This is a genomic window from Alkaliphilus hydrothermalis (assembly GCF_016908555.1).
In the GTDB taxonomy this organism is placed as follows: domain Bacteria; phylum Bacillota; class Clostridia; order Peptostreptococcales; family Natronincolaceae; genus Alkaliphilus; species Alkaliphilus hydrothermalis.
On record NZ_JAFBEE010000023.1, the window covers coordinates 1 to 43,801 of the forward strand.

Genomic DNA, 43,801 nt, shown 5'->3' on the forward strand with positions numbered 1-43,801 from the left:
TATTATATTTACGGGGTGCTTGCAATGGATTTTTTCCATTTTTTGCGTGGTTTTTTAACTTCCGTTCTGCTTGATTTTTATTTTACCAAATACATTTGGGTTGGAGTTAAAACTGTTGTCAATAAAATTCTGTTCCGATGGACTAAATCTCTATGTAACCCCATATACCTTTTTATCAAATACTGTAATAAAAAACTAACCAACACCGATAACCAAGCTAATAAGGGGATAAGTCGCTCCAATAAGAAAGAAATTAATTTGGTAACAGTCCCGTCTGACCTATTTGTATAATACATCTCCCCTCCTCCTTTCTGTGAAACATAATAGAAAAAAGCAACCTATCCTTTCCAGTTGCTTCTTCTCAAAAGAATTTAGTTATTCCCCTATTACAATAGGATTAGCCTCATCCATACTCCACTCATACCAACCACCATCATATACACCGATATTCTCCCAACCCATTAAATAGGCTGCAAAAAATGCTTCGCTCGCCCTCCATCCCGTTCCACAATAGAAGTAAGCTCCTTTATCAGGCGTAATACCATAATCTCTCCAAAAGCCATTAATCTCATGATAGTTTCTCATGGTGTTGTTAACATTTCGGAAATCTCCCATATTATAAGCATCACTACCCCCATGGCCCCACACATCACCTTTTATACGACCCTTAGGTGTAATATAACTATATCCACTGGTTTCTCCTATATGCTCCCCCCAGCTTCTTATACTTACGAGCTCAGCCTTTGGATCTAATAATACGTCTTTTGCTTCTTCTAAATCAATTATATATTTCTGATTTGAAGGTATTTCTAATCCAAAGCTTTTTACTGCCTCTGGTACATTGATTCCCGTTTCTTCTTCAAAACCTGCATTTACCCATGCTGCATATCCTCCATTTAAAATACGAACATCTTTAACTCCTGCATATAACATAACAGAAGCTGCCCGTGCAGCAGGAGTCGTGTCTTGTCCATATAATATTACAGTTGTATCATGGGTAATCCCATTGGCTAAAAGCATTGCTTCAATCGCTTCATCCGAGACTCTATTCCAAATTGGTTCCTCTTCTAATAAGTTTGTATCTAAATAGTATGCCCCTGGAATATGCCCCTTGGTATAGTCTGTTGGCTCACCCCAAGCTACCTCAAAAATTTTATATTCATTACCTTCGTAAGTCGATGGTTTTTTGCCTTGAATTAATTGATCAATCCATTCTGGATGAACCAGTTTTTCGAATCTTGCCAATTTGTCCATTGGTAAGCTTTTGTCTGCTGCCCAAGCCGCTAGACCATCTTGATAATTTAGTACATTTTCATATCCCATGTCAACTAAAAGTCTAGCCATTTTTTCACTTTCTTCGCCTTTAGTATCGTATACTACAACAGTCTTTTCGGGAGTGATGCCTTTTTTCTCCAGCAAACCCTTAAGCTCTTCTTCCTTAACAAGTGATGCCCAAGCCATTGGAAAATCAACAGCTCCCTTTATATGACCACCCCTTGCTTCATTCTCCAATTGCCACCCAATATAAGCCGATTCAGGGCGGATATCTACCACAACCACTTTCGTATCATTTATCTTTTCAGCCAGTTCCTCAGTTGTTATAACTCCAATCTTTACGTCCCCTAGTTCATCAGGTACTTCACTGGTTTGGCTAATATTCCCTTTACATCCTACGAAGATTCCTAAGGTCATTAATAAGATAATCCCTAAGATTAATATTTTTCTTTTTGTCATAATCTTCTCCTCCTATATACAATAATTGTTAATTAGGTATAAACACGTTTACATTTTAGCAACTATTAATATATAGTACTAAGCTCCTTAGGTCAATTAGAAATCTTAAATGATAGCATCATGTTCTATAGATATATTTTATAGTAACTTCCTTTGCTAAAATTCCAGTAAGGAATCTAAAGAGCTACTGATTTTCAGAAGGCTAATGGATCACCTAGAAACTATTAACCTAGATACAAATCTTGTGGTGAAATTGAGTAAAAAAGATGCAATCCAATCTATCTTTACTCTTAATTATACTTAAAAAGATGACTCCCGTTAAGTACAGAAATCATCTTCTTAAAACAACATTGACTTTTTAGAATTACATTTACATAATGATTGATTCTTTTAACTACTTAAACTTTAAACCTTAACTCTTATTTTACTACCTCTGCTTCAAAGAATAAGTTTTTTGCACCCCAACTTTGTAAATTTGCATCACTTGGCACTTTTATTCTTACGTTCGGCCAAATAGTTTCACCTGGCTGAATTACCCATCCATTCTCTGTCCAACCTGCATAGTTATAATATATAGAATTATATACTAATAATTTGTCGAATTTTCTTGTCGATTTTAACTTTTATATGTCATATTTCTGCAAATTTCTACAATTTTCTATTTTGGCCTTAGAGTGAGTTCATTTTACTATTGGATATGATTATAAATATTTTAAGCAACACTAATATAGGAATATGCGTCCATTAACTTCTGAGTGTAATCAATCTTTAATATTTGTTTGGTATATGAATGTATACAGTTGCGTATACATGTTAAAGATTAATTAATATCAAATTTTTTTTAGGAGGTTTTTTATAATGGAAGATCAGAAAATTACTTACATGGCTTATTGTCCTAATTGCAATAAAATATTAGATGAGGACGCAAATAGACATTGGCTTGAGGAATACGCTCTCCTTCACTATGAAAATACAGGTCATAGAGTTATTATTGGATATACTCCTACTCCTTCAGAAATCCTATTGAATAATTATAAGTTTAATAAATTTCCCTCGAAACAGTAGTCCGAGGGAATAATTTTATAGCTCCATTATTGGATATCGTATATATCTGAAAACTCGATGCTAATCCTTTCGATATTTTCATTGATGGTCCTATAACTTAGATATACTAACTCATCTGCTTCTTCATCTAAAATAGCAGGAAGTATTACTGTAAACTTACAACCTTTCCCATATTCGCTTTCTACTTGAATACTTCCCCCATGCAATTTAATCAGAGATTGAACTAGAGAAAGTCCTATTCCACTACCTTCATGTTTTCTCGTAAATGACTTGTCTACTTGTCTAAATCTTTCAAATATAATATCTAACTTATTTTGTGGTATCCCTACTCCGGTATCATGCACTGATATTGAGATATGACTTTGCTTGTCCTCAATACTCACCGTAATTGTATCCAATGGCTTAGTAAACTTAATGGCATTCGACAGTAGATTCAGAATAATTCTTTCAATTTGATCAGGGTCACAAGAGATTATCTTTTCTTCTACATCAGTATCAAATATTAAGTCTACAGATTTATTAGCTACATACTCAGCAACCGATCCTGTAATTTGTTCGACTATACTAACTATATTACAGCTTTGAGGATTAACTTGATAAAATCCTGCATCAATTCTTGTTATGTCAATTAAATTATTAGTTAATCGTAAAAGTCTGTAACAATTCTGTTTTAATATATTTAGTTGTTTAGTCGATTTTGTTGTTTCTATATTAAGATATAAATCTTTAAAATTTAATTCAAAAAGCTGTAAAGTCCCTAAAATTACATTCAATGGAGTCCTGAGTTCATGGGAAAGATTTGAGAAGAACTCCGTTTTAAGTTGATCATACTCTAATGCTTCCTTAAGCAACTTCTCTTCTTGTTCAACCTTTGCTTCCAGCTCTAAGTTCCTATAGCCTTCACTTAGATCTCTTACAATAGATAGAATAACCATTTCTTCTTTTAACATAAACAAGTGGGAGTTGACTTCTACGGGTAAAGGTTTATTATCTTTCGTTAGGTAACATATTTCGAAGGTGGCACTATTACTAGAAACAACCTTCTTTTTAATATTACTAAAATCCTCCATCCAGGAAGGCTCAATTAAATCATTAAAAGGCATTTTTAGTAATTCCTTCCTTGTGTAACCCAATAACCTAATGCTGTATTATTGACTTCTATTAGTTTGTTAGGCTGTCCTGTTTCATCAAAGGCATTGACAAAGATCATATCGTTGGCATTGTTGAAAAGCTGTCGATATTTTTCTTCTCTATCTTTGATTATCTCAATCATTTCCTTTTGCTTCGTGATATCTACTAATGTGATAACAACTCCCTTAACAAAATCTTGCTCAGTACGATATGGAGTGACCTTTAATATAAACCAGCTTCCTCTAGTGCTTTGCACTTCCAACTCTTTAGGTATAAAAGAGCCTAATACCTCTTCTGCCTCTTTTGAGAGATCAATATTTTTCAAATTATGGGAGATGTGTTTAATTGGACGGCCAATATCAAAGTCCATAAGGTTTATTTCTTCTTTAATAGTAGGCGTAAATCTTCTTATTAGAAAATCTCGATCTAAAATGATCATGCCAATATTTGTACTTCTAATATAATTATCCATATCATTATTTAGTTCGGTTAATTCTTCAATCTTTATGGCATACTGAGCATTAACAGTGGCCAATTCCTCATTTATTGACTGTATCTCTTCATTAGTACTTTGGAGTTCCTCATTTGATGCCAACAATTCCTCGTTTGCCGATTGTAGTTCTTCATTTGATGTTTCTATTTCTTCAAATGTGTTTTGTAAAGCATCCTTAGTCTCTTTAAGTTCATACTCTAAGTCATTGATTCTATTTTGCATTGACTTCTCTACATGAATTGTATTAATTGTATTAATTGTATTAATTGTATGATTGTTTTGTACTAACTCATGATCTCCTTCCTCTTGTTCTTTTTCTTCTATTATAATCATCATTGTTTCATTGCTTTCACTAAAGGGTCTAACAGTAACATTAATAATTTCCTCCCAATCATTGAAAGAAAACCTTAAATTTTTGTATACAGTTTTTACCTTTTCTTTTTTCGCTCTGTTTATTGCCGTGCCCAATATAAATGATAAGCTTTGGGGTACCATCTTGAAAATATTTAAATCAATAGCTCCATTTGGTAACTGTATGTATTTGTTAATATTCCCACTTGTATGTATTACTTTATGATTTTTATCGATAATAACGCATGGTGGTACATATTCACTAATTAATTTTTGTTGTATCTCTTCCACACTTTTTTTATTTTGCTTTTTCTCTGTTGCAGAGTAATTTGTAATTCTTGTATTAAAAGATTTATCTAGGCTAAGGGCTGTTTGGGAATAATCTAGCAATGTCTGTCTGTTCTTCGAACTGGCTTTAAATACTTTGCATTTTGTATTTATGTTTACAAACAACTCACTTACTTCATCATTAATTGTTTCACTACTACCTAATAGCAAATACCCTCCTTGATTAAGAGCAAAATGGAAATATTTCAAGAGTTTTTTTTGAATAAACGATTGGAAGTAAATAAAGAGATTTCTACAACTAACTAAATCCATTTTATGAAATGGTGGGTCACTTACTATATTATGATTAGAGAAAATTACCATATCCCGAATTTCCTCAATAACTTGGTAGCCATCATTTTTTTTATTAAAGTACTTCTCAAGCCTTCTAATTGGAATGTCTACAGCACAGCTTTGTGGATATATCCCTCGACTTGCAAATTCAATAGAATCGCGATTAACATCTGTAGCAAAAATCTTAACATTGAAGCGTAGATTATGTTCTTCCATATACTCTAAAATTAACATTGCAATGGAGTATACTTCTTCACCTGTAGAACAGCCTGCTATCCATATTCTTAGTGTATTTAGCCTGTTTTTAGTTGAACTAATCTGTGGTATAATTTGTTCCTTCAAGAGATCAAATACTTCTATATCTCTAAAAAACTTAGTTACTCCAATCAGTAGACTCTGATTTAGTTTATGTATTTCGCTTGAGTCTCGATATATATATGCTACATAATCATTTAGATCAGCCATTTGACAAACTTTCATTCTTCGCTCTATGCAACGCAATATAGTATTTTGCTTATAATAAGAAAAATCTATACCTAGTTGTAATTTCAAAAGTCCATAAATGATGTTTAATGCCTCTTCTTCCGTTTGAATTTCATCCTTCTCTGTTCTATTTACGTTTCCTTGAACAATAGAGGGTTGATGTATATATGATAAAAGCTGCTGTCCCATTTCAGAAGGGGGCAACTTATGATCATATATGCCTGTTATAATAATACTCTGGGGCATACTTGGGAACTCCGCTGAATCCTCATCCTGCACCATCACCATCCCCCCAGCTTCTTTAATATCTTTGCTTCCTCTTGTACCATCATTACCAGCACCAGATAATACAACTCCTATTGCCTTGTTTTGAAAATTTTCAGCAAGAGAATTAAAAAAAACATCTATTGCTAGGTTAAGTTTATATTGAGGATTTAATTGGGTAAGGTGCAATTTATTTTCTTTTATGGTCAGTAGCTTATTTGGAGGAATTAAGTAGATTTTACCCGTTTCAACACTCATATCTTCTTGTGCCTCTAAGACTTGCATTGTTGTATATTTTGAAAGTATATCCACCATCATACTTTTATAATCAGGGGATAAATGTTGTACGACAACAAAAGCTATATTATCTGTTACTGGAACATTTTCAAAGAAACTCTTCAATGCTTTTAGTCCCCCAGCTGAAGCACCTATTCCAACTACGTAGTAGTCTTTATTTTCTTTCCTATCCTTTTCTTCAGTTGCCCTATGCCCTTTACCCATTACCATCAGCTTCCTCCTTGTTTAGCAAAAATAAAAAAATAATCCTCAGATATTATCTGTAGATTAATAACGTATACTTCCTAATAACAATTGTTTAACGTTTTATGAGTTCTCTATCAGACACTAAACCTAATTATACCTTAATTATTTGGAATAATCTATACAAAGTCCATTAAATATATATCAGCATCACATTTCCATTTATGCATCGTCCTCTATAGTACCCTCTACCTTTTCCTTAAATATAAATTTTTTACTAATCCTTCCCTCCCTTTCGTTAACGACTTCTCCATCAATAATTTTATATTAACTACAAGTGCGATTACATAAAGACAGCCCCCAGCGCGGGGGCTATCTTTATCATCTTAATTATTTAATTATGCCAGCATAGACTTAATGAACCATAGATTTTTACTGTAGGCAGCAACATGATCTTCAAAAGCTGATACTACCTCAAAATCACCAGCTTAGTCATCTTCATTTTATAACAACTATTATGCAGCAAATAAAATTAAACTAATGCCCATCACAATCATACCGAGGATCATACCATAAATGGATAAGTGGTGATCTCCATATTCCCTTGCTGTTGGTAAAAGTTGATCTAAGGATATAAATACCATGATGCCACCTACTGCTGAAAATACAATGCCGAAAATCGTATCTGTCATGAAGGGAGCTAAAATCAGATAGCCTACTAAAGCTCCAATCGGCTCTGCTATACCTGAATAAAAAGAGTATTTAAAGGCTTTCCATTTATTCCCTGTTGCAAAGAAAATAGGTACAGATACGGCTATCCCCTCAGGGATATTGTGTATTGCAATTGCCACCGCTATACTTAAACCTAGAGCTGGATCTTCTAGGGCTGATATCAATGTTGCAAATCCCTCAGGGAAATTATGGATTGCCACTGCTAAGGCAGTGAACATACCCATCCTGAGTAATTTTTTAAGGTCTTTGTTTTCATTTAATTCTTCATCCCCTTCGTTCGTGCTATTATGGGCCTCTTCAAAAGAAGGAATTAATTTATCAATCAAAGCTATTAAGAACATTCCACCGAAAAAAGCTATCATATTAACCCATAGACCTAAAGGAAATCCCAAATCTGCCACTAATTTATCCTGTGCTTTAACGAAAATTTCTATCATCGAAACATATATCATCACCCCTGCTGAAAACCCAAGGGCAGCTGAAAGAAATCTCTTGTTTGTCTTTTTTGTAAACAAGGCAATGATACTCCCAATTCCAGTAGCCAGGCCAGCAAATAATGTTAAGCTAAATGCAAAAAATAATCCTTCACCCATTTATACAACCTCCTAATATTATTTTTACTTAATAGTAAATTAGTTGCCTTAAGGTAATTTATAAGCCTAATATTAAGATATGAGAAAAATAAAATCTTGCTACCTTTTTCATAAAAAAGCATTTTTTGCATAGGCTTTATTAAGGCATATAAATAGTAAGAGGTGAAATCAATGAATTACAAATCTAATGCTAAATTAACAACCTCCATGGAGGATTACCTTGAGATGATCTATCGTTTGTCTATTAATGATGGTTTTACTAGAATAAATGAGTTAGCTCAACAACTTAGTGTTCAGCCTCCCTCCGTTACTAGAATGATTCAAAAATTAGCCTCTATAGGCCTTGTGGATTATGAAAAATATGGTGTAGTCAGATTGACAGAGGCAGGAAAAAAAAGAGGAAGTTCTTTATTAAAACGTCATAATATTATTATGGAGTTTTTAAAGACAATAGGAGTGACTCTAGGTATTGAAACAGAAACAGAAAAAATTGAACATGCTATAAGCAAAGACACCTTATTGAACATCGTTGATTTTTTAGACTTTCTCGAAAAAAATCCTGATATAATGAAAAAACTCAGAATGTATCAGGAATCTACTATCGACAATAAATGAAAGGTTGTCGATTAAAAATGAATATTGATAGTATATTTAATACTGAATTTATGCTAAAATAAAATGGTATATCTTAAAAAGGAGGACTTATTAATGGATATTACTGGCGTATTAACTGTAGTCGCAATTTCAGGTATCACTATAGCTGGTATCGGTACAGCATTCTATTATTATAAAAAACGTAATCTAGAAAATTTCTTTAATCAAGTACAAGAACACTCAAAGCAAGTTCCAAAACAAAAGAAGCATAGTTTCCAGTTGCTCATGTTTAAAGAGACGCTTTTGGCTGCTAAAAAGAAGAAATCGGACAAATCCTCTTTTGCTGCTAAACTCCAAAATCCAAAATATTTAGAAATTCAATTAATGCAAATGACAAAGATTCTAAAGGACCCTTCCAATGTACAGGATAAAACAATGAAGCAATCTTTGAAATTGCACCAGGATTATCTAGCATGGGAAAAGGCTAAAATTGCAGATGCGAAAAAGGAAGTTGAAGACAAAGCAAAAGCATCCTAGTGGATGTTTTAACCTAATTCTACTTCTATATATAAAACCTCCTATCACTAGGAGGTTTTATCATTTCTCTATAATTGTCAACTACTCTATCGAATACTTACAAGCCTATTTTTAATTACATCATGTTGCACTTTTCATCTACCATGGCTCCACAGCTGACGATACCAGATATTTCTTGATTTGATATGTTAAAACTAGTATTTTCTGTAACGATTTCAGCTATCTGTAATATATACGTGAAGGACTTCCCACAGTTATCGTCTAAGCAATCACAGTAGTTTATTACCAAGGGCTCAGTGGTATCCACATTTTGTACTGTAGTGGGAATCACTTCGGATACCCGATAATTCCATTCATTTAATACAATTAGATTTCCTGTAGGGTTAGACCTTCTAACCAATCGATATACAATACTTAGGACAGGATTAAGATCTTCAAAAGTAAACTCTAAATTTTGAGAATAATTAATGACAACACAGGGGCTTTGTATATCTCCTGTATTCATTTTAACCTCTGCTAAGTCTATTGGTGGCTCGTAAGGGGTTAGTTCGTAGGGTATATCTACTACCCTTACTTTACCACAATTTAAAATAGGCTGACCAGCGTAACCAAACATAATCATCTCCCCCTTCTAACATGATCCCTGTTGATTTTTCCCACAGTAGACTAAAGCTGTCATACTCTTTTGACTAATAGCATAATAGGATTGTTGTGACAGATTTGCCTCTACTATTTCAAATGTATAGGTACAGCTCATGTTAATCTTTGATTTAAAACAATCACAATAATCATACACGATTGGTTCTTTAATATTTGAATTATTAACAAATGCTCTTCTAAAAGGCCACTCTCGTAGAACTTGCCTAGTATAATCTGAACATGTTTTTACTAATCTAAAAGTTAGACTATTGAAGTTTTCTCCCTTTAATATCGAAGTAAGGAAAGCTGAGAAGTCCACCAATACACATTTGTTTACGTTCCTATCAATATCAACCTTTACTTCAGCTAATACAACAGGTGGTGCTTCTCTGCTTAGTTGAAGGGGTAGAACTGGATTAAATACTTTTCCACATTGAACAAAAGGATTACAATCCTTATCACTATCGTAAAGTCCTGTTTTTTTATTATAATATAGTTTATTATAATAGACCTTCTGTCTAGAGAATGTCTTCTTACGCTCCTCTTGGTCATACAAAACATTTGCGATAATACTTTTATTAGTGATATCGTAGTTTCTAACATTGTTTGTTTTAATTTCAACGATTTCGATTCTATAGGTTAGTTTATTGGTGTCATCTTTATCTAAACAATCACAATAGCTAAGCACAGTTGGCTGACTACTAGCTACATTAGAAATCTCCAACGGCAAGGCAGAATCAAATTCAAATTGCCATTCTTGAAGAATTTGAGGATATACTTTTGCTTCTTCTTCTCTGACTAACCTATAAATGATACTCAACTTTGAGTCCAATCCTACAACAGTAAAATTAATAAATTCCGAGAACTTTATTACCACGCATGGTCGTTCAACTTTTACTGTATCAACAAAAACTTCTGCTAAAATGATAGGGGGTTGACTTTGATCTAGCTGGTTAGGCAAGTCTGGCTGAAATACCCTCCCACACTTAACATAAGGTCCATAACAGTCTTTATTCATGTATTTTCCTCCTCACACTATTATGTTATCTCCGATTACAAACAATCATTTTTGATTCCATAGTATGTAGTAGGGATAGTGACTGTTACATATGATATACTACAAATATAAAACCTCCTATCTCTAGGAGGTTCTTTTATAATTAAACAAAGCCATTAATATCTGTCTTTATATTTTGTGTCATGTAAGCTCTTTTACTATTATGATAACGCTCCCTTTTTGACTCTTTGAATCAGATCCTCAACCTTACCTTTGATGATATCCCTCGTTTCTCTAAATCCATCTATTGGTCCACCAGATGGATCTGTCAATCCCCAATCTTCCTCATGTTTACAAGGAACGAATGGGCACACTACTCCACATCCCATAGTAACCAAAATATCAATTTCCTCTGGTATATCTGATAGAAGCTTAGGATAATGCTCTGACATATTTACCCCTGCCTCTTCCATCACTTGAGCTGCCAATGGTTTTACTTCATGGTAGTCTTCTGTTCCTGCTGAATACACCTCCAATACATCTGAACCCAAGTGTTTTGCCCATCCTTCTGCCATTTGAGAACGACAGGAGTTGTGAATACATACAAATGCAACCTTTTTTTTCATTTTGCTAACCTCCAATGATTATATATATTAGTATAATTTTGATATGATTAATTTTTATTTTTCTATCCAGACATCGCTATTACAAAGGCAGCGATCGCCCCGCCTACGATAGAAGACAGAATTGTAGGCACTGACTTTTTTAGACTTGCTCCAGAATAAATCGCACCTGCCAACAATCCGACCCCTGCTGCCCAAGCCTGATCCACCAAAGCACCACTTTGATAAATGAACCCAACACCATGATTTAGAGCCCAAGTTGTTCCTACTATAAAGCCAGCAGCCATCCAACCACCTATTGCTCCCCATGCTTCCACCATTTTACCCCAACACATACTAATTAGAAATGGAAATATAAATGCCCCAACGAATGTAGAAATAGCAAATCCTAACGTCATCCTTCCTTCTCCCTCCAGACATGTATTTATAATGTAATTTGTTATGATTTTTTACTGTCGCTTGCTTCCTTTACTAGATCTTTTTGAATTGCAGCTGCCGAAATCCCTCCTGCAATAGCCCCTAAAGTTACAATCGTTAGGGTAGGAATCGCTTTAACTAAGGGTTCAACACTTCCCCAACGAAATACTGGAATCAGCATACCACACACCCCTATTGCTAGTCCCATATCCACCCATGCACCTTCAGGAGGATTATGAAGAATCCCAATGTGATGATTTAAGAACCACATAGTCCCAATGATAACTAAAGCTGCAAACCATCCTCCTGCGATTCCATAGTCTACAACAAACTTACCCCAGACCCCCATTACAAAAATTCCAGCGATGGCTCCACCTATAATCGTGCTAAAATTTCTCATGTTTTCATCCCCTCTATTGATAACATTAATGAATACATAGATAATTATCTATGATATATTTATACTTGTCAATGTGTTTTTCATACATTTAACATTGTAAATCATATTGTATCAATATTCCCATAATGTATAAGAAAACCCCTAGATAGAAGATAGCTTTAGTTATCTGCTATTTCTACCTAGGAGGTGCTTCTATTTCTCTATTTCTTATTTCATTGTTCTATTGCATTTTATTAATCCAAATTACAACTTACCCAAAATAAGTTTATCGTAGTAATTACCCTCTATAAAATAGTAGTCTTTTAACCGTCCCTCTACGATAAATCCGTTCTTTTCTAAAGCCCTACTTGACCCAGTATTGGCCTCCACCACCTGAGCATGGAGCTTATGCAGATCCATAGTTTCAAATGCAAAATCACTCATCAACTTAATGGCTTCAGTAGCATAGCCTTTTCCCCAGTGATTCTTGTTGAACAGATAGCCAATTTCAGCATGTTTAGCACCATGGTCAAAACCAAAGATCATTGCTGTACCAATCACCTCGTGGGTAGACTTAAGGACTATAGAGGCATATAAATGGTTTCCTGCCGCCTCCCTTCGAACCAGTTCTTCAATATATGCTCGGGTTTCTTCAATATTTTTCATTAGATTCCACCCTATAAACCTCTTAACTTCCATATCCGATGCATAACTATGTACAGCTTCAGTATCATCAGTTGAAATAGGTTTAAAATAAATTAGATCCCCTTCCAATCGGTGAAACAGCTCAAGATTTACCTTTGTGATCATTATCGTATCCCCCTCTGATTAATATATATTATTTTAATCCATTAAGTCTAATAACGTCCAATTCTTCTTTATTGAAAACACCAGTCTCATAAAGCCATAGAAATTCCTCCGAAACACTTCTATGAAAAAACAGTTTATTTAATTCTCTTTCCCCAATTTGCCAGTTGCTTTAGCGCCGGTATCAGATTTTCTCCATTTTCAGTTAGGGCATATTCAACCCTTGGTGGTACTTCCATATATTGTTGACGTTTGATAATATTATTAGCTTCTAGGTCTTTTAACGTCTGAGTCAACATCATATTGGTAATTCCATCTATATTTCTTTTCAATTCATTGTATCTCATAGTTTCAGACTTACTTAAAGCCCAAATAATAGGCAACCTCCACTTTCCACCAATAATTTTTAATGCAAAAGTCAACGGACAATGATCCAAGGAGCTCTTATATACCTTTTTATCCTTCACCATATCACTCCAATACTCAGTTTTTACTTCCTTACTCAGAAAATACTACGTACTTGTTATTATTCTTCTAATTGGTATAATCATATCAAAGTCGCTGGATTAATCAAGTAACTTTGCAAATTCTATCAAATTTTTTAAAGGAGGATTAGTATGAAAATCCATTATGAAGTAATATCTCAAAATGATATAAGTACAATCAAAAATCTATGTAATGAATTAATGGCTTACCAGCAATCCAAAGCCCACATTCATCCCGAGTGGTTTGACAATATGAGTTTTGAAACTAGATTAGCTCCCTCCGTGAAGGGTGCGAAAGAAAACTTTATCATCATTGCTAAGGATGGCGATGTAGTGGTTGGATATGCCTATAGCAATATTACATCCAAGTACATTTACTCTGGTGGTTTTGCAACCCTAGATCCTGTAGATTTCTTTGATTTTGATTCTGTTGAGGGGGAAGATGTAGGTTGTCTTTCTCAGTTCTATATAAAAGACGAGTATCGTGGAGCAGGGATTGGCTCCGTTTTATTCGAAAGGAGTATGGACTGGTTGAAGTCCTTTAATTCCATAAAAGATTTTTTTATTTTTGTATCTAATGGTAATGATGGGGCATTGAAGTTTTATCAAAATAAAGGTTTCAGTGTCAGTCATCAAATTTTGGATGGGTTTATTACGGTGTTGAAGAAAATAAAATAACCACTGTAATATATAACATGCAATTACAGAAAAACACATACCACAGATATATCAATATAACTAAAACCCCCTTTAAGTAGAAGTTCTGTCTAAATCTCCAGTACTTCCACCCTAAGGGGGCTTTCTTATATCAATCTTTTATTTTAGAATTACTTTTGTGGCTTCCAAGAACTTTTTAATGAAACAATTCTGTTGAATATTGGCTTTTCTGATGTTGAATATTTAGTATCCACAGTGAAGTAGCCATGTCTCATAAATTGGAACTTATCCTCTGGTTTAACATCCTTTAAGAATGGCTCTAAATAACATTCCTTTAGAATGATTAGGGATTCTGGATTGATTTTATCATTCCAATTAATTGATTCCTTGGCTGTTACGATCGCTTCCTCTTCTTGATCTGCTGGTATTTCTTCTATCTCTTCTTCACTTTCATCCTTCAGGAGATGATCATAAAGACGTACCTCCGCCTTCACTGCCTCCTGTGCTGATACCCAATGGATGGTGCCTTTTACTTTTCTTCCGGTAAATCCAGTACCACTCTTTGTCTCGGGGTCATAAGTACAACGTAACTCGATCACTTCTCCAGCATCGTTTTTGATTACCTCTTCACATTTGATGAAATAGGCATGCTTTAAACGAACTTCATTACCAGGAAACAACCTAAAGTATTTTTTTGGAGGGTTCTCCATAAAGTCTTCCCTCTCAATATAGATTTCTCTAGAGAAGGGCATTTTTCTACTGCCTAGCGCTGGGTTGTCATTGTTATTCTCAGCATCTAGATATTCCACTTCACCTTCTGGATAGTTGGTGATGATTACCTTTAGAGGATCTAATACCGCCATAACACTAGGTACTTTAGTCTTTAGGTCTTCACGAATACTGTGTTCTAGCATAGCTGTGTCAACAACACTTTCACTCTTGGAAGTCCCGATTTCTCCTAAGAAATGTTTGATGGCTTCTGGAGTATATCCTCTTCTCCTTAATCCCCTTAGGGTTGGTAGACGTGGATCATCCCATCCGTCAACAAATCCGCCACCTACTAGCTCTCTTAGATATCGCTTGCTGGTGACAACTCCCTTTAGGTTCATTCTTCCGAATTCCCTTTGTTTTGGTGGGCTTGGAATCTCCAATTCGTTTAGTACCCATTCATAAAGAGGCCGGTGATCCTTGAATTCAATCGAACATAGGGAGTGGGTGATTCCTTCATAAGCATCCTGTAGTGGATGGGCATAGTCATACATAGGATAGATACACCAAGCATCCCCTGTTCTATAATGATGTTTGTATTGAATACGATAAATAACAGGATCCCTTAGGTTTATATTAGGGGATGACATATCTATTTTAGCCCTTAATACTCTAGATCCTTCTGGATACTTTCCATTCCTCATTCCTTCAAATAGCTCTAGGTTTTCTTCTACTGAACGATCCCTAAAGGGACTGTTCTTCCCAGGCTCTGTTAAGGTTCCTCTATACTCCCGCATTTCTGCAGCGCTTAAATCACATACAAAGGCTTTACCCTTTTTAATTAATGTAATAGCCCCTTGATAAATTTCTTCAAAATAGTCGGACCCATAGAATAAACGATCCTCCCAATCAAAACCCATCCATTGCATATCTTCCTTTATAGAGTTAACATATTCTATGTCTTCCTTAGCAGGATTCGTATCATCAAATCTAAGGTTAAACTTTCCACCAAATCTTTCTGCTATACTATAGCTTATATTGATGGCATAGGCACTTCCGATATGGAGGTAACCGTTTGGTTCGGGGGGAAAACGTGTATGTATATCCCTTTCAAATACTCCCTCTTCAATATCCTTTTCAACTATTCTAGTCAGAAAATTTGAAGGAAGAAGTGTGTTTTCATGTTCTGTTGCCATAAACAATACCTCCTCTGGACATATTAAGCAAAACCCTATGAAGTCACCATTTGTAACTCCTCAGGGTTTGTAGAATCTCCTCATTGTACTTAGCCAGTTCTATTGCTTAATACACTAACTGATTTGTTGATATTCTATATTATATACCGTTATTTGTCAATATATCCACGACAATCTCTTCGTTAAAAAACCTTTAAAATTAACCACATGGGTTACCGAATTTTAAAGACCTCAAACCAATCCTTAATTTGGTCTTTAATTTTTTCCATAACTTCCTTGTCATAGGGTGTATATTTATTTACTCCCCCAAAGACCTGTTCTCCATCCCTAAAGTTTTGTAAGAAGTATCTTTTACTACCCTTGATGGACTCTGCAAGTTGGAGTATATCCTCCACCATTAGTAGTTCTTGACAGACGGTGGTTCGAAATTCGTAGTCGATGCCACTGTTTTGAATTAAATGAATACTTTCTCTAATATCCTCCCCATCCACCATATTCCCCACCACAGAATGATATTTAGCGAGGGGTGCCTTTACATCCATGGCAATATAGTCTACTAACCCTTCTTCTATAAGGCCCTTTAAGACGTAGGGATTGGTGCCATTGGAATCTAATTTTACCAAAAATTCATCTTTTTTAAGTTCTCTTATAAAATCCTTCAAGTCTTTTTGAAGGGTTGGCTCCCCACCTGTGATGCAGACGGCATCTACGAATTTTTTTCTTTTCTTTAAAAAGTTTTGGACTTCTTCTTCCCCTATGGGGGTAGCTCCCGATTTCAACAGATGCCCGTTATGACAAAAGGGGCAACTAAAGTTGCACCCTCCTGTAAAGATAACTGTTGAAATTTTATTAGGGTAGTCTATAAAGGAAGATTTTTCAATTCCTAGAATATTCATTGACTCCCCTCCTTGATTAAACTACGCTTGCCTTTACTTCTTTAACCATTTCGATTTTATTATTTAGACTTACAGTTGGATCAAACTCTAGTCGGTCTTTATATTCTTCTCTTTTCCCTTTGTTCCAAGCCTGAACAGGTCTATGGAAACCAACTACTCTAGTCCAAACCTCTGCTTCTTTACCACATTGTGGGCACTCAAAATGCTCTCCGGAGATATATCCATGATCAGAACAGATTGAGAAGGTTGGCGTTAAGGTAAAATAGGGAATCTCGCTATTTTCCATAATTCTTTGTAGCAACAGTTTGCATGTTTCTACATCATGGATTTCTTCACCAATAAAGCCATGAAGAACTGTTCCTCCTGTATAAAGGGTTTGGAGCTTTTCTTGTAATTCAATGGCTTCAAAAATATCCTTCGTATGCCCCACTGGTAATTGGGTTGAATTTGTATAATAGGGCTCTTCTTCCCCTTGGGTAAAGATTTTAGGATAAACTCTTTTATCCATTCTTGCAAAACGATAGGCAGTTCCTTCTGCTGGGGATGCCTCCAGATTCCAAAGGCTACCTGTTTCCTCTTGGAAAATTGAAATGACTCTATTCATAAATTCCATGATCTCTACTGCAAATTCATTACCTTCTTCTGTCGCAATGTCTTTTCCTAAAAGGTTGATGCAAGCTTCATTCATCCCATTTAATCCAATGGTGGAGAAGTGGTTTTTGAAATACTCTCCTGTGCTGTCCTTTACCCCTTGTAGATAGAATTTAGAATAAGGATATAGTCCAACCTCCATATATCCCTCTAGCATTTCCCTTTTCGCTTCACAAATTTGCTTTGCATACTCCATTAATTCTCGAACTCGTTTTTTGAATTCCTCTGGTGTACTGGAGGTATAACCGATTCTTGCCATATTTAGGGTGACTACATTGATGGAACCTGTTAGGGGATTGGCGCCAAACAGTCCTCCACCTCTTTTTCTAAGCTCACGATTATCGAGTCTCAGTCGACAACACATAGAACGGATGTCCTCTGGTGATAAATCAGAGTTGATGAAGTTTGCAAAATATGGTGTACCAAATCTACGGGTCATTTCCATAATGGAATTTACCACCGGGGAATTCCAAGGGAAATCATTTGTGATATTTACTGTTGGGATTGGGAAGCTAAAGGCTCTACCTGCTCCATCCCCCTCCATCATTACTTCACAGTAGGCTTGGTTGAACATATCCATTTCTTTTTGGAACTCACCATAGGTCTTATCCATTGTTTCACCCCCGATGATTACCTTTTGATTCTTTAGTAGCTGGTGGGGTGTAATATCTAACGTGATATTTGTAAAGGGAGTTTGGAAACCTACTCTAGTTGGTACATTTAGGTTAAATATAAATCTCTGAACTGCTTTTTTAACCTGTTTATAATCCATGTTATCGAAATATATAAATGGTGCTAAATAAGTATCAATACTGGATACTGCTTGTGCTCCTGCTGATTCCCCTTGTAATGTATATAATAAATTTACTAATTGACCTAAGGCCGATTCAAAATGCTTTGGTGGTTTTGATTCAATTTTCCCCGCTGCTCCCCTAAAGCCTTTTCTTAAAAAAGCTTCTAAATCCCAACCGCAGCAATAGGGTGCTAAAAGTCCTAAATCATGTATATGAAGATCCCCTCTAATATGGGCATCCCTTAATTCTTTACTATATATTTTATTTAACCAATACTTTGAAGTAATACTCTCAACAATATGATTATTAAGCCCCTGTAATGAGAATCCCATATTGGCATTTTCATTAACACGCCAATCCTCAAGATTCACGTATTCTTCCACCATTTTTTCTGCATCCATAAAGACATTCTTTACTTCTCTAATCTCTTCATGTCGTCTTCTATATAGGATGTATGCCTTAGCTGTTTTGGCATGGCCTTCTTCAATTAATACCTTCTCCACTAGATCTTGTATATCTTCCACTGAAGGTATACTCGCCCCGTAGGTTTCATTGACGATTTCAATCACAATTTTGGTCAGCTTCACCGCCGCCATTTCATCTTTTCCCCCTACTGATTTAGCCGCTGCAAAAATGGCATCTTTGATTTTACTACTGTTGAAATCAACGATTTCCCCATTTCTCTTTTGTATCTTAGTAACAGCCATCATACCCCTCCTATTGTATTTTTATCTGTGCTATGTACTACATATTGTATATCTTACATGATATGAGGGATAAAACACAAGGGTACTAAGGTCTTATATTAGTCTTCTTTTCTTAAAATTTCTTCCCTATTCTTTCTTATGCTTACTTATTTATTATCTCAAAAAAATAATTAGGGACGTTTCGACAAACGTCCCTTTAAATTAACTCCAAGTTGGTTTATTGAATTTATTTCCGGCTGCTTTAATTCTTTGACCTTCGTCTTCTGATACGATATATGCCTCTACTCCTTGGTGGGCATATTCTTTTACTCTTTTAAGGGCCTCTTCCCTTGTGATTGGGTCAGATAGGCCATTCTCTGTTCTTATCATAAATTTCTGGTTCATAAAAATACCTCCTCTACTATTCTTTTGCTAATGCCTTTTTCGCCATTTCTTTAAAGCTTTCACTTGAACTAGTAGCTCCAGTTACAGCATCAACCTTTTCTACATTCTGCTTTTCAATCAAATCTTGCTCCAATTGTGGATATGCTTCAGGTGCACTCACTCCAGATTTTTCTTTCCATTTTGCATTATATTCTTCATCTTCAGTTTTTAATTGCTCTTCCTCGTTGATTTCATCATAGCTTACTTCTGTAATCTTACCATCTGCTACTGTGATTTCAATGAAGGGCTTCCAACCTCTTTCATCAACTTCCCCTTCCGCTTCATATTTCCCATCTTCGAAGCCAACTGGATCGGGATCCGGGTCTGGTGCTGGTGCAGGAGCAGGTGATGGATCTGGTGTTGGATCTTCAGCAGGCTGACAACCCACTCCCATCATCAAAATCATAGCAACAACTAAGATTAAGGATAGTAATCTACTTTTTCTCATGTGTATCCCCTCCGTAAGTATTTTTGCAAAATAATTTATTTGCTTGATACTATTTTGGATAATAAATACCACCTCTATTCATGAAATTACCTTAGAAGTGGTGGTATAAAAGTTTTCATTAGATTTTTTTAAAAAATAAATCACTTAAAGGGCTTTTGTATAGAAGTATTAGAAAAAAATAAATTTTTTATCTTTAAAACTAATTCCCCCCATGCAAAAGATGACAGCAAAATAACATATGACACCTATTCCTACAGCCAGTAGAGTACTTATAGCTTCAATCCCTATCAAGAGTTGACCATAGTAGAAGGTTAGCTTCACCCCCATCGTCATCATAATCACTGCAATAATAGGGATCATTACCATTTCTTTTATTTCCACCTTAAATCTAACCATCTTTCTTACCTCATAAAAATTCAGAAACATAATAACAATATATCCACAGATGGTACCAATCACCGTTCCAATAATATTTAGATAGGTTACCAAAAGCATATTACTGACAATCATTTTCACAACAACCCCAACTATAAGATTTCTTACTGGAATAAACACCCTATTCATTCCCTGAAGTATACTGGTTAAGGTTTGCGCAAGTGAAATGAAAACGACATTGATAGCTAAGAATCTCAAAATCTCTCCCCCTGCTTCAGCCTTTCCCCACAAAAGATGAACAATTTCTTGAGACAACAGGGAGAGGCCTACAGCTGCTGGCAAAGCAATGATAATCGTAGTTCTGATACCTGCTGATATTTTTTCCTGCAATTCAACCCGTCTGTTACCACTAAATGATTCTGAAATAGCAGGCACCAAACTGGCTGCCATAGCCATACTAAAGGTCAAGGGTACATTCATCAGGGTAACTGCTTTTCCTGTAAGACGACCATATAGAATTGTGGCACCCTCCACTGTAAAACCACTATTAATTAACTTCGAGTGAACGATAATGGAATCAATCAACCCCATAATGGAGCTTAATACCGCTCCAATCGTAATGGGAAGTGCCAACCAAGAAAGTCTTTTGATGATGTGCCAAGTTTTTTCTTCTATCAAAGGGGCTTTGATTTTACCACTTTCCCCTCTATTAAACCTCCAATAGTATATCAGCATTACCAGCATTCCCAAAATCCCCCCTGCTGTTGCACCAAAGGAAGCGGCACCAGCGGCATAACCAACTCCTTTATCCACTACAAAATATGCCAAACCAACGCCTATGACCACCCTCCCCACCTGTTCTGCTATCTGGGACAAGGCGGTGGGAAGCATAAATTGCATTCCTTGAAAGTATCCTCTAAATGACGACATCACGGAAACAAAAAACGGAGCAAATGCCAACCCAACAATGGAATGATAAGCCTCCTGTGGCCAATCCAGTAGTTGAATAATATAAGGGGCGGTGAAATATAAAAATAACGAAGTAAATATTCCTATTGTAAATAGCATAAAAAAAGAAACCTTAAAGACCCTCTTTGCCCCATAGTGATCATTGACGGCTAATTTCTCTGAAATCACCTTTGATATGGCAGCGGGAAAACCAATGAGGGAAACCCCTAAAAGAACCGTATAAATGGGATATGGCAAACCAAATAATCCCATCCCTTCGTCGTGGATCAATCTTTGGAGAGGAATCTTAAAAAATACTCCCAAGAATTTTGCAAATAAACCGGCAAAGGCTAAAATAAAGGCCCCTTTCAAGAATTTATTGTTAGACATAAAAAAATCTCCTTCTTAAATAAACTTTTAATTATGTATATTCCAACACCAATGTCCTTTATGATTTTGCTTTACAACCTTTACAAAATTTCTACATTTTTTACTTCTCATCAAAAAAACAGTTCGATAGATGGTATACTCCCAACTAAAGAACTGTTTTTTGTTAATGATTAATTTTGCTAATTTTAGTATATCTCAGAAAAATTCTACTCGTCATTTTTAATTTTTTTCCAATGATAAACCCAGAATATGCCCCCTACCACCATAGCCGAAGCATGTGAAGCCAGTTGTCTTGCGTGATTTGCTCTAGCTCTTTCCTTTTCTTGTTCCACAAATTTTTCATATCGTGCTTCAACTTCTTCCTCTGTCAGTTCATCCGCTTGATCCTTCCCTTCTAGCCCACGATAACTAAATCTTTCGGAATAATCCTCTAAGGTCATATAATAATGCCCAGTATCCAATGCTAGATCCACCACCCGTTGAATCGTAAAGATTGTTCCAAAAATAAAAATAATCAAAGTAATGAGGCAAACTAAGTAAAGATAGACACTTCTTAAGTTAAAGTTTCTTGCCATAATAATAACCCCTCCCATAACAACTAGAATAATTAAAAGACCTAGTATCATCACCATAATACTCAAATGGTAATCACCTACCTATATTTCTATTTAATATCAACGACTATAGTGTAATTTTACACTATAAATTACTTTTTATCAATATATTTTCAATAAAAGTTGATATTTTTTTTAAAAACTACTCCATATCCTTCCAATTACAATTCACCCATCAGTTTATTTCTTAAATATTGTGGTATTATATAAGGGTAATCCTTAGATAATCGAGGGGAGTGTAGGTATAAATATGACCAAAATACATACTACTATTAAAGATTTTAAACACGAACTAATTACTTCATTGCAAAAATTTATCCAAATTAACAGTGTTGAGGCTCCTCCACTGGATGACAAGCCCTTTGGGGAAGGGGTAGATGAAGCCCTCCATTATGTATTAGCTTTAGGGGAAAAAATGGGCTTTAAAACCAAGTATCATGAAGGCTATTATGGTTACATAGAAATGGGTTCTGGTGAAGAATTAATTGGTCTGCTAGCCCACCTTGATGTGGTGCCTACTGGTGACCCTACCCAGTGGACCTATCCACCCTTTAAAGGGGAAATCCACCATAACCGTATCTATGGACGGGGTGCCATTGACGATAAGGGACCATTAATTGCCACCCTATATGCTATGAAGGCTATTAAAGACTCTGGTGTTCCTTTAAATAAAAGGGTTCGTTTGATCCTTGGTACAAATGAGGAAACCCGCTGGCAGGGGATTAATAAATATAAAGAACTTGAAGAACCCCCCCACTATGGCTTTACTCCAGATTCTGATTTTCCTTTAATCAATGCCGAGAAGGGTCTACTGGAGGCTAAGCTCTCCATGAATGAAGGTGCTACCTTTATCCTTAAGGGTGGAGTTGCCCTCAACAGTGTGGCGGATTATTGTCAATATCGTGGTAAAGGCGCTTTTAATGAATTAGACGAAAATGAATCAATTAAGTTGCAGTTGAATGGAGATATTGTAGAAATTTACTTCCATGGTAAGTCTGTCCATTCAGCAAAAAGCTGGAAGGGATTAAATGCCATTGGTCTAGCAGGTAAAACCCTCCACCAACAGGGAATCCATACAAGATTAATCGATTTCATTGCTCAAGAGATTGGTCTAGACCCCCATGGCACCAATATATTTGGTGATTTTATGGACGTGGTATCTGGAAAAATTACTATTAATATGGGGAAGGTAATCATTGACTTTGATAAACAGGAACTATATTTAGACATCCGTTACCCAGTCACTAAAACTAAAGAGGAAGTCGTTTCTCTTCTGTTGGATAAGGCTGACCAATATAAACTTAACTTTGAGGAATTGGACCATCTTCCTTCTTTATATGTACCAGAGAACCATTTCCTAGTGGATATCTTAAAATCTGTCTATACTAGAGAAACAAATTTTGATGCAACCCCGATCACAACCGGTGGTGCCACCTACGCAAGGGCATTTGAAAATTTTGTAGCCTTTGGAGCACTATTCCCAGGTGAAGAAAAATCGGCCCATCAGATAGACGAATATATTGATATTGATTCTTTGATGAAGTGTTGTATTATTTATACAGAGACGATTGCAGAATTTCTTAGACGATAAATATTAAATGTTTCTCTAAAAAAATAAAGGTGATGTGAAGACCCCACATCACCTTTACTTTTTGAGAATTGATTAGTCAGCCGCATTGGTGATGGTAACCACCATACTAACTTCTCCTGCATGTTTTGCTTGATTAAATAGGCTCTTTAAGCTATTCCATACTTCCTCATCATTCCCTTGAATATGGGTGTCCATAGAACCTACATTGTAGCTAACTCTTTGGTTTTGCAAAGTACTAATAGAGTCATTGATTACTTGAGTAGCATTATTTGTTTTTAATGGATATAGGGCCACTTCTGCATGTATTCTCATGGAAAAACCTCCTCTATACTTAATGGATTACATTACGAATATAGTATGGATTTTCTCGGCTTTCTTTATCCGATTATTTAAAATATCTATAATTGGAAAACAACCTATTACTTGGTATCAGGAGTGTTTTCATTAAAAAAACCTTACTCCATTTTAGCAATGAAATAAGGTTTTATACTTAACATTTTGGAATTGGGATTTAGATTAATATTATATTTTAACAGGCTTTACTGAGTCCTTGATATTTTTCTTAATTTTAGTAGTCAAGTATACACCAAATACAATTAGTAACCCACTCAAAATACTAATAGGAGTAATGTTCTCCTTTAGAATAATTACTGATAAAATCATTGAAAAAACAGGTACTAAGTTAATAAAAATGGCAGTCCTACTGGGTCCAATTTCTTTGATGGCGGTTTGCTGTACCAGATAACCAATTGTGGATGGAAAAATCGCCATATACAAAACGCCACCCCAACCTAACATAGTGGTATTTCCTAGGTAACTGCTTGGATTTTCAAGAATAGCAAAGGGCAAAGTAAATAAGGTGCATAGGATAAAGCTGTAGGTGGTTAGAATTAACGGAGAATATTTGGTCATAACGCTACGGCTGATAATGGAATAAATCGCCCAACAAGTAACACCCATAAGCATTAAAATATCCCCCTTGTTAAAGGCGAAGTTTCTTAGTACTGAAATTTCTCCCCTTGAAATGGTCATAACAACCCCTGCTAAAGCAATCAATATTCCTGTTATTCTGGTAATCCCCATTTTTTCCTTCAGAAATACCACTGCCATAAGGGTTGTTAGCAACGGATTGGTGGCGGCAATCATTGAAGCATTTACAGCTGTAGTGTATTTTAAAGCCATAAAGAATAGAATATGGTATCCCACCATACCTATTAGCCCTAACAAAATCATTACAGGATAGTCTTCCTTCTTCAATCGCCAGTCCCGTTTTTCATATTTAACCATTACTACAAAAATCATAATAGAGGCAAAGAAGAATCTCAGAAAGGTTAGAGAAAAGGGAGGAAATTCCTTTACTGCCAACTTGCCTCCAATAAAGGCTCCTGCCCAAAAGATTGAAGATAATGTCATGAGTGCAATGGTTTTATAATGTCTTGATTCTTCCTTCATTTAATTGTCATCCCCTTTGTTTAACGCTAGTCTATACCATAACTGGTGGGTCATCTTCTTGCTTGAAGGCAACTGTATCTGGGGCATCTAGAAACGATACCTTACCAGTAAAACCTAAAGTCTGTAGCCGCTTCTTCAACAGTTCTTTTCCTAACTCCATTTCATTTGAGAAACCAGAATTGTACATCCTTACTTCTGTTTCGTTCTTGGCAGACTGTTTATTGACTAATCCCATTTGTTGTAGTGTCCTTGCCACATGCTTTGCTGTGCCATAATTTCCATCAACTAACTTGATGCTCTCCCCTACCACCTTTGTAAGGAGATCTCTAATAAAAATATAATGGGTACAGCCTAAAACGATGGAACTTACCTTAGATAAATCTATGGAGTCAAATAGTTGTCTTAGATAGGCTTCTAATTCAGCCCCTTCTTCCCCTTTAGATTCTATTATTTCTACTAGTCCTGGACAGGGAAGTTTTATAATATCATTGTGGTCTTCAAACTGTCTAATCAGATTTGCAAATTTCTCTTCCTTTAGGGTCACTGGAGTTGCCATCACCACAATGCTACCTTGGGATGCCCCCTCTACAGCAGGTTTAAGGGCGGGTTCCATTCCAATTACGGAAATTTGTAATTTTTGCCTGAGCTCCCTTACAGCTGCACTGGTGGCGGTATTACAGGCAACAACTAAAATCTTTATCCCTTTTTTAATTAAGAATTCTGCGATTTCAAAGGATCGGACTTTTACTTCCTCCGTCTCTTTAATACCATAGGGGGCATTTCCTGAGTCTCCATAGTAAATATACTTTTCATTGGGCAGTATTTGGATTAAATCAGCCAACACACTGATGCCACCAACTCCTGAATCAAAGACACCTATCGGTTCAGTAGCTGAATTTTTCATGTTTACCACCATTCCTTTAATCATTTAATATATTTATATTAACATAAAATAACGTTAATGGGCCACATAATTAGTAGCCCAATTGGATTGTTGAGAACTTATGCCTGTTCAAAAGACTTTAGAGTCTTTTCAATAGTTCCTGCCGCTGCGCTTCATAGCCTGGTTTTCCCAATAGAGCGAACATATTTCTCTTATAATCCTCCACACCTGGCTGGTCAAAAGGATTCACGCCTAATAGATATCCACTGATGCCGCAGGCCTTCTCAAAGAAATATACTAAGTATCCATAATAGTATGGATTAATTTTGGGGATAGAGATTACTAGGTTTGGAACGCCTCCATCCTGATGGGCTAATAGGGTTCCCTCAAAGGCTTTTCCGTTTACATAATCTACTGTTTTTCCTACTAAGTAATTTAATCCATCTAAGTTCTGTGGATCTTCTTTTATCAGTATTTTTTCTTCGGTATCCTGTATGATTAATACCGTTTCAAAAATATTTCGTAGCCCCTGTTGTACATATTGTCCCATTGAATGTAGGTCTGTTGAGAAATTCACCGAAGCTGGGAAAATTCCTTTGTTATCCTTTCCTTCACTTTCTCCGTATAGCTGCTTCCACCACTCTCCAAAATAATGCAGGGAAGGTTCGTAATTTACCATGATTTCTACAGTCTTACCTTTTCTGTAAAGAATATTCCTTATCGCCGCATATTGGTAGCATTGATTCTCCTTTAGGTCTTCTATTTTGCCATCTTCATAGGCTGCCTTAGCACCTAAAAGAACTTCTTGAATATCAATCCCTGCCACTGCAATCGGTAGCAAGCCCACTGGGGCAAGAACTGAGTATCTTCCTCCTATATCATCTGGAATAACAAAAGTTTTGTAGCCCTCTTCATCTGCCATTTGCTTCAATGCACCTTTTTTAGCATCTGTAGTGGCAATAATCCGTTCCTTTGTCTCCTCTTTACCATATTTATTCTCCATGTACTCTTTTAATACCCTAAAAGCTAGGGCTGGTTCTGTGGTTGTACCAGATTTTGAGATCACGTTGATGCAGATGTCTTTGCCATCTATTACATCAAGTAGATGTTTTAGATAGGAGGAACTAATATTATGCCCTGCAAAATGGATTTCAGGGGTTTTCCTTTGGCTTTTCGATAATAGATTGTAGAAGTGGTGATTCAACATTTCTATGGCTGCCCTCGCCCCTAGGTAAGAACCTCCGATTCCAACGATGATTAGTACATCACAGTTATTTTTTATTTTTTCAGCCGTCTCTTGGATATCCTTTAATAGATGGGGATCGAACTCATGGGGTAGCTCTACCCAACCAGTGTATTCATTGCCTGCACCTGTCCCATCATGAAGTAGTTTATGGGCAGATGTCACCATTGGGGTTAGATAGTCTAATTCTGCTTCATTAAAAAAGGTTAGACTCTTTGAGTAATCAAATTTTATTTTTTCCATTATTTTAAGCCTCCTTCAGTAATCTCTTTATTTGAAAAGCCAAAATTTTTAAGCTCTAATGCTTGCCATTGAAGATAGATCCATTCATAAGGCCTTATGTACTTTCCTCAGTTATTATAAACCACTTAAAGAAAATTATATACAGCCACAGCCATTGGTTAGATCAAAAGCCATCTAATAATTTCTTATCTTTGGAGGGCTACTTGAGCCTAATTATTTAGTGTTGAACATCTTACAATTATACCCAACCAAATATATCCTGTAAACCTTACTAAGGGTTTATGATACAATTCTATTAGGAGGTTGAGTTTATGGAGATAAAAACATATCTATTTTTGTCTATTGGGGTGGCCTTGTTGTTTATTCTATTCTATCAGATGTTGTCCTATCTTAAAAATAAAAAGTTTGATAGTTATTTTCAAATCTACTCGGAGGAAACCTACAACCTAGATGACTTGTATCATATCAAGCTAAAAGGGCATATAGCACCCAAGAAGGATTATTTAGATATTCCCTACAAGGAATTATCAATTGTAATTCGGACCACAGCAATTCAAGGGGAAATAAAAGAAAATGAATTTTATCTAGAATTAATTCGCCCTAGAGATCGTAAGAAGGCTCTTATGTTGGTAAGGGAACAGTATATGAAGGCTGTAACTCCTTATATTAGTGAAACTTTTCAAAACAGAAAAGAGGATATTAAACTAATTGAACTTTCAAAAAAGCATTCCGCAGTTATGGAAAAAATCGCCTGTAATACCTGCAAACATAAGATTCAATGTTCCATCTCCTTTACACAGTGCCATTATGAACGGGCAGATGTTGATGTGTTGCTGAATAAGGGGATCAAGGTGGATGTGAAGACCAGCACAGGATTTAGTTATTATAAGGGATAATTGAATTAAGGAACTATCCCTCAAAGAAACCCAGCCACATCCAAATTTTTGTTGGTGTGACTGGGTTTTTTTAATCTAAATCAAAACTAAATATAATTAATTCTCCCTACTTTATTCTCTATTTTTTTAGAAATCCCTTCATAAAGTAAATTATTGTAAAATATAATACGCATTTTGCTTTTTTTCCCATCTATGTCTGCACTTTAATTGTTGAACATATAAAAACCATCTCTCAATTCGACTTAACGATTATTGAAAGATGGCTCTTTTTATATTTTTATTTTTCCTAAGACATTTTTTGTCCTTGAAGACCAATTTTAACCTTCTTCACTTCAACATCTACATTTGCTCTTCTTACTGCTTTATCTACAGCCATTACGATTCCTTGACAACAAGGTACTTCCATATAGGCTACAGTGACAGATTTTAAAGAGTTTGACTCAATAATTTTCGTTAGTTTATCAACGTAAAACTCTAAATCATCAAGCTTTGGACATCCAACCACTACCGCCTTACCCTTTAATAAATCTAGATGATAGTTAGGGTAAGCAAAAGGTACACAGTCAGCAGTTACTAATAGATCTGCTTTTTCAAAATATGGTGCATTAACTGGTACTAATTTTAACTGTACTGGCCATTGTCTTAATTGGGGCTTGATGTTGATTTCAATATCTCCATCACCTACAGCAGTTGCTTCTGTTTTTGGGGCTTCTTTTTTGAAGTCCATCATTTTGCTTCCTGGGCAACATCCACCCCCATGACCATGACCTTTATGTCCTTGGTGATGTCCTTGGTGTCCGTGTCCATGATGATTATGCTTTTCTTCTTCCTTATGGTCTTTTAATGATTTACCTTGACTGTTTAATAGCTCCTCTACTGCTTCTTCATCAAACTCCGCTGCTTCCCTTTCAATAATATGAAGAGCATCCTCTGGACAATGTCCTAAACAGGCTCCCAATCCATCGCAATACTTATCATCTATTACCTTTGCTTTTCCATCAATAATTTGAATTGCACCCTCAGCACAATTTGGAACACATAGTCCACAACCGTTACATTTTTCTTCATCAATTTGGATTATTTTTCTGATTGCCATAATATCCTCTCCTCACTGTTTTTATCTTAAGTTCATTTTACTAGATTATAACCCATGGGTATGTGATATAACGCACAGGAAAAGCCTTTTTTTATCACAAATTTATCAAAACTGCTTTTCATCATTGCACTCTAACAGGCTGATCAAAAGTTCTTAGATTTAAGGCGCGAGAAACCTCGGCACCGCAGCGTATATAAACATACGGGAGGATGTCGAGGTTTTGAGTAACGCAGAAGATAAGGGCTTTTCAACAAACGTAGGCTGATCAAAAGGCTTCAGATTCAAGGCACAAGAAATTCTCACGACCGTAGCGTACAAAAGGTACGTAAGGGTGTGGGAATTTCGCCGTAACGCCGAAGATGGAGGTTTTTCATCAGCCTAACTACTTGTTGATGGAACGCCCACATAAAGGACAATACCTTACATCATCCTCCACCTCTATCTCACAATGCTCACAATACTTTATTCGCTTGATATCCAAAATAAGCTTTTCTAAATTCTTTATTTCTTCCTCTAACCTTTCAATTTTAGTGAGCATACCCTCTAGTTCTTCTCTACTAATATAATTTAATCGCTTCAATCGACCATAGACGTATTGCCCCATTTCTTCAAAAAGATTTATAATGTCCTCTTCTCTTTTTCTTATGCTAGCCTTTAACTTACTAACCTCCATTAGATCCGTAGATTTCTTGCCTAAACTCTTGGCAGTATCCGATACGGAGTTGGACAATTTATCAAAAAAACTCATTGGTCCTCCCTCCTTTACATTATTCCTCTACTATAATTTTATTCACATGAGTGAAGTTTCGTACCATAAACCATCCACAATATCCGCAGAAGATGGGTGCTTTTCATCAGACTAGCAGGGTTTGGCTGTTCAAAAGCCCTCAGATTCAAGGCACGAAAAAGCTCGGCACCGCAACGTACGTAAAGGGCCGGGAGGATGTCGAGCTTTTGAGTAACGCAGAAGATGAAGCCATTTCAGCAGCCAATGAACTAGCCTGATCAAAGGGCTTTAGATTCAAGGCACGAAAAAGCTCGGCACCGCAACGTACGTAAAGGTACGTGAGGATGTCGAGCTTTTGAGTAACGCAGAAGATGAAGCCTTTTCATCAGGCTAGCTAGATGGTTAGGGTTCCGTCTTCCTGTTGGATCATCAGCAATACCCTGCGCTGCTGTCCAGTCTCTGCATCAATATAAATTAAATAATTATCGGGTCCAAATTTCACCTTAAATTCATAAGTTAATATCTCATGTCTACCTTCTGTTGGTATAATAACTAATCGTACATTTTCAACCTTTACACCGCTGGATAGCTTCTCTTTAGCTTCCTCTTCCGAAATTTCAGGTGTTGGTATATCTCTTTCATGGTGGTTAATTAAGTAGCCCTCGGTTTCCATGCCGATTATATCTCCATTGTCTAGAGCAACCTTTACTTTGATTAAATCTGTATATACCAGTACATCATCTTGCTTATAGGCAAAATTTATAACCATTTCACCTTCGTATGCCATTGCATAGGTAGATACCATGTCTTCGTATCCCCGCTTCTTTAAGAAGGCCTCTGCCCGCCTAGTAGCTTCTTCTCTATCATGTTTACTTTCCCCTAGTTCCCTTGAGTCTAGATACCAGATGATTTCTCCTCCGATTTTACTAACAGCAAGGGATATTTCTCTGCCATTTCCTTCACCTTGTCTTTTGGCACGAATATAGTACCCTTCAACGGGTGTGTTTTCTATTTTTCCGATCACACGGGCTTCAGTGATTTTTTCTTCCTTAAACTCTTCATTAACAATTCTGATGGCTTCTTCTTCTGTAATGGTATCTCCTTTAAGTCTTGCTTTGATATTCTTTAAATGTTCTGAGAAGGGTCCATCATAAATTAACTCGGGATAGTCCTGCATCCGCTCTTCTACTTTAATCAAATTCATACTCTTCATTTGGTCATCTACTTTATCCAGCTTTCGATCAGCATCTCTTCTAAGCTCCCCAAAGTTTATGCCACCCTCAACTACTTGCTTTTGTAGTTCAATTAATTCTTGAGCTAGATAGTTACTATAGCCTTGTAATTCCTGTAGCGTATCCATTTCTTTCTCTTCCAGTACTTGTCCCTCTATACTCTTAATAGCCATGACACTGGCATAATCTCCTACCTGACTCAAAAACTTCTCTATTGTTCTAATAGCCCCATGATTTAAGGGCAACTGAGTTAGTTTTTCTTGGGCCATATAGGCTTGAGCTACAGTATCATTCAAATACTTAGCAGTATCTGCACTACTTCCAGAAACCATTGCCTTTGCAAGTTCCACTTGTGTATTTTCCACGTGTCCTATTAGTTCGTAAAACTGCCTCTGGAATTGAATATCTAAATAGGTATGATAATCTACTTTATCAGTATATTGTTGATATCCCCAAACTCCAGTAGCTACCAATGCTATAGCTAAAACAATGGGTAAAATATGTCGTCTCATCTAATCCCTCCTAGATTCCGTATACGTGATCTCCAATTCTTAATGTTATCTTCCTACTCCATATCCACTTACTTGTTGCAGTGGCTGGATTCCAGAAATATAAAGCTCCACTGGTGGGATCCCATCCATTTAGTGCATCTCTAGCAGCTTTATAGGCCTCATCATTGGCAGGTTGATTGATAGTACCATTCATTACAGGCTCAAAAGCACCAGCTTGATAAACTACCCCTGCTAATGTGTTTGGAAAAGAAGCACTTTCTATACGATTTAATATAACAGCTCCTACTGCCACCTTTCCTTCATAGGGTTCTCCCTTTGCCTCAGCATGGATTATTCTAGCAAGTAGGTTGATATCATCACTTCTGGATACCCCTCTACTAACAGAATCAGAAGGAGCTGTTGTTTTACTGGATATCCCTAATGCCTTCCTGGTACTGGGGCCAACAACTCCATCAGCAGTTAAACCATTGTTCCTTTGAAACTTAATCACTCCATTATAGGTGTCAGCACCATAAATACCATCTACTGCCCCATCCATATATCCCCATCTTTTCAAACGGGATTGTACTTCACGGACCTCTTCTCCTCTTGAGCCCCATGATAGATTCTGAGCAGATAAACCGTTTATGTATAAGCCAACTACTAAGACTAATGAAAATGCTACTGTCAATACCAATACATATTTCTTCATCAATTTCCCTCCCTTTGTTTGATTAATCATATTTTTGTCTGTTTTGAAGGGAATTATCCAAAATAGTAAAATGTTTTTATGGTGGATATATTTTCTAAATCGGTGGAGTATTAAGATCTAAAGTACAAAAAGGTCAAAAAATAAAATAAGACGATATCATAAAGAATCGTCTCTTTTTCATTAATTCTATTAATTTATATCATAACATTCTAAAAATTAATTTTGTCCCGCCGCATGCTAACATTTAATATCAGACCAATTGCCATCATATTCGACAACATAAAGGTTCCGCCATAGCTAATCAATGGAAGAGGCTTACCTGTAACAGGCATTAAACCAACTGTCATGGCAATGTTTGCAAAAATGTGAAAGCCCAACATGAAGGTATAACCCATTACAAGATACGATCCAAAATCATCCTTTGCATCCTTAGCAATATTAATGCATCTATAAAGCATTGCTATATATAGTACAATTAGAATAACCACACCAATAAAGCCCAGTTCTTCTGCAATTACTGAGAAAATAAAATCCGTTTGTTTTTCTGGTAAGAACCCAAATTGCGTTTGGCTCCCGTTTAGATAACCTTTTCCAAAAATCATACCAGAACCTACTGCCAGCTTAGATTGAAGTATCTGATAACCCTTTCCCATTGGGTCTGATTCTGGGTTTAAAAAAACCATAATTCTATCCTTTTGATAGTCCTTTAATAATGCAAACCAAGCAATAGGAATACTTAAAATCCCTGCTATTCCTGTGTATAGGATATACTTATAGTGTAGACCAGCAATAAATAACATGCCAAAAATAAAAAATGCAAAGGACATAGTTGTTCCTAAGTCTGGTTGGATCAAGACCATTACCATTGGTATACCAGCATAAATAGTAATCTTTAAGAGGGTAGTAAATTTATGCAGAGAATCCTTGTTCTCCGTCAATATCCTAGCCATACAGACAATCATCCCAATCTTAACAAAATCCGAAGGCTGAAATTGAAATCCACCTATCCTCAGCCATCGATTGGCACCCCATTTTTCAGCACCAGTACCAAATATTAATACCGCCACAAGCAAAGCATTACATAGAAGATAGATTGGAAGATGAAATCTAGCAAAAGTATTATAATCAAAAAATAAAATGACCCCAATCGCTATAACTCCTAAAATTACTGAGACAATTTGGGTTTTCATAAAACCTTCTCGTCCCAATGGGTGGGTAGCGGTAGCACTTCCGATCATGACAACACCCATAGTGCAGATTGCTAAAATAATTAATATTAGCTTAAAATCAATCTTTTTTATTAATCTTCCCTCTATTTTCAATTTCTTCACCTCTATTCTAACAATTAACAAGTCATCATAGATATAAAAAACTCTCCTCATATGAGAAGAATTCTATAAATATAAATTTCATTCCTTTTTTAGTGTACTTCAATTTATAAATTTTTTCAACCTTTATTAATTGGAATAAGGCGCTCCTGACAATAGTAAGTTTTTCAAAAAAATAAAAGCGAAGCTTACGCTCCGCTTTTATTTTTTGAGTTATTATCTCATGTTCTTTTCAGCAAATTCTACTAAACGCTTAGTGATTGTTCCTCCCACATAACCGTTTTGTCTTGAAGTTAGGTTACCTTTGTCAATCTGATCGTAGTTAGATAATCCTAATTCGTTAGCGATCTCAACTTTCATTTGGTTAAGTGCTTGTCTAGCTTCTGGTACTACGATAGTATTTCTTCCAGTTGCGTTTGGATTACCTGTTCTAGTTGCTACTGTTCCTGTTGTAGTTTGACTGTTCATATTAGTTTCCATAATATGTTTCCCTCCTTCGAATTTTTGAAAAGATATTTTGTAGCTGCTTGCTACACTACTATTATGTGGGGCTATGACTTCTTTTACTCATTGAAATTTTTTCCTGTATCTATATTTTTATAGAGTGTCTAAATCTGCTTTGCTAGCCCTATAATAGTATGTACACAAACCCAGTCCTTACTCTCTATTTTTTTAACATCAAGACTTTTTTTAGCTATTTCTCCATCGACATTAGACCATGCAAAAGCCTCTAAATTCAACAGGGTTATTAATTTCTAGTAGACTAAAAATAAAATAGTCTACTAACAGCTTAAAAACTGCTGAGATAATCTCCCAGCAGTTTTATAAGCAAGGGGCTATTAGAATTTAAATGAACCAGTTCCTCCAAATAAAATTAATAAAAGAACTAAAATAAGTATTAGATTTTCATCGAATAACTTATCAAATCCACCCTTACCTCCGCATCCACCTTTAAATCCACCACCGAATAAGCATAATACTACAACAATACAAATAAGAAAAGTATTATCTTTTCCACAACCAATGCCGCCAAAGAATTGACTTAGAAAATCGTTATTTTTTTTAGCTACTTCACTCATATACACACACTCCTTAATTTTAGGATTTTAAAAATGTTTGCTTTACTGTCATGTTATGCGGGATTCAAAAATGTGTGAAGGAAGTTTTTTCATTTTTGTGATTTTCATCATATTAGGATTTCAATATTTACGATAAGCTATAAAAAAGAAAAAATTTTTAGAGGAGGCAAACATAATGAGTGCATTTTTAGGTCCTATTCATCATTGGCTATTTAACAAGATTAGATTATTTGAAGACTTAGAGGTAAGCATTGTTAATCATGTAGCTGAAAAATATGGAGAAAAAGCAAAAGAAATTAGCAATACAATGGAGACTGAATATGGCAGCTTCATTCCACAACAGCCTTTAGAAAATTTAATTGATACCAATAATATCCATGGCTGGCTTCAAAATAGAATACAAATAGCTGAAACAAGACAGGCGGCTACATTAAAGAGCTTTATCGACAAATATGGTAATGCTGTCGTATCTATCGTAGAACCTTTATTTATAGCTCAGGGTGGAAAATCTGGAGAAGAATTAAAGGAACAAGCAGGCTTATTAACAGCTCCTGACTTATACAAAGCTCTAAATAACTATTTATTAGATGGAATGCCTTGTGATCATGTCAATAACGTAGTAACTTCTGAAGCAGATCACCTACAATGGCGTACTACTCGATGCCTACATCAACCCTATTGGCTTCAATCAGGTATGGATTCAACTATTATGTACCAACTCCGTTCAAATTGGATTAAAGCCTTTGTAGAAAATGCCAACCCCAGCTTTACTTATACTGTAGAAGGAAAAGGTGGAAACGAAGGGTTACTTCATAACATCATTACAAAATAGGATACTCACAAAAGTTTTAAAAAGGAAGGCCAGTATCTAAGGTCTTCCTTTTAATTTGCAGTGACGCAGAAGATGAGGATTTTCAACTGTCTACAGCCTAGGCTGTGCAAAATGCCTTAGGTTCAAGGAACAAAAAAATCCAGCGGTCGTCGTGTATATGTAATACGCGAGAATGCTGGATTTACGCTGTGACGCAGAAGATAAGGTATTTTCAACAGCCTATTTGGTGTAATTTTCAAGATCTTCCTTAGTCAACATCCCAATATGAATGTCTTGAATAATCCCTTCTTCGTCAATAAAATAAGTAGTAGGTAAATATACTACCCCATAGGCATAGGCAACACTGTTGTTTGGGTCTACTAATATTGGAAACTCATATCCATTTTGATCTATGAATCCCTCTACGACTTCTGGACTTTGCCCTAAGTTTACCCCCAACACCACTACATTATCATCTTTGTGCTCTAGATAATAATCATTTAAATCAGGCATTTCTTCACGGCAAGGAGGACAATCTGCCGACCAAAAATTGAGAATGATTTTTTTTCCTCTATAATCCCATAAGCTTTCCGATTTATTATCTAGATTTGGCAGAGTAAAGTCCGCTGCTATATGACCCTTCCTGATCCCTACTTCTGGTTCAGATTCTTTATCCTCTTCCCCTTGATTTGAAACAGGTTTATCATCTTTAGGCTTCTCCATTGCAGCTTCCTCTTCTACATTAATATCTTTAAACAGCACCTTATTAACTTGATATAAGCCCCCTACCAATAACATAAAAATAACGACCCCTAAAATTATTTTTCTCATATCCATCACCTCTATTATTATAATTTGAAATTAAAGAAATTAAAGTAGTTATTGAAGATGATTAATTTATTAAAGAAGATTGTGATGCCCATAATGATCATGATAATTCCTGCCATCTTACTTAAAAGTGGTAAAATTTTATGATATTTCACGAGTGCCTTTTGAAATTGATTGATGGCCAAAGCAGTCACTAAAAAAGGTATTGCCAATCCCAGCGAATAGGTAAATAAAAGAAATATCCCACCAGATAGACTTGTACTTGACCCCACATAGAGTAATACCGATGCCAGTACTGGACCTACGCAGGGAGTCCAACCTGTGGCAAAAGCCATCCCCATCAGTAGAGCATCACCACCATTATTAATTACTTTGGGATAATTCATCTGCCATTGGCGATTTAACATACTAAAATCCAATACACCAAAAATTTTTAGACCAAATAAAAAAATAAAAATTCCACTAATCCTCATTAAATACAGACGATATCGCAGGAAAAAGCTCCCTACATATCCAATAGAAGCCCCCATAATAATAAAAATGATTGAAAAACCAGCTGCAAACCACAAAGACCGTTTTAAAACAAATATTCGATTCCTATTCTTTTCTACTTCAAAATCATTTGTAAGGAAACCAATATAGGCTGGTACTAATGATAATACACAGGGGGATAGAAAAGATACCATTCCTCCCAAGAATATAACATAGAATGATAAATCCCTCATAGATACTACGCTCCTTCCATTACTTCCTACAATTATATGGTCTAAGTACCTATTTTATTTCTATAATCTATGAGCTATGACTTTAGTTGCCGACGTTCCAATACCTCCTTTTGATAGATTATATAACTTTGGTGCAACTTGGCAAAACCCTTTATGGCTACTTGAATTTCTTCATCCCTTGGTTCCCATACCGTTATCCATTGTAAAGCATTTATAAGGTAGTCATACTTTGAATCTTTAGCCATAATCTTTTTAAATATTTGTAGCGTCAGAAGAAATAATAGCAACTGCAACCATAGGGGGTCGTAGTTTAAATAATAAATAATCCCATACAAAATTAAAAAAATCATAACTAGATTAGAACCACATCTCTTATTAAATCGTGGTGCCTCTTTCACTGTAGAAAAATCCACCGAACCGTACATTAGATAACTATTGATTACCTTATGCTCTGCCCCATGATATCTCAACAACCTACTAATTTTTCTAAAACTCAAGATAAATCCCAAAAGGAGTCCCCCGTAAAGGTATGTTTCATTAATAGGAGGAGCATCCAATAAATCAGTAATAAAGGGTAAAGGAACAAATTCTTCTAAAATAAAGATATTCATAAGTAATAATAAAGCTACCCTTATTCTTCTATCAATAATCTTCCATTGATAATAAAAAAAACTTATACCACCTATAATAGGTTTTTTTTCTAACTTGCGAAGCCATTTACCAGGCAGAATCCACTCCAACTGATGCTCTGTTTTCCCTCTGGTTTTAGTGGTTTTTAATTTAAATACATCACAAAAAAACGTGATTCCATTTGAATGGGCGTACCCTCCCAGTTTCATTTTGACACATCCTTTTCCCTCTAATTGTCCTCCTAGTACTAACATTATCTATCATTATACGCTAAATTTAAAACTTTTAACAAAAACTTTTTATTATGTACCATTGTAATTTCAAATTAGGCATGGAAGTTTCTAACGACCTTGTTATTATAATTTAAAGGAACTTACTCATTTCTCAATGCGCGACTCAGCTTTTATTATTGCATAAATCGAATATAAACTCATTACTAAGGTAATTATGCAATTTCCTGACTTTTATAACTTACTAAGTGATAAATCTAACTTTTTTATATGACCTATATCACATAGTTATTGGGGCTATTTGGATATAATAAGAAAAAAGAGAGATATACTAGGAGGTAATATCATGAATACATTAAAAGCAATCCAAACCCTAAAGGATGAGCATCAATACATTCTAAGAATGTTAAAGGTGGTAAGAGGACTGTCAATCCATGCAATGAATTCAAAGGAAGTGTATTACGAAGGATTCCATAAGGCAATTGATTTTATCAGAAATTTTGCCGATAAATATCACCACGGTAAAGAGGAGGATTTATTGTTTGAAGTCATGTCCATTGAGCTTGGTGAAGCCATCAAGAATGGCCCTATCTATGGAATGTTGGCTGAACATGATCTAGGTCGTCTTTTTATAAAGACATTAGAAGATGCTTTGATTGCCCACGAAAATGGAAAGGAAGAAGCACGGGTCGATATTGTTGCAAATGCTGTTTGTTATACAGATTTACTGTATCGCCACATAGATAAGGAAGATAACGCTATTTTCAACTTTGCTGCCGATAAATTAAAACAAGAAACCCTAGAAGCAATGGAAATTGATTTTGATAAGAAACAAGTAGAACTTGAAAGTGATGAGACCACAAGGAAATATGTGGGGCTATTAACTGAACTTGAGGAATATGTGACTAAATTATAGTAATGTTACTTGAGTAAATTAGGTTATATAATAAAAAATATAAAAGAGAGAAGTATATATTATCCCCTCTAATATATACTTCTCTCTTTTTTTAAAGTTCTTTGATAGTTATCTATATAGTTTAGTGCACTACAAGTTATTAGCCCACATTCCACATCTGTCGCCCCACATGGCAACAACTTGCTTATCTAGTTCCACCTTGATTACCTCGCAGTTGTTGGAGCATCCTCCACATTCAAAGGCAGAAGGCTCAAAGGCTAAGTCTGTCGCTCCAAAACCTCTAAAATTTGTAGTAGATCCTGATTCATGAATATATTCCTTTGCCAATATAGCTGATCCAATAGCCCCCATGATGTCGTGATGCTTAGGGATGATTACCTCATGATTAATTTCCTTTTCAAAAGCAGTCTTGATCCCGATATTAGCAGCTACTCCCCCTTGGAATACAAATGGTGGCTCTAGCTTTTTACCCCTTCCAAGGTTATTAATGTAGTTTCTAACTAAGGCTTCACAGAGTCCTTTGATAATCTCACTCTTTGAAAATCCGAACTGTTGCTTTGCAATCATATCCGACTCAGCAAAAACAGTACATCGACCAGCAATCCGAACATCTCTTTTAGCCTGTAATGCCATAGCTCCAAATTCTTCTATTGGTATCCCTAATCTCTCAGACTGATGATCTAAAAATGAGCCTGTTCCAGCTGCACAGACAGTATTCATAGCAAAGTCCACCACCATTTGGTCGTCTAAAATAATGATTTTTGAATCTTGTCCTCCAATTTCAAATATTGTCCTTACATCTGGCACAACATGGGCTGTTGCAGTGGCATGGGCTGTGATTTCATTCTTTACTACATCTGCCCCCACCATTACCCCAATCAACTGTCGTCCACTACCGGTAGTGCCGACCCCCTTCACCACCACGTCTGTAGGAAGGGATGCATGTAAATCCTTCATGCCTTTTTTTACTGCCTCCAAGGGCTGTCCATTAGTACGGATATAGGTACTGTAATGAACCTCTCCCCCTTGATCTATTGCCACTACATTGGCACTTACCGAACCCACGTCTATTCCTAAATATAATTCCTTCATTGCTCCATCCACTCCATTGTTATGATATTTTTTTTGCCCGTTTTCCTCTAATTAAATCCAAGAAAGCTTCCACTCTAGTCAAGCTATTGGCTGTTCCCGTCTGTTCATCAATGGATAAAGTCAAGACTGGAATTCCCATTTCCTCTGATATCTTTGGGACAATGCTTTGGGATACCAGCTCAGGTAAACATCCAAAGGGCATTAAATGAATCACCCCATCAAAACCCCTCTCGGCATAATCTACAATATGCCCCACAGTTTGCTTTGCATGTCCTCCTATGTTTATGGGAATATAGGGTTCTCCTTTTTTCAAAATCTCCATCTCATGGGTAAAATTAATGGATTTTGGTATTGCGTTATATTCAATCCATTGGGATAAGTATTGAGCCCGCTCCACCTCGGCCCCCAAGTTCCCCAACAGTTCTTCCATTTTCATATTAATGGAGGATTCCATCACAACATAGATCTCCCCCACTATTCCGATCCGAATTTTTCTTTCCTCTGGCACTGTCATTTGCAGAATTCCATCAAGAAGCTCTTGTCCCTGTTGGAAGGCTCTGTCCATCTCTTTTTTTGTACTTGCTGGATCAAACAATACCTGTATTTTTTCCCATACCTTGGTGGTATCTCCTTTTTTCACCTCATAGGGACGGATTTTCTGTACTTGCTTTTCTAAGGCGTCCAACTTTTTTGTCATATAATAGATTAATCCCAAAACATGAGCTACTTTCAACCATGAACTTTTACCCTTAACTTTTAGCATGTTTTCCTTAAATGTCTTGAAATCCTTAAACATAGAATTAAAAACCAAAAAGTCTACCTGATAGCCTTCTTCTGCTAAAATCCTTCTGTGAACCTGTTCATAATACCCTGCACGACATGGCCCGTGTCCACCCGATGTAATTAACACTTCTGCTCCTTGTTCAACTGCCTCGAGATAGCTTCCCATAATCACCTTTAAGGGAAAACAGGCAAACTCTGGGCTATATTTCACCCCTAGATTTATGGTTTTTTGACTTGGCTTTGGGGGCATAATAACCTCATGTCCCAACATTTCCAATAGCTTTTTATATACAATGGTGGTTCCCATATACGGAAAAGAGATTTTCATACTATGCACCTCTTCTTGATTTCTGTTTTTTTCTGCGTAACATATCCACAAAGGCTTCTATCCTTGTTTGAAGATGATTTTCTCCCGAGTGTTCATCTACACGAATGGTCATGAAGGGTTTTCTAAAGCTTGGGGATTCCATCTCCAACAATTTTCCCAACATTGAATCAGGACCACAGCCGAAGGCAGTAAAATGGATCAGACCATCTACATCTTCATCATTATAAAAGGAGTATCCCGATGCCAATATCTTATCACTAAAGGTCCAGAAAAGATTCTTTTGAAGATATTTTAACTGCCTATTAATTTCATTTTCCTCCAACATTTCAAAGGTTTTCACCCCTACTCCCATGCTTCTAATCTTTTTAACAATATCCATACTTATAAAGGGATCATAGACATTGTATACATATCCCACCAATCCAATTGTAACCCCTTCCTCTATGGCCTCAAACTTCTCCTCCATGATCTCTCCAAAGGATAAATCCATAGCCTCCATTGCTGTATATCCTTTTAAACAATGGCTTCTAAAGGTCAGCCAAACCCCTTCTGCCTTCCTTAAGGCTGCTCTATTTTCTTTCGGAGTAATCTTGAAGATCTCCTCAAAAATTCTAAAATTTTTATAATGGGCAATGTTTTCATCCTGAGCTTCTATAGTAGGAATAATCAATTTATCTACTATATCTGGAAAAGAATATCTAATCATATCAGGTAGTCCCATAAATTTTGGGCAGAAGTACTGTCCTTTTGAGATGGAAACAAATCGTGGAACATAAATGTAGTCCACTTCCATTTCTTCAAGTTTTAAAACATGTCCAATATAAACCTTAATAGGGACACACAACTCTGGAACAGAGTTTTTAACCCCCAAATCCATAATCTCTTTTGTTGTTGTAGGAGTGGCTACGACCTCTATTCCTAAGGCTTCAAAATACGTTTTCCATAAAGGGTAATAATAACTATAAAGCAGACTTTGCGGGATACCAACTTTCACTGTCTTAACCTCCAGTATTTTTAGGTTGATTGATTTTTAAATATTAAAACTCTTTTGTCACTTTCGATAATAGAATATTCAACAAAAAACATCATTTTCCTCTAGTCTAAATTATTAAATTTTCTTATACAATATGTCCAACATTTAATAGATAGAACATATCTAACAAGATAGCTTAACTGAAACTTAATGTATCCTTAAAGTACTCCGTAGGATTATTTTATATAATAAAGTTAAATTGAAGATTAAAGGAGGGATCGAGATGGTTCAATTAAATCTTTGTATCGACATTGATGGGACGATAACAGAAGCGTATGATTGGATTCCAAGAGCAAATCAATATTTTAATGCAAATATTAAACCTACTGATGTCACTGTCTACGAAATCCACAAGGCACTGGGGGTTGAATCTGAAGCTTATGAAGAATTCTACCATGAATATGGTGAGGTTTTACATGAAGAGGTATCTATCAGAAAAGGGGCTAAGGAAGCTATTAATAAATTATATAAAGATCATCAAATTCATATTGTAACAGCAAGAGAAGATAAAATGCGGGATATTACCCTTTCTTGGTTTGCAGGAAATCAAGTTCCCTATCATAACTTATTTTTGTTGGGGAGCCATTATAAAGTAGCAAAGGCAATGGAGTTGTCCTGTGATCTTTTCCTCGAGGATCGCCTTGAAAATGCTCTACAATTGGCTGCAGCAGGATTCAATGTATTATTAATGGACTGCCATTACAATCAAGGGCCATTGCCTGCTGGGATCTCTCGGGTTAAAAACTGGTTTGAGGTTTATGATTATATCAGGAGTCTTGAGGCCGATCGTAGCAAGTATCGTATTGCTACTTAAATCAATTATATACAACTAATTAAGGTTATTTACTAGTACTAACTACTAAAAACATACCCTGAAAAACTTCAAAGGATTGAGCCTATATACACAAAGCTCAATCCTTTAAATATTTGTATTAGTTTTTCATAGCATTATTAATGCAAAATAATATGGATCATTCTCTAGTATCCTGAGTTCAAACCATGCTATTGTTATTTACCAATAAGATCTGTAAGTTTTTTTATTAACCATATAGAGTCAAGAGTAGAGTCAAGAGAACCGTCCCCTCTGACTTATTATGACTTATTTATGCAAACATCAATGGAGTCAAGAATCGAGTAGGCTGGAACCTTGCAATTCCAACCCCTCACAGAACCGGACTTGCCCTATTAAGGCATCCGGCTCTTCACTTCACCATTTACAT

The 43,801-nt window shown here is 35.9% G+C and carries 45 protein-coding genes; 9 read left to right on the forward strand and 36 right to left on the reverse strand.

The window, feature by feature from the left end:
- Positions 1–77: 77 nt before the first annotated feature.
- Positions 78–296, reverse strand: a complete 219-nt coding sequence (locus tag JOC73_RS12825) for a hypothetical protein (protein ID WP_204403879.1) — start codon at positions 294–296, stop codon at positions 78–80.
- Positions 297–375: 79 nt separating this feature from the next.
- Positions 376–1,734, reverse strand: a complete 1,359-nt coding sequence (locus JOC73_RS12830; RefSeq protein ID WP_207755113.1) for a rhodanese-like domain-containing protein — start codon at positions 1,732–1,734, stop codon at positions 376–378.
- Between the two features lie 858 nt (positions 1,735–2,592).
- On the opposite strand from JOC73_RS12830, the gene JOC73_RS12835 reads away from it, so the two are divergent.
- Positions 2,593–2,799 carry a hypothetical protein gene (locus JOC73_RS12835; protein ID WP_204403881.1) on the forward strand — a complete coding sequence of 69 codons (207 nt, stop codon included), beginning with the start codon at positions 2,593–2,595 and terminating at the stop codon, positions 2,797–2,799.
- A 26-nt stretch (positions 2,800–2,825) separates the two neighbouring features.
- On the opposite strand, the gene JOC73_RS12840 is transcribed toward JOC73_RS12835, so the two are convergent.
- From JOC73_RS12840 to zupT, 3 genes are all read right to left on the reverse strand, one after another.
- Positions 2,826–3,902: a sensor histidine kinase gene (locus JOC73_RS12840; protein WP_204403883.1), complete on the reverse strand. Its 1,077-nt coding sequence runs from the start codon at positions 3,900–3,902 to the stop codon at positions 2,826–2,828.
- Positions 3,903–3,904: 2 nt separating this feature from the next.
- The gene (locus JOC73_RS12845; RefSeq protein ID WP_204403885.1) at positions 3,905–6,649 is read right to left on the reverse strand and encodes a chemotaxis protein CheB; all 2,745 of its coding nucleotides are present in this window, start codon (positions 6,647–6,649) and stop codon (positions 3,905–3,907) included.
- A 488-nt stretch (positions 6,650–7,137) separates the two neighbouring features.
- Complete coding sequence (zupT, locus tag JOC73_RS12850; RefSeq protein ID WP_204403887.1) at positions 7,138–7,947, reverse strand: zinc transporter ZupT; 810 nt, start codon at positions 7,945–7,947, stop codon at positions 7,138–7,140.
- Positions 7,948–8,118: 171 nt separating this feature from the next.
- Between zupT and JOC73_RS12855 the strand changes: the two genes are divergently transcribed.
- Positions 8,119–8,562, forward strand: a complete 444-nt coding sequence (locus JOC73_RS12855) for a metal-dependent transcriptional regulator (RefSeq protein ID WP_204403888.1) — start codon at positions 8,119–8,121, stop codon at positions 8,560–8,562.
- Between the two features lie 93 nt (positions 8,563–8,655).
- Complete coding sequence (locus JOC73_RS12860) at positions 8,656–9,078, forward strand: hypothetical protein (RefSeq protein WP_204403890.1); 423 nt, start codon at positions 8,656–8,658, stop codon at positions 9,076–9,078.
- 115 nt (positions 9,079–9,193) lie between these two features.
- Here JOC73_RS12860 and JOC73_RS12865 read toward each other — a convergent pair whose 3' ends face one another.
- The 7 genes from JOC73_RS12865 to JOC73_RS12895 all read right to left on the reverse strand — a co-directional run bounded on the left by JOC73_RS12865 (position 9,194) and on the right by JOC73_RS12895 (position 13,407).
- On the reverse strand, positions 9,194–9,694 hold the full coding sequence (locus JOC73_RS12865) for a DUF4489 domain-containing protein (protein WP_204403892.1): 501 nt from the start codon (positions 9,692–9,694) through the stop codon (positions 9,194–9,196).
- Between the two features lie 15 nt (positions 9,695–9,709).
- On the reverse strand, positions 9,710–10,735 hold the full coding sequence (locus JOC73_RS12870; RefSeq protein ID WP_204403894.1) for a DUF4489 domain-containing protein: 1,026 nt from the start codon (positions 10,733–10,735) through the stop codon (positions 9,710–9,712).
- Positions 10,736–10,935: 200 nt separating this feature from the next.
- Entirely contained in the window at positions 10,936–11,340 is a 405-nt protein-coding gene (locus tag JOC73_RS12875) for an arsenate reductase ArsC (protein WP_204403896.1), read from the reverse strand.
- Positions 11,341–11,402: 62 nt separating this feature from the next.
- Positions 11,403–11,735, reverse strand: coding sequence for a Lin0368 family putative glycerol transporter subunit (locus tag JOC73_RS12880; RefSeq protein WP_204403898.1), 333 nt, complete (start codon positions 11,733–11,735; stop codon positions 11,403–11,405).
- A gap of 41 nt (positions 11,736–11,776) precedes the next feature.
- Positions 11,777–12,154: a Lin0368 family putative glycerol transporter subunit gene (locus JOC73_RS12885; protein ID WP_204403900.1), complete on the reverse strand. Its 378-nt coding sequence runs from the start codon at positions 12,152–12,154 to the stop codon at positions 11,777–11,779.
- Positions 12,155–12,397: 243 nt separating this feature from the next.
- Positions 12,398–12,943, reverse strand: a complete 546-nt coding sequence (locus tag JOC73_RS12890) for a GNAT family N-acetyltransferase (protein WP_204403902.1) — start codon at positions 12,941–12,943, stop codon at positions 12,398–12,400.
- A gap of 134 nt (positions 12,944–13,077) precedes the next feature.
- Positions 13,078–13,407 (reverse strand): winged helix-turn-helix transcriptional regulator, encoded by a 330-nt coding sequence (locus JOC73_RS12895; protein ID WP_330613201.1) that lies wholly within the window; start codon positions 13,405–13,407, stop codon positions 13,078–13,080.
- 150 nt (positions 13,408–13,557) lie between these two features.
- Between JOC73_RS12895 and JOC73_RS12900 the strand changes: the two genes are divergently transcribed.
- Positions 13,558–14,103 carry a GNAT family N-acetyltransferase gene (locus JOC73_RS12900; protein WP_204403906.1) on the forward strand — a complete coding sequence of 182 codons (546 nt, stop codon included), beginning with the start codon at positions 13,558–13,560 and terminating at the stop codon, positions 14,101–14,103.
- A gap of 149 nt (positions 14,104–14,252) precedes the next feature.
- On the opposite strand, the gene JOC73_RS12905 is transcribed toward JOC73_RS12900, so the two are convergent.
- From JOC73_RS12905 to JOC73_RS12935, 7 genes are all read right to left on the reverse strand, one after another.
- Positions 14,253–15,986, reverse strand: a complete 1,734-nt coding sequence (locus JOC73_RS12905; protein WP_204403908.1) for a glutamine--tRNA ligase/YqeY domain fusion protein — start codon at positions 15,984–15,986, stop codon at positions 14,253–14,255.
- A gap of 212 nt (positions 15,987–16,198) precedes the next feature.
- Positions 16,199–16,882: an anaerobic ribonucleoside-triphosphate reductase activating protein gene (locus JOC73_RS12910; protein WP_204403910.1), complete on the reverse strand. Its 684-nt coding sequence runs from the start codon at positions 16,880–16,882 to the stop codon at positions 16,199–16,201.
- 16 nt (positions 16,883–16,898) lie between these two features.
- Positions 16,899–19,034, reverse strand: coding sequence for a ribonucleoside triphosphate reductase (locus JOC73_RS12915; RefSeq protein WP_204403912.1), 2,136 nt, complete (start codon positions 19,032–19,034; stop codon positions 16,899–16,901).
- A gap of 201 nt (positions 19,035–19,235) precedes the next feature.
- Positions 19,236–19,418 (reverse strand): hypothetical protein, encoded by a 183-nt coding sequence (locus JOC73_RS12920; RefSeq protein ID WP_204403914.1) that lies wholly within the window; start codon positions 19,416–19,418, stop codon positions 19,236–19,238.
- Between the two features lie 16 nt (positions 19,419–19,434).
- Complete coding sequence (locus JOC73_RS12925) at positions 19,435–19,905, reverse strand: FMN-binding protein (RefSeq protein ID WP_204403916.1); 471 nt, start codon at positions 19,903–19,905, stop codon at positions 19,435–19,437.
- Positions 19,906–20,073: 168 nt separating this feature from the next.
- Positions 20,074–21,618: a putative polysaccharide biosynthesis protein gene (locus tag JOC73_RS12930; protein WP_204403918.1), complete on the reverse strand. Its 1,545-nt coding sequence runs from the start codon at positions 21,616–21,618 to the stop codon at positions 20,074–20,076.
- Between the two features lie 206 nt (positions 21,619–21,824).
- A complete protein-coding gene (locus tag JOC73_RS12935; RefSeq protein ID WP_204403920.1) occupies positions 21,825–22,193 on the reverse strand; it encodes a hypothetical protein in 369 nt (122 codons plus the stop codon).
- A gap of 289 nt (positions 22,194–22,482) precedes the next feature.
- Here JOC73_RS12935 and JOC73_RS12940 point away from each other — a divergent pair, with 289 nt between their 5' ends.
- On the forward strand, positions 22,483–23,823 hold the full coding sequence (locus JOC73_RS12940; protein ID WP_204403922.1) for a Sapep family Mn(2+)-dependent dipeptidase: 1,341 nt from the start codon (positions 22,483–22,485) through the stop codon (positions 23,821–23,823).
- Between the two features lie 72 nt (positions 23,824–23,895).
- Here JOC73_RS12940 and JOC73_RS12945 read toward each other — a convergent pair whose 3' ends face one another.
- The 4 genes from JOC73_RS12945 to JOC73_RS12960 all read right to left on the reverse strand — a co-directional run bounded on the left by JOC73_RS12945 (position 23,896) and on the right by JOC73_RS12960 (position 27,644).
- Entirely contained in the window at positions 23,896–24,135 is a 240-nt protein-coding gene (locus tag JOC73_RS12945; RefSeq protein WP_204403924.1) for a YkoF family thiamine/hydroxymethylpyrimidine-binding protein, read from the reverse strand.
- 210 nt (positions 24,136–24,345) lie between these two features.
- Positions 24,346–25,275, reverse strand: a complete 930-nt coding sequence (locus tag JOC73_RS12950; protein WP_204403926.1) for a DMT family transporter — start codon at positions 25,273–25,275, stop codon at positions 24,346–24,348.
- A 31-nt stretch (positions 25,276–25,306) separates the two neighbouring features.
- Entirely contained in the window at positions 25,307–26,179 is an 873-nt protein-coding gene (gene murI / locus JOC73_RS12955; protein WP_243427973.1) for a glutamate racemase, read from the reverse strand.
- Positions 26,180–26,297: 118 nt separating this feature from the next.
- Positions 26,298–27,644: a glucose-6-phosphate isomerase gene (locus tag JOC73_RS12960; protein WP_204403928.1), complete on the reverse strand. Its 1,347-nt coding sequence runs from the start codon at positions 27,642–27,644 to the stop codon at positions 26,298–26,300.
- Positions 27,645–27,955: 311 nt separating this feature from the next.
- On the opposite strand from JOC73_RS12960, the gene JOC73_RS12965 reads away from it, so the two are divergent.
- Positions 27,956–28,540, forward strand: a complete 585-nt coding sequence (locus JOC73_RS12965; RefSeq protein WP_204403930.1) for a hypothetical protein — start codon at positions 27,956–27,958, stop codon at positions 28,538–28,540.
- Positions 28,541–28,826: 286 nt separating this feature from the next.
- Here the strand turns inward: JOC73_RS12965 and JOC73_RS12970 are convergent, their stop codons facing one another.
- The 7 genes from JOC73_RS12970 to JOC73_RS13000 all read right to left on the reverse strand — a co-directional run bounded on the left by JOC73_RS12970 (position 28,827) and on the right by JOC73_RS13000 (position 35,205).
- Positions 28,827–29,636 carry an ATP-binding protein gene (locus tag JOC73_RS12970; protein ID WP_204403932.1) on the reverse strand — a complete coding sequence of 270 codons (810 nt, stop codon included), beginning with the start codon at positions 29,634–29,636 and terminating at the stop codon, positions 28,827–28,829.
- 382 nt (positions 29,637–30,018) lie between these two features.
- Positions 30,019–30,384 (reverse strand): zinc ribbon domain-containing protein, encoded by a 366-nt coding sequence (locus JOC73_RS12975; protein ID WP_204403934.1) that lies wholly within the window; start codon positions 30,382–30,384, stop codon positions 30,019–30,021.
- Positions 30,385–30,757: 373 nt separating this feature from the next.
- Entirely contained in the window at positions 30,758–32,107 is a 1,350-nt protein-coding gene (ypeB, locus tag JOC73_RS12980) for a germination protein YpeB (protein ID WP_204403936.1), read from the reverse strand.
- Positions 32,108–32,117: 10 nt separating this feature from the next.
- A complete protein-coding gene (gene sleB, locus JOC73_RS12985; RefSeq protein WP_204403938.1) occupies positions 32,118–32,798 on the reverse strand; it encodes a spore cortex-lytic enzyme in 681 nt (226 codons plus the stop codon).
- Between the two features lie 209 nt (positions 32,799–33,007).
- Entirely contained in the window at positions 33,008–34,180 is a 1,173-nt protein-coding gene (gene rodA / locus JOC73_RS12990; protein ID WP_243427974.1) for a rod shape-determining protein RodA, read from the reverse strand.
- A 162-nt stretch (positions 34,181–34,342) separates the two neighbouring features.
- On the reverse strand, positions 34,343–34,594 hold the full coding sequence (locus JOC73_RS15330; RefSeq protein ID WP_204403965.1) for a small, acid-soluble spore protein, alpha/beta type: 252 nt from the start codon (positions 34,592–34,594) through the stop codon (positions 34,343–34,345).
- Positions 34,595–34,965: 371 nt separating this feature from the next.
- Positions 34,966–35,205: a hypothetical protein gene (locus tag JOC73_RS13000; RefSeq protein ID WP_204403940.1), complete on the reverse strand. Its 240-nt coding sequence runs from the start codon at positions 35,203–35,205 to the stop codon at positions 34,966–34,968.
- A 175-nt stretch (positions 35,206–35,380) separates the two neighbouring features.
- Here JOC73_RS13000 and JOC73_RS13005 point away from each other — a divergent pair, with 175 nt between their 5' ends.
- Positions 35,381–36,037: a hypothetical protein gene (locus tag JOC73_RS13005; protein ID WP_204403941.1), complete on the forward strand. Its 657-nt coding sequence runs from the start codon at positions 35,381–35,383 to the stop codon at positions 36,035–36,037.
- Positions 36,038–36,256: 219 nt separating this feature from the next.
- Here the strand turns inward: JOC73_RS13005 and JOC73_RS13010 are convergent, their stop codons facing one another.
- From JOC73_RS13010 to JOC73_RS13020, 3 genes are all read right to left on the reverse strand, one after another.
- The gene (locus JOC73_RS13010) at positions 36,257–36,847 is read right to left on the reverse strand and encodes a peroxiredoxin family protein (protein ID WP_204403943.1); all 591 of its coding nucleotides are present in this window, start codon (positions 36,845–36,847) and stop codon (positions 36,257–36,259) included.
- A gap of 17 nt (positions 36,848–36,864) precedes the next feature.
- Complete coding sequence (locus tag JOC73_RS13015; RefSeq protein ID WP_204403945.1) at positions 36,865–37,569, reverse strand: cytochrome c biogenesis CcdA family protein; 705 nt, start codon at positions 37,567–37,569, stop codon at positions 36,865–36,867.
- A gap of 74 nt (positions 37,570–37,643) precedes the next feature.
- Positions 37,644–38,408, reverse strand: a complete 765-nt coding sequence (locus JOC73_RS13020; protein ID WP_204403947.1) for a DUF1385 domain-containing protein — start codon at positions 38,406–38,408, stop codon at positions 37,644–37,646.
- 367 nt (positions 38,409–38,775) lie between these two features.
- Here JOC73_RS13020 and JOC73_RS13025 point away from each other — a divergent pair, with 367 nt between their 5' ends.
- A complete protein-coding gene (locus JOC73_RS13025) occupies positions 38,776–39,345 on the forward strand; it encodes a hemerythrin domain-containing protein (protein ID WP_204403949.1) in 570 nt (189 codons plus the stop codon).
- 129 nt (positions 39,346–39,474) lie between these two features.
- Here JOC73_RS13025 and JOC73_RS13030 read toward each other — a convergent pair whose 3' ends face one another.
- Genes JOC73_RS13030 through JOC73_RS13040 form a run of 3 tightly spaced genes read right to left on the reverse strand, consistent with a single transcriptional unit; the run spans position 39,475 to position 42,542 of the window.
- Positions 39,475–40,437: an acyl-CoA dehydratase activase gene (locus JOC73_RS13030; RefSeq protein WP_204403951.1), complete on the reverse strand. Its 963-nt coding sequence runs from the start codon at positions 40,435–40,437 to the stop codon at positions 39,475–39,477.
- 19 nt (positions 40,438–40,456) lie between these two features.
- On the reverse strand, positions 40,457–41,548 hold the full coding sequence (locus tag JOC73_RS13035; protein ID WP_204403953.1) for a 2-hydroxyacyl-CoA dehydratase: 1,092 nt from the start codon (positions 41,546–41,548) through the stop codon (positions 40,457–40,459).
- Between the two features lies 1 nt (position 41,549).
- On the reverse strand, positions 41,550–42,542 hold the full coding sequence (locus JOC73_RS13040) for an acyl-CoA dehydratase activase-related protein (protein WP_204403955.1): 993 nt from the start codon (positions 42,540–42,542) through the stop codon (positions 41,550–41,552).
- Positions 42,543–42,804: 262 nt separating this feature from the next.
- On the opposite strand from JOC73_RS13040, the gene JOC73_RS13045 reads away from it, so the two are divergent.
- Complete coding sequence (locus JOC73_RS13045) at positions 42,805–43,395, forward strand: 5' nucleotidase, NT5C type (RefSeq protein ID WP_204403957.1); 591 nt, start codon at positions 42,805–42,807, stop codon at positions 43,393–43,395.
- Positions 43,396–43,801 lie beyond the last annotated feature (406 nt).

What these genes read in the sequence shown, in the direction of transcription:
- JOC73_RS12865 (WP_204403892.1), bottom strand. Translation starts at nt 9,694, where the DNA reads ATGTTTGGTTACGCTGGTCAGCCTATTTTAAATTGTGGTAAAGTAAGG.
- JOC73_RS12925 (WP_204403916.1), bottom strand. Translation starts at nt 19,905, where the DNA reads ATGAGAAAAAGTAGATTACTATCCTTAATCTTAGTTGTTGCTATGATT.
- JOC73_RS12915 (WP_204403912.1), bottom strand. Translation starts at nt 19,034, where the DNA reads ATGGCTGTTACTAAGATACAAAAGAGAAATGGGGAAATCGTTGATTTC.
- JOC73_RS12960 (WP_204403928.1), bottom strand. Translation starts at nt 27,644, where the DNA reads ATGGAAAAAATAAAATTTGATTACTCAAAGAGTCTAACCTTTTTTAAT.
- JOC73_RS12975 (WP_204403934.1), bottom strand. Translation starts at nt 30,384, where the DNA reads ATGAGTTTTTTTGATAAATTGTCCAACTCCGTATCGGATACTGCCAAG.
- JOC73_RS12890 (WP_204403902.1), bottom strand. Translation starts at nt 12,943, where the DNA reads ATGATCACAAAGGTAAATCTTGAGCTGTTTCACCGATTGGAAGGGGAT.
- JOC73_RS12870 (WP_204403894.1), bottom strand. Translation starts at nt 10,735, where the DNA reads ATGAATAAAGACTGTTATGGACCTTATGTTAAGTGTGGGAGGGTATTT.
- JOC73_RS13015 (WP_204403945.1), bottom strand. Translation starts at nt 37,569, where the DNA reads ATGAGGGATTTATCATTCTATGTTATATTCTTGGGAGGAATGGTATCT.
- JOC73_RS12880 (WP_204403898.1), bottom strand. Translation starts at nt 11,735, where the DNA reads ATGACGTTAGGATTTGCTATTTCTACATTCGTTGGGGCATTTATATTT.
- JOC73_RS12875 (WP_204403896.1), bottom strand. Translation starts at nt 11,340, where the DNA reads ATGAAAAAAAAGGTTGCATTTGTATGTATTCACAACTCCTGTCGTTCT.
- JOC73_RS12855 (WP_204403888.1), top strand. Translation starts at nt 8,119, where the DNA reads ATGAATTACAAATCTAATGCTAAATTAACAACCTCCATGGAGGATTAC.
- JOC73_RS13010 (WP_204403943.1), bottom strand. Translation starts at nt 36,847, where the DNA reads ATGAGAAAAATAATTTTAGGGGTCGTTATTTTTATGTTATTGGTAGGG.
- JOC73_RS13020 (WP_204403947.1), bottom strand. Translation starts at nt 38,408, where the DNA reads ATGAAACTGGGAGGGTACGCCCATTCAAATGGAATCACGTTTTTTTGT.
- JOC73_RS12900 (WP_204403906.1), top strand. Translation starts at nt 13,558, where the DNA reads ATGAAAATCCATTATGAAGTAATATCTCAAAATGATATAAGTACAATC.
- murI (WP_243427973.1), bottom strand. Translation starts at nt 26,179, where the DNA reads ATGAAAAATTCAGCTACTGAACCGATAGGTGTCTTTGATTCAGGAGTT.
- JOC73_RS12825 (WP_204403879.1), bottom strand. Translation starts at nt 296, where the DNA reads ATGTATTATACAAATAGGTCAGACGGGACTGTTACCAAATTAATTTCT.
- JOC73_RS12940 (WP_204403922.1), top strand. Translation starts at nt 22,483, where the DNA reads ATGACCAAAATACATACTACTATTAAAGATTTTAAACACGAACTAATT.
- JOC73_RS12950 (WP_204403926.1), bottom strand. Translation starts at nt 25,275, where the DNA reads ATGAAGGAAGAATCAAGACATTATAAAACCATTGCACTCATGACATTA.
- JOC73_RS12860 (WP_204403890.1), top strand. Translation starts at nt 8,656, where the DNA reads ATGGATATTACTGGCGTATTAACTGTAGTCGCAATTTCAGGTATCACT.
- JOC73_RS13035 (WP_204403953.1), bottom strand. Translation starts at nt 41,548, where the DNA reads ATGAAAATCTCTTTTCCGTATATGGGAACCACCATTGTATATAAAAAG.
- JOC73_RS12930 (WP_204403918.1), bottom strand. Translation starts at nt 21,618, where the DNA reads ATGTCTAACAATAAATTCTTGAAAGGGGCCTTTATTTTAGCCTTTGCC.
- JOC73_RS12935 (WP_204403920.1), bottom strand. Translation starts at nt 22,193, where the DNA reads ATGGCAAGAAACTTTAACTTAAGAAGTGTCTATCTTTACTTAGTTTGC.
- zupT (WP_204403887.1), bottom strand. Translation starts at nt 7,947, where the DNA reads ATGGGTGAAGGATTATTTTTTGCATTTAGCTTAACATTATTTGCTGGC.
- JOC73_RS13030 (WP_204403951.1), bottom strand. Translation starts at nt 40,437, where the DNA reads ATGAAGGAATTATATTTAGGAATAGACGTGGGTTCGGTAAGTGCCAAT.
- JOC73_RS13045 (WP_204403957.1), top strand. Translation starts at nt 42,805, where the DNA reads ATGGTTCAATTAAATCTTTGTATCGACATTGATGGGACGATAACAGAA.
- ypeB (WP_204403936.1), bottom strand. Translation starts at nt 32,107, where the DNA reads ATGAGACGACATATTTTACCCATTGTTTTAGCTATAGCATTGGTAGCT.
- JOC73_RS15330 (WP_204403965.1), bottom strand. Translation starts at nt 34,594, where the DNA reads ATGAACAGTCAAACTACAACAGGAACAGTAGCAACTAGAACAGGTAAT.
- JOC73_RS12905 (WP_204403908.1), bottom strand. Translation starts at nt 15,986, where the DNA reads ATGGCAACAGAACATGAAAACACACTTCTTCCTTCAAATTTTCTGACT.
- JOC73_RS12965 (WP_204403930.1), top strand. Translation starts at nt 27,956, where the DNA reads ATGGAGATAAAAACATATCTATTTTTGTCTATTGGGGTGGCCTTGTTG.
- JOC73_RS13025 (WP_204403949.1), top strand. Translation starts at nt 38,776, where the DNA reads ATGAATACATTAAAAGCAATCCAAACCCTAAAGGATGAGCATCAATAC.
- JOC73_RS12835 (WP_204403881.1), top strand. Translation starts at nt 2,593, where the DNA reads ATGGAAGATCAGAAAATTACTTACATGGCTTATTGTCCTAATTGCAAT.
- JOC73_RS12885 (WP_204403900.1), bottom strand. Translation starts at nt 12,154, where the DNA reads ATGAGAAATTTTAGCACGATTATAGGTGGAGCCATCGCTGGAATTTTT.
- JOC73_RS12845 (WP_204403885.1), bottom strand. Translation starts at nt 6,649, where the DNA reads ATGGTAATGGGTAAAGGGCATAGGGCAACTGAAGAAAAGGATAGGAAA.
- JOC73_RS12920 (WP_204403914.1), bottom strand. Translation starts at nt 19,418, where the DNA reads ATGAACCAGAAATTTATGATAAGAACAGAGAATGGCCTATCTGACCCA.
- JOC73_RS12830 (WP_207755113.1), bottom strand. Translation starts at nt 1,734, where the DNA reads ATGACAAAAAGAAAAATATTAATCTTAGGGATTATCTTATTAATGACC.
- JOC73_RS12945 (WP_204403924.1), bottom strand. Translation starts at nt 24,135, where the DNA reads ATGAGAATACATGCAGAAGTGGCCCTATATCCATTAAAAACAAATAAT.
- rodA (WP_243427974.1), bottom strand. Translation starts at nt 34,180, where the DNA reads ATGAGGAGAGTTTTTTATATCTATGATGACTTGTTAATTGTTAGAATA.
- JOC73_RS12970 (WP_204403932.1), bottom strand. Translation starts at nt 29,636, where the DNA reads ATGGCAATCAGAAAAATAATCCAAATTGATGAAGAAAAATGTAACGGT.
- sleB (WP_204403938.1), bottom strand. Translation starts at nt 32,798, where the DNA reads ATGAAGAAATATGTATTGGTATTGACAGTAGCATTTTCATTAGTCTTA.
- JOC73_RS13000 (WP_204403940.1), bottom strand. Translation starts at nt 35,205, where the DNA reads ATGAGTGAAGTAGCTAAAAAAAATAACGATTTTCTAAGTCAATTCTTT.
- JOC73_RS12910 (WP_204403910.1), bottom strand. Translation starts at nt 16,882, where the DNA reads ATGAATATTCTAGGAATTGAAAAATCTTCCTTTATAGACTACCCTAAT.
- JOC73_RS12840 (WP_204403883.1), bottom strand. Translation starts at nt 3,902, where the DNA reads ATGCCTTTTAATGATTTAATTGAGCCTTCCTGGATGGAGGATTTTAGT.
- JOC73_RS13005 (WP_204403941.1), top strand. Translation starts at nt 35,381, where the DNA reads ATGAGTGCATTTTTAGGTCCTATTCATCATTGGCTATTTAACAAGATT.